The sequence below is a fragment of the Streptomyces hawaiiensis genome, assembly GCF_004803895.1.
Taxonomy (GTDB): Bacteria; Actinomycetota; Actinomycetes; order Streptomycetales; family Streptomycetaceae; genus Streptomyces; species Streptomyces hawaiiensis.
This window is the reverse complement of sequence record NZ_CP021978.1, coordinates 6,419,810-6,477,480: the sequence shown is the minus strand read 5'-3', so window position 1 is coordinate 6,477,480 and position 57,671 is coordinate 6,419,810. Positions and strand designations below refer to the sequence as shown.

General features: G+C 70.3%; 46 protein-coding genes, 1 tRNA gene, 2 rRNA genes and 2 pseudogenes (2 of these 51 running past the window's edge). 19 read left to right on the top strand and 32 right to left on the bottom strand.

Annotated elements, in window-relative coordinates; all coding sequences use genetic code 11:
- The 4 genes from CEB94_RS29930 to miaA all read right to left on the bottom strand — a co-directional run.
- Positions 1–920, bottom strand: partial view of a RelA/SpoT family protein gene (locus CEB94_RS29930; RefSeq protein WP_175435135.1) — the 5' portion only. It extends 1,255 nt beyond the left edge of the window; 920 of the gene's 2,175 nt are visible here — the first part of the coding sequence; the start codon lies at positions 918–920; the stop codon falls past the left edge of the window.
- A 296-nt stretch (positions 921–1,216) separates the two neighbouring features.
- Entirely contained in the window at positions 1,217–2,089 is an 873-nt protein-coding gene (dapF, locus tag CEB94_RS29925; protein ID WP_175435134.1) for a diaminopimelate epimerase, read from the bottom strand.
- Between the two features lie 95 nt (positions 2,090–2,184).
- On the bottom strand, positions 2,185–2,697 hold the full coding sequence (locus CEB94_RS29920; protein ID WP_175437214.1) for a hypothetical protein: 513 nt from the start codon (positions 2,695–2,697) through the stop codon (positions 2,185–2,187).
- 108 nt (positions 2,698–2,805) lie between these two features.
- Positions 2,806–3,744: a tRNA (adenosine(37)-N6)-dimethylallyltransferase MiaA gene (gene miaA / locus CEB94_RS29915; protein ID WP_175435133.1), complete on the bottom strand. Its 939-nt coding sequence runs from the start codon at positions 3,742–3,744 to the stop codon at positions 2,806–2,808.
- 182 nt (positions 3,745–3,926) lie between these two features.
- On the opposite strand from miaA, the gene CEB94_RS29910 reads away from it, so the two are divergent.
- The gene (locus CEB94_RS29910; RefSeq protein ID WP_175435132.1) at positions 3,927–4,196 is read left to right on the top strand and encodes a hypothetical protein; all 270 of its coding nucleotides are present in this window, start codon (positions 3,927–3,929) and stop codon (positions 4,194–4,196) included.
- 26 nt (positions 4,197–4,222) lie between these two features.
- Positions 4,223–4,570, top strand: coding sequence for an antitoxin (locus CEB94_RS29905; protein WP_175435131.1), 348 nt, complete (start codon positions 4,223–4,225; stop codon positions 4,568–4,570).
- A gap of 96 nt (positions 4,571–4,666) precedes the next feature.
- Here CEB94_RS29905 and CEB94_RS29900 read toward each other — a convergent pair whose 3' ends face one another.
- The 4 genes from CEB94_RS29900 to CEB94_RS29885 all read right to left on the bottom strand — a co-directional run bounded on the left by CEB94_RS29900 (position 4,667) and on the right by CEB94_RS29885 (position 8,636).
- On the bottom strand, positions 4,667–5,380 hold the full coding sequence (locus CEB94_RS29900; RefSeq protein ID WP_175435130.1) for a class III extradiol dioxygenase subunit B-like domain-containing protein: 714 nt from the start codon (positions 5,378–5,380) through the stop codon (positions 4,667–4,669).
- A gap of 58 nt (positions 5,381–5,438) precedes the next feature.
- Positions 5,439–6,953 (bottom strand): tRNA (N6-isopentenyl adenosine(37)-C2)-methylthiotransferase MiaB, encoded by a 1,515-nt coding sequence (miaB, locus tag CEB94_RS29895; RefSeq protein WP_175435129.1) that lies wholly within the window; start codon positions 6,951–6,953, stop codon positions 5,439–5,441.
- Between the two features lie 64 nt (positions 6,954–7,017).
- A complete protein-coding gene (locus tag CEB94_RS29890; RefSeq protein ID WP_175435128.1) occupies positions 7,018–7,671 on the bottom strand; it encodes a response regulator in 654 nt (217 codons plus the stop codon).
- Positions 7,671–8,636 carry a sensor histidine kinase gene (locus CEB94_RS29885; protein WP_246111948.1) on the bottom strand — a complete coding sequence of 322 codons (966 nt, stop codon included), beginning with the start codon at positions 8,634–8,636 and terminating at the stop codon, positions 7,671–7,673. Before CEB94_RS29885 ends, CEB94_RS29890 begins: the two co-directional genes overlap by 1 nt.
- Before the next feature lie 206 nt (positions 8,637–8,842).
- Between CEB94_RS29885 and CEB94_RS29880 the strand changes: the two genes are divergently transcribed.
- A complete protein-coding gene (locus CEB94_RS29880; RefSeq protein ID WP_175435126.1) occupies positions 8,843–9,328 on the top strand; it encodes a cation:proton antiporter regulatory subunit in 486 nt (161 codons plus the stop codon).
- A 4-nt stretch (positions 9,329–9,332) separates the two neighbouring features.
- Positions 9,333–10,556, top strand: a complete 1,224-nt coding sequence (locus tag CEB94_RS29875; protein ID WP_175435125.1) for a cation:proton antiporter — start codon at positions 9,333–9,335, stop codon at positions 10,554–10,556.
- A 203-nt stretch (positions 10,557–10,759) separates the two neighbouring features.
- On the opposite strand, the pseudogene CEB94_RS29870 reads toward CEB94_RS29875, so the two are convergent.
- Positions 10,760–11,166: pseudogene (locus CEB94_RS29870) on the bottom strand (pyrophosphohydrolase domain-containing protein).
- 97 nt (positions 11,167–11,263) lie between these two features.
- Between CEB94_RS29870 and CEB94_RS29865 the strand changes: the two are divergent.
- Positions 11,264–12,265, top strand: coding sequence for a TAXI family TRAP transporter solute-binding subunit (locus tag CEB94_RS29865; RefSeq protein WP_175435124.1), 1,002 nt, complete (start codon positions 11,264–11,266; stop codon positions 12,263–12,265).
- Between the two features lie 134 nt (positions 12,266–12,399).
- On the opposite strand, the gene CEB94_RS29860 is transcribed toward CEB94_RS29865, so the two are convergent.
- Together CEB94_RS29860 and CEB94_RS29855 are read right to left on the bottom strand one after the other, a co-directional pair.
- Positions 12,400–13,806, bottom strand: coding sequence for a sensor histidine kinase (locus CEB94_RS29860; RefSeq protein ID WP_175435123.1), 1,407 nt, complete (start codon positions 13,804–13,806; stop codon positions 12,400–12,402).
- 9 nt (positions 13,807–13,815) lie between these two features.
- Positions 13,816–14,502: a response regulator transcription factor gene (locus tag CEB94_RS29855; protein ID WP_175435122.1), complete on the bottom strand. Its 687-nt coding sequence runs from the start codon at positions 14,500–14,502 to the stop codon at positions 13,816–13,818.
- 290 nt (positions 14,503–14,792) lie between these two features.
- On the opposite strand from CEB94_RS29855, the gene CEB94_RS29850 reads away from it, so the two are divergent.
- The 8 genes from CEB94_RS29850 (at position 14,793) to CEB94_RS29820 (ending at position 21,325) form a co-directional block, all read left to right on the top strand.
- Positions 14,793–15,569, top strand: a complete 777-nt coding sequence (locus CEB94_RS29850) for an amino acid ABC transporter ATP-binding protein (protein ID WP_175435121.1) — start codon at positions 14,793–14,795, stop codon at positions 15,567–15,569.
- A 74-nt stretch (positions 15,570–15,643) separates the two neighbouring features.
- Entirely contained in the window at positions 15,644–16,486 is an 843-nt protein-coding gene (locus tag CEB94_RS29845) for a glutamate ABC transporter substrate-binding protein (protein ID WP_175435120.1), read from the top strand.
- Positions 16,487–16,618: 132 nt separating this feature from the next.
- Entirely contained in the window at positions 16,619–17,296 is a 678-nt protein-coding gene (locus CEB94_RS29840; RefSeq protein ID WP_175435119.1) for an amino acid ABC transporter permease, read from the top strand.
- Entirely contained in the window at positions 17,293–18,201 is a 909-nt protein-coding gene (locus CEB94_RS29835; protein ID WP_175435118.1) for an amino acid ABC transporter permease, read from the top strand. Before CEB94_RS29840 ends, CEB94_RS29835 begins: the two co-directional genes overlap by 4 nt.
- A gap of 282 nt (positions 18,202–18,483) precedes the next feature.
- Complete coding sequence (locus CEB94_RS29830; RefSeq protein ID WP_175435117.1) at positions 18,484–20,091, top strand: FAD-dependent monooxygenase; 1,608 nt, start codon at positions 18,484–18,486, stop codon at positions 20,089–20,091.
- A 132-nt stretch (positions 20,092–20,223) separates the two neighbouring features.
- Entirely contained in the window at positions 20,224–20,271 is a 48-nt protein-coding gene (locus tag CEB94_RS42270; protein ID WP_311314449.1) for a hypothetical protein, read from the top strand.
- 98 nt (positions 20,272–20,369) lie between these two features.
- Entirely contained in the window at positions 20,370–20,909 is a 540-nt protein-coding gene (locus tag CEB94_RS29825) for a cupin domain-containing protein (protein ID WP_175435116.1), read from the top strand.
- Positions 20,906–21,325 carry a rhodanese-like domain-containing protein gene (locus tag CEB94_RS29820; protein ID WP_246111947.1) on the top strand — a complete coding sequence of 140 codons (420 nt, stop codon included), beginning with the start codon at positions 20,906–20,908 and terminating at the stop codon, positions 21,323–21,325. The genes CEB94_RS29825 and CEB94_RS29820 overlap by 4 nt, the downstream gene beginning before the upstream one ends.
- A gap of 162 nt (positions 21,326–21,487) precedes the next feature.
- Here CEB94_RS29820 and recX read toward each other — a convergent pair whose 3' ends face one another.
- Positions 21,488–22,306, bottom strand: coding sequence for a recombination regulator RecX (gene recX / locus CEB94_RS29815; protein ID WP_175435115.1), 819 nt, complete (start codon positions 22,304–22,306; stop codon positions 21,488–21,490).
- Positions 22,307–22,309: 3 nt separating this feature from the next.
- Complete coding sequence (gene recA / locus CEB94_RS29810) at positions 22,310–23,434, bottom strand: recombinase RecA (RefSeq protein ID WP_175435114.1); 1,125 nt, start codon at positions 23,432–23,434, stop codon at positions 22,310–22,312.
- Positions 23,435–23,730: 296 nt separating this feature from the next.
- On the opposite strand from recA, the gene CEB94_RS29805 reads away from it, so the two are divergent.
- Positions 23,731–24,285: a hypothetical protein gene (locus CEB94_RS29805; protein WP_175435113.1), complete on the top strand. Its 555-nt coding sequence runs from the start codon at positions 23,731–23,733 to the stop codon at positions 24,283–24,285.
- A gap of 39 nt (positions 24,286–24,324) precedes the next feature.
- Here CEB94_RS29805 and CEB94_RS29800 read toward each other — a convergent pair whose 3' ends face one another.
- Together CEB94_RS29800 and CEB94_RS29795 are read right to left on the bottom strand one after the other, a co-directional pair.
- Positions 24,325–25,590 carry an AI-2E family transporter gene (locus tag CEB94_RS29800; RefSeq protein ID WP_175435112.1) on the bottom strand — a complete coding sequence of 422 codons (1,266 nt, stop codon included), beginning with the start codon at positions 25,588–25,590 and terminating at the stop codon, positions 24,325–24,327.
- A 156-nt stretch (positions 25,591–25,746) separates the two neighbouring features.
- Positions 25,747–25,941: a DUF3046 domain-containing protein gene (locus CEB94_RS29795; RefSeq protein WP_175435111.1), complete on the bottom strand. Its 195-nt coding sequence runs from the start codon at positions 25,939–25,941 to the stop codon at positions 25,747–25,749.
- 80 nt (positions 25,942–26,021) lie between these two features.
- Here CEB94_RS29795 and CEB94_RS29790 point away from each other — a divergent pair, with 80 nt between their 5' ends.
- Positions 26,022–26,966 (top strand): prenyltransferase/squalene oxidase repeat-containing protein, encoded by a 945-nt coding sequence (locus CEB94_RS29790; protein WP_175435110.1) that lies wholly within the window; start codon positions 26,022–26,024, stop codon positions 26,964–26,966.
- On the opposite strand, the gene CEB94_RS29785 is transcribed toward CEB94_RS29790, so the two are convergent.
- The 3 genes and pseudogenes from CEB94_RS29785 to CEB94_RS29775 all read right to left on the bottom strand — a co-directional run.
- Positions 26,967–27,278 (bottom strand): AzlD domain-containing protein, encoded by a 312-nt coding sequence (locus CEB94_RS29785; protein WP_175435109.1) that lies wholly within the window; start codon positions 27,276–27,278, stop codon positions 26,967–26,969.
- Positions 27,275–27,997, bottom strand: coding sequence for an AzlC family ABC transporter permease (locus CEB94_RS29780; protein WP_175435108.1), 723 nt, complete (start codon positions 27,995–27,997; stop codon positions 27,275–27,277). The genes CEB94_RS29785 and CEB94_RS29780 overlap by 4 nt, the downstream gene beginning before the upstream one ends.
- Positions 27,907–28,851: pseudogene (locus CEB94_RS29775) on the bottom strand (AraC family transcriptional regulator); the annotation flags it as partial. The pseudogene CEB94_RS29775 and the gene CEB94_RS29780, both read right to left, overlap by 91 nt.
- A 183-nt stretch (positions 28,852–29,034) precedes the next feature.
- Between CEB94_RS29775 and CEB94_RS29770 the strand changes: the two are divergent.
- The 3 genes from CEB94_RS29770 to CEB94_RS29760 all read left to right on the top strand — a co-directional run bounded on the left by CEB94_RS29770 (position 29,035) and on the right by CEB94_RS29760 (position 35,643).
- Positions 29,035–33,963: an ATP-dependent helicase gene (locus CEB94_RS29770; protein WP_175435106.1), complete on the top strand. Its 4,929-nt coding sequence runs from the start codon at positions 29,035–29,037 to the stop codon at positions 33,961–33,963.
- 61 nt (positions 33,964–34,024) lie between these two features.
- On the top strand, positions 34,025–34,846 hold the full coding sequence (locus CEB94_RS29765) for an Fpg/Nei family DNA glycosylase (protein ID WP_175435105.1): 822 nt from the start codon (positions 34,025–34,027) through the stop codon (positions 34,844–34,846).
- A 32-nt stretch (positions 34,847–34,878) separates the two neighbouring features.
- Positions 34,879–35,643, top strand: coding sequence for an SDR family NAD(P)-dependent oxidoreductase (locus CEB94_RS29760; protein ID WP_175435104.1), 765 nt, complete (start codon positions 34,879–34,881; stop codon positions 35,641–35,643).
- Positions 35,644–36,017: 374 nt separating this feature from the next.
- On the opposite strand, the gene CEB94_RS29755 is transcribed toward CEB94_RS29760, so the two are convergent.
- The 10 genes from CEB94_RS29755 to CEB94_RS29710 all read right to left on the bottom strand — a co-directional run bounded on the left by CEB94_RS29755 (position 36,018) and on the right by CEB94_RS29710 (position 51,155).
- Complete coding sequence (locus tag CEB94_RS29755; protein ID WP_175435103.1) at positions 36,018–36,305, bottom strand: hypothetical protein; 288 nt, start codon at positions 36,303–36,305, stop codon at positions 36,018–36,020.
- Positions 36,306–36,500: 195 nt separating this feature from the next.
- A complete protein-coding gene (locus CEB94_RS29750) occupies positions 36,501–36,971 on the bottom strand; it encodes a Dps family protein (protein WP_175435102.1) in 471 nt (156 codons plus the stop codon).
- Positions 36,972–37,181: 210 nt separating this feature from the next.
- On the bottom strand, positions 37,182–37,562 hold the full coding sequence (locus CEB94_RS29745; RefSeq protein ID WP_175435101.1) for a helix-turn-helix domain-containing protein: 381 nt from the start codon (positions 37,560–37,562) through the stop codon (positions 37,182–37,184).
- A gap of 109 nt (positions 37,563–37,671) precedes the next feature.
- On the bottom strand, positions 37,672–38,217 hold the full coding sequence (locus tag CEB94_RS29740) for a CinA family protein (RefSeq protein WP_175435100.1): 546 nt from the start codon (positions 38,215–38,217) through the stop codon (positions 37,672–37,674).
- A complete protein-coding gene (gene pgsA / locus CEB94_RS29735; RefSeq protein ID WP_175435099.1) occupies positions 38,214–39,110 on the bottom strand; it encodes a CDP-diacylglycerol--glycerol-3-phosphate 3-phosphatidyltransferase in 897 nt (298 codons plus the stop codon). The genes CEB94_RS29740 and pgsA overlap by 4 nt, the downstream gene beginning before the upstream one ends.
- On the bottom strand, positions 39,107–40,609 hold the full coding sequence (gene rimO, locus CEB94_RS29730; RefSeq protein ID WP_175435098.1) for a 30S ribosomal protein S12 methylthiotransferase RimO: 1,503 nt from the start codon (positions 40,607–40,609) through the stop codon (positions 39,107–39,109). Before rimO ends, pgsA begins: the two co-directional genes overlap by 4 nt.
- 93 nt (positions 40,610–40,702) lie before the next feature.
- Positions 40,703–41,551 carry a helix-turn-helix domain-containing protein gene (locus tag CEB94_RS29725; protein WP_175435097.1) on the bottom strand — a complete coding sequence of 283 codons (849 nt, stop codon included), beginning with the start codon at positions 41,549–41,551 and terminating at the stop codon, positions 40,703–40,705.
- Positions 41,552–41,814: 263 nt separating this feature from the next.
- Positions 41,815–44,568: a DNA translocase FtsK gene (locus CEB94_RS29720; protein WP_175435096.1), complete on the bottom strand. Its 2,754-nt coding sequence runs from the start codon at positions 44,566–44,568 to the stop codon at positions 41,815–41,817.
- Between the two features lie 127 nt (positions 44,569–44,695).
- Positions 44,696–45,376, bottom strand: coding sequence for a response regulator (locus CEB94_RS29715; RefSeq protein WP_175435095.1), 681 nt, complete (start codon positions 45,374–45,376; stop codon positions 44,696–44,698).
- Between the two features lie 307 nt (positions 45,377–45,683).
- On the bottom strand, positions 45,684–51,155 hold the full coding sequence (locus tag CEB94_RS29710) for a HAMP domain-containing protein (RefSeq protein WP_175435094.1): 5,472 nt from the start codon (positions 51,153–51,155) through the stop codon (positions 45,684–45,686).
- Between the two features lie 380 nt (positions 51,156–51,535).
- On the opposite strand from CEB94_RS29710, the gene CEB94_RS29705 reads away from it, so the two are divergent.
- Complete coding sequence (locus CEB94_RS29705; protein ID WP_175435093.1) at positions 51,536–54,286, top strand: SpoIIE family protein phosphatase; 2,751 nt, start codon at positions 51,536–51,538, stop codon at positions 54,284–54,286.
- 47 nt (positions 54,287–54,333) lie between these two features.
- Here the strand turns inward: CEB94_RS29705 and CEB94_RS29700 are convergent.
- The 4 genes from CEB94_RS29700 to CEB94_RS29685 form a co-directional block, all read right to left on the bottom strand.
- Positions 54,334–54,406: transfer RNA gene (locus tag CEB94_RS29700), tRNA-Thr, on the bottom strand.
- Between the two features lie 74 nt (positions 54,407–54,480).
- The gene (locus tag CEB94_RS29695; protein ID WP_175435092.1) at positions 54,481–55,143 is read right to left on the bottom strand and encodes a DegT/DnrJ/EryC1/StrS family aminotransferase; all 663 of its coding nucleotides are present in this window, start codon (positions 55,141–55,143) and stop codon (positions 54,481–54,483) included.
- Between the two features lie 114 nt (positions 55,144–55,257).
- Positions 55,258–55,374 (bottom strand): 5S ribosomal RNA (gene rrf / locus CEB94_RS29690).
- Positions 55,375–55,469: 95 nt separating this feature from the next.
- Positions 55,470–57,671: ribosomal RNA gene (locus tag CEB94_RS29685) — 23S ribosomal RNA — on the bottom strand (it continues 920 nt past the right edge of the window).

Genomic DNA, 57,671 nt, shown 5'->3' with positions numbered 1-57,671 from the left:
CCGCGGAGCCGGCCGCGTTTGCGGGAGACGCGGTGCACCGAGACGAAGTGGCGGGGCCGGATGAGGACTTCGGCCTGGATGTCCGCCTCGCGCAGTACACCGCGCACCTCGTCGGCTACCTCGGCGAGCGGGTCGTCCTCGCGGGCCGCGTTGCGGACGATCAGCTCCCTGGTGTGCGCGTACTCCTCGGGATGCAGGATCGCGAAGACCAGGTCTTCCAGTTCGGTCTTGAGTGCTTGGACACCGAGCCGTTCGGCGAGCGGGATGAGCACGTCACGTGTCACCTTGGCGATGCGCTCCTGTTTCTCGGGGCGCATGACGCCGAGGGTGCGCATGTTGTGCAGCCGGTCGGCGAGTTTGATCGACATGACGCGGACGTCGTTGCCGGTGGCGACGAGCATCTTGCGGAAGGTCTCGGGTTCGGCGGCGGCGCCGTAGTCGACCTTCTCCAGTTTGGTGACGCCGTCGACGAGGTAGCGGACCTCCTCGCCGAACTGGTCGCGGACCTGGTCGAGCGTCACGTCCGTGTCCTCGACGGTGTCGTGCAGCAGGGACGCGGTCAACGTCGTGGTCTCCGCGCCGAGTTCGGCGAGGATCAGGGTCACGGCGAGCGGGTGCGTGATGTACGGCTCGCCGCTCTTGCGCATCTGGCCGCGGTGTGATGACTCGGCCAGGACGTAGGCGTGGCGCAGGGTTTCGAGGTCCGCGTCGGGGTGGTGGGCGCGGTGGGCCTCGACGACATGGCTGATGGCGTCGGGCAGCCTGCCGCGGGCGGCGGGGCCGAGGAGGGCCGCGCGGCCGAGGCGGCGCAGGTCGATCCGGGGGCGGGCCTTTCTGCGGGGGGCTGTCGGCGTCACCGGTCCTGACACCGCGCCCGGCATCGGGCCTGGGGTCACGGAATTCGTGGCCTCCGCACTCATGGGCACCTCCGGCTGCGTCAACCGGCGGACGGGGTGCCCCAGAGCGGACACGGCTCAGGGGGCGGCTTCGATCCCCCGTCCGGGCCGGTGCTTGATGCTACCGAGCCCACCACGCCCGACTGACCGCCTCTCGCCGAGCGTGAAACTGATCACCCATTCGAGCGACGAATGTGAGGTTTGTACCCCCACTCGTCGCGACCTGTACGGTGGGATTCACGCCAAGTGGCCGGTAAGCAACGTGGATTCGGGCCGGGTGACCGATGGTGCGCGGGTGCGTCAGGACGACCGGTTCCGGCTCACGCGGACGTGGCGGATCGCAGCCAGTCCGCGTCGATCTCGCCCTCGGCCACGATCACGGCCGGGCCGGTCATCTCGATCTCGCCGTCGGGCCGCTCGGTGATCACCAGGGTGCCGCCGGGGACGTCCACGGTGTACGTCGCGGGGGTGCCCGTGGCCGTCGGGTCGGCTCCGTCGCGGCGGGCGGCGGCCACGGCGACCGCGCACGCGCCCGTGCCGCACGAGCGGGTCTCACCGGCGCCGCGCTCGTGCACGCGCATGGCGACGTGCCCGGGCGCGCGGTCGACCACGAACTCGACGTTCACACCGTCCGGGTAGGCGGCGGTCGGGCTGAAGGGCGGCGGGGAGTACAGGTCACCCGCGTGCGCCAGGTCGTCCACGAAGGCGACCGCGTGCGGGTTGCCCATATTGACGTTCCGCGCGGGCCAGCTGCGCTCGCCGACGCTCACCGTGACGTCACCGTCGGGGAGCACCGCCTTGCCCATGCCCACGGTCACGTCACCGTCCTTGGCGATGTGCACGGTCTTCACACCCCCGCGCGTGGCGATCGCGAGGTCTCCCTCGGTCACGTGACCGGCGCGCTGGAGGTAGCGCGCGAACACCCGCACGCCGTTGCCGCACATCTCCGCGATCGAGCCGTCGCCGTTGCGGTAGTCCATGAACCACTCCGCATCGGCCGCCATGCCCTTCGCCTCCGGGTGCGCGGCGGAGCGCACGACGTGCAGCAGCCCGTCACCGCCGATGCCCGCACGCCGGTCGCACAGGGTGGCGACGGCGGCCGGGGGCAGGTCCATGACGTTCTCGGGGTCCGGGACGATCACGAAGTCGTTCTCGGTGCCGTGACCCTTGAGGAAGGCGATCCGCGTGCTCATGCCTCGATCGTAAGGGGTGCCTGCGACAGCGCCTCCGCGTGCCTGCGACGGTGCCCGCGCGCCCCTTCGACCGTGCCCGCGCGCCCCTACCGCGGTCAGCGCAGCCGCGCCACGCGCCACACGGCGAGGACCACCACGAGGGCCACGACCAGGGCGTACCCGAGGGCGACCCGCCAGTCGGGTCTGCGGCCGGAGCCGCGGACCGGCAGGCCCGGCCAGGTGTAACCGACCCGGCGGGCGGCCATCATGCCCCAGCCGGCCGCGCACGAGCAGATCAGCAGGCCCAGCATGGCGATGACGGCCCCGCTGTCGCCGAAGTCGAAGGCGAGCGGGAACGCGAACATCAGGGAGCCCAGTGCCGCGAGGCTCACGATGGGGGCCAGCTGCCAGATGCGGAGCCGGCGCTGCGGGCGCAGCTCGACCTCGACCTCGTCGGCGAACATCTCGCCGGGCTCGGGACCGTCGTCCGTCACACCCTGCGTCTCGTCGGGCCCGTCGGAGCTGAGGTGGTCCGTCTCCTGCTCCGGCGCGTCCCCGCGCCCCGCCTCATCCCGCTCGGCGGTGATGTGATCGGTGCTTCGTGCGGTGTCGCGAGGGCCGGCCTCCATCGCCACGCGCCCTCCCAACTAGGACTCAACTCGGTCGATCGAAGCTCGATGATGGCACGCCGCAGAAGAACCGGATGACGGCCTGGGCGTCCCGATGCCATGACGTGATCAGGCTGTGACCGGTCGTTCGACCAAGGACAGCGCGACCTGCGGAAGTTCCGTGAGATCGGCCGCCGCCCCACTCAACCAGTGCACCCGCGGGTCGCGCCTGAACCATGAATCCTGGCGGCGCGCGAAGCGCTTGGTGGCACGGACGGTCTCGGTCCGCGCTTCCTCGAGGGTGCACTCCCCGGCGAGCGCCGCGAGCACCTGCTGGTAGCCGAGCGCGCGCGAGGCCGTACGCCCTTCACGCAACCCCTGCGCCTGGAGTGCACGCACCTCGTCCACCAGGCCGGCGTCCCACATCCGGTCGACCCGGCGCGCGATGCGCTCGTCGAGCTCGGGGCGGGCCACGTCGACGCCGATCTGGAGGGTGTCGTAGACCGAGTCGTGGCCGGGGAGGTTGGCCGTGAAGGGCCTGCCGGTGATCTCGATCACCTCCAGGGCGCGAACGACCCGGCGGCCGTTGCTCGGCAGGATCGCGCGAGCGGCCTCGGGGTCGGCTGCGGCCAGGCGGGCGTGCAGCGCGCCGGAGCCGCGCAAGGTGAGTTCCTCCTCCAGGCGGGCGCGGACCTCGGGGTCCGTACCGGGGAACTCCAGGTGGTCGACGGCGCCGCGCACATAGAGTCCGGAGCCGCCGACCAGGATCGGCCAGCGGCCCTCGGCGAGCAGGGCCTCGATCCGCTCCCGGGCCAGGCGCTGGTACTCGGCGACGGACGCCGTGACGGTCACGTCCCAGATGTCCAGCAGGTGGTGGGGGACGCCGTCACGCTCTTCGGGCGTCAGCTTGGCGGTGCCGATGTCCATCCCTCGGTAGAGCTGCATGGAGTCGGCGTTGACGACCTCGCCGCCGAGGCGTTGGGCCAGAAAAACGCCCAGATCGGACTTTCCGGCCGCAGTTGGTCCGACGACGGCGATGACGCGGGGGGCGGGGGGTGCACTGCTCACCGCCCCAGTCTCGCAAACCTCCCACCCTGGTCTCGAACGAGTTACGTGACGCCACGGTCGTGGGGTCGTTGCCCGTTGCGAGGTTCCTGCCGCCGGATCACAGAGGCGGCGGCCCGGGCCGCGCAAATTGACGCACCGGGCAACGCGGGATTTCGCCCGCACGAGTAACGTATGGAGTGGATATGGGCGTTTTTGCACGAATTCTCCGGCGGTCGAAGGCCACGGCGGAGACGCCTGCAGCCGAGGCTCAGACCGACACGGCGAAGGCCGGGCCCGAGGCCGAGGCGGCCGAGTCCGCGGAGACGAAGGGCACCGACGGAGCCGAGGAAGCGGCGGAGCCGGCCGGCGAGGCCACCGCCGAGGCCACCGAGTCCGAGGGCGTCGACATCCCCAAGCAGCAGTCCACCGAGAAGGCGGCCGACAACGAGGCCGGCGAGGGCGCCCGTACGTGACCGCCCCGCGCGAGGGAAGGTGAGCCATGGGTCTCCTGGACAACGTGAAAGCCAAGCTGGGCCCTGCCAAGGGCAAGGTCTCGGACCTCGCACAGCGGCACGAGGGCAAGATCCACCACGGTCTCGACAAGGCCGCGCAGGCCGTCGACAAGAGGACCAAGGGCAAGTGCAGCGACAGGATCCAGTCGGGCACGGGGCGGGCCAAAGGGGCCATGGGACGACTCGCGCACCAGGGCGAGAGCGGACCGGACGGGGGTGGCACGCCACCGCCGCCGGGCACGGGGACCATGCCGCCGGAGGCGGGCCGCACGGCACCGCCGCGGGATCCGGGTGGCACCACGCCGCCGGACGACGCACCACCGCCTGCTTCCTGACACGGACATCGGCACTCTGAAGGGCACATCGGTGGACGGCCGCGGAGCACAAGGGCTCCCGGCCGTCCGCCGTGTCACGCGCCCCGCCGCCCGGGTCTACGACCAGGCGGCGACGACGTATCCCACGCCGTACGGCGCGTCCTCGTACAGCAGCGATCCGCCGAGACCCGCACCCTCGGCCGCGCCCGCCAGGACCTGCCAGGGGGCCCGGCCGGACGCCTTCAGTGCGTGCGCCAGCCCGGTGTCCAGCGTGGTGAGTGCGGCCACGTCCGCCGCGCCGAGCGCCCGCGCGACCTCCGCGTCGAAGGGCGCCGCCCGCTCGTCCAGATAGCCGGGGGCCTTGAGCGTCCGGCACCCGCTGGCATCACCCATCACCAGCAGGGCCACGCGCTCGTCCCGGGCGGCGGTGTCCCTCCCCGTCCGCGCGCACAGCTCGGGCGGGTACGACTCCCCCACTCCGAGTCCCTCGACCGGTGCGTCGGACCACCCGGTCCGCTCCAGGAGCCAGGCGGCCACCGCCAGCGCGTATGGCAGCCGCTGTTCCGTGTCCGCGCCCTCGGCCGCTCCCAGCCGTACGTCGAGCTCGACGCCGAAGCCCCGGAAGGACCCCGCTGTTCCCTCCGGGTACGTCTCGCGCCCGGCGCCGTCCACCGGGCCGACGACCACGAGCCGGCCGGGCCTTGCGGCGGCGAGCACGCCCAGCGCGTCCGTGCAGGCGGCCCGCGCGGCGTCCAGTTCCGGAGCGGCGCCCGCGGCGACCTCGGGGACCAGAAGGGGCGGGCAGGGGCAGACAGCGGCGGCGGCAAGCATGATCGGCAGGGTAACTCTCAGAGGCCGCTGCCACCGCACAGGGCGGCAGCGGCCCGGCTCAGTCGCAGCCGCACCCGCTCGCCACGGCCGGCAGCGGCTCAGGGGCGCCGATCTTCGGCAGGCCCAGCATCACACCGACGGGCTTGGCCTTCTCGGCCGCGTTCCGCTTCTGCCAGGCGTCGCCCGCGCGTGTGCGGCGCACGTCCAGCACGGGGCCCTCGGCGAGAAGGTGGTGCGGGGCGGCGTAGGTGATCTCGACCGTGACCACGTCGCCGGGGCGGACCTCCTGGTCCGGCTTGGTGAAGTGGACGAGGCGGCTGTCGGGGGCGCGGCCGGACAGCCGGTGGGTGGTGTCGTCCTTGCGGCCCTCGCCCTCGGCGACCATCAGCTCCAGCGTGCGGCCGACCTGCTTCTTGTTCTCCTCCCAGGAGATCTCCTCCTGGAGGGCGACGAGCCGCTCGTAGCGCTCCTGGACGACCTTCTTGGGGATCTGGCCGCCCATCTCGGCGGCCGGGGTACCGGGGCGCTTGGAGTACTGGAAGGTGAAGGCCTGGGCGAAGCGTGCCTCGCGCACCACGTGCAGTGTCTGCTCGAAGTCCTCCTCGGTCTCGCCGGGGAAGCCCACGATGATGTCCGTGCTGATCGCGGCGTGCGGGATGGCGGCGCGGACCTTCTCGATGATCCCCAGGAAGCGCTCCTGGCGGTAGGAGCGGCGCATCGCCTTCAGGACCGGGTCCGAGCCGGACTGGAGCGGCATGTGCAGCTGCGGCATCACGTTCGGCGTCTCGGCCATGGCGGCGATGACGTCGTCGGTGAAGTCCCGCGGGTGCGGGGAGGTGAAGCGGACTCGCTCCAGGCCGTCGATCTTCCCGCAGGCGCGCAGCAGTTTGCTGAAGGCCTCGCGGTCGCCGATGTCGGAGCCGTAGGCGTTGACGTTCTGCCCGAGCAGCGTGATCTCGGAGACGCCCTCGGCGACCAGGGCCTCGATCTCGGCGAGGATGTCGCCGGGACGGCGGTCCTTCTCCTTGCCGCGCAGGGCCGGGACGATGCAGAAGGTGCAGGTGTTGTTGCAGCCGACGGAGATGGAGACCCAGGCCGCGTAGGCGCTCTCGCGGCGGGTGGGCAGCGTCGAGGGGAACGCCTCCAGCGACTCGGCGATCTCGACCTGCGCCTCCTCCTGCACGCGGGCGCGCTCCAGCAGGACCGGCAGCTTGCCGATGTTGTGCGTGCCGAAGACGACGTCCACCCAGGGCGCCCTCTTGACGATGGTGTCGCGGTCCTTCTGCGCGAGGCAGCCGCCGACCGCGATCTGCATGCCGGGCCGGCTCGCCTTCTTCGGGGCGAGGTGGCCTAGGTTGCCGTACAGCTTGTTGTCGGCGTTCTCCCGCACGGCGCAGGTGTTGAAGACGACGACGTCCGCCCCGTCGGCGCCCTCGGGGGCACGGACGTAGCCCGCGTCCTCCAGCAGTCCGGACAATCGCTCGGAGTCGTGGACGTTCATCTGGCACCCGTAGGTGCGTACCTCGTATGTGCGCGTGCCGCCCACTGACTGGCTCCGGTCGATGCTGCTCATGGGGACAAGGGTAGGCGGTCGGCGAAAGTGGCTCGGCCGCCTGTGGACAACCTCCGCCCCGGGCTCAGGGTTCGATGAGTCCGGCCCTGATCGCGTACCGGGTCAGCTCCAGGCGGTCGCGCATGCCGAGTTTCTGGAGGAGGTTGGCGCGGTGGCGCTCGACCGTCTTGGCGCTGATGAAGAGGAGTTCGCCGATCTCCTTCGAGGTGTGGCCCTCGGCGACCAGCTTGAGGATCTCCTCCTCGCGTTCGGTGATGGCCCTCTCCGGCAGGCCGTCGCCCCGGTGCAGCCGCTCGAGGTAGGAGCGGACGAGGGCGCGTTCGGCGCCCGGGTAGATGAACGGCTCGTCGCGCACGGCGGCCCGGCAGGCCTCGACCAGGTCGCGGTCGGCGACCGACTTGAGGACGTAACCGCTGGCTCCGGCCCTGAGCGCCTCGAAGAAGTACTCCTCGTTGTCGTACATGGTCAGGATGAGGATGTGCAGGTCGGGCAGTCGGCGGGAGAGCTCTCGGGCGGCCTGGAGGCCGGTCATCCGGGGCATGGCCACGTCCAGGACAGCCAGGTCGACGGGGGTTTCCCGGGCCCTGGCGACGGCCTCGGCGCCGTCCCCGGCCTCGGCCACGACCGTGAGGTCGGGCTCGCCGTCCAGGATGAGGCGCACTCCCCGGCGCACGAGAGTGTGGTCGTCGGCGAGCAGGACGCGGATCGGCGTGGACATCAGCGGGGTCCCTCAGTCACTGGTACGCGCACGGCCACCGGTATGCGCAGCCGTACGTCGGTGCCACCGCCCGGAGCCGGTTCCAGGGCCAGAGCGGCATCGATCAGCAGGGCGCGTTCACGCATGCCCGTGATGCCGGCGCCCTCGGGGGCGCCGCCCAGGCCCGTGCCGTTGTCGCGTACGAGGAGTTCGACGCCGCCGGGGATCGGCCGGAGACGGAGTTCGGCGCGGTCGGCTGCGGCGTGCCGGGCGGTGTTGGTCAGGCTCTCCTGGGCGACCCGGTAGACGACGAGTTCCGCTTCCCGGGTCAGGGCGGGGAGCTCGCCGGTGACGTGGTGGCGCACGGTCAGCCCGTGGGTCGCGAACTCGCCGGCGAGCGAACGCAGCGCGCTCGCCAGCCCGAGTTCCTCCAGGACCCCGGGGCGCAGCCGGCGGGCGATCCGGCGGATCTCGTCCAGGCCGGCCCGGGTCGCCTCCTGCGCCTGGCCCACCTCCTCGCGAAGGTCCTCGGGCGCCCGGTCGGCGACGCGCTTGAGCTGGAGGAGGACTGCGGTCAGGGTCTGCCCGACCTCGTCGTGCAGCTCCCGCGCGATCCGGTGCCGTTCCCCCTCCTGAGCGGACAGCGCCCGGGCGGCGCCCGTGGCCCGCTCGGCCTCCAGCCGGTCGAGCATCGTGTTGTACGTCGTGATCAGCCCGGCCGCCTCCGCCGGTCCCGCGACCACCGGCCGGGAGCCCGGACGCAGCAGGTCCGCGGTGGCCATGGCCCGGTCCAGCCGCTGCAGGGGCACCAGACCGAACCGCAGCACGAGCGCGTTGCCGGCGAGCAGCAGCACCAGACCGCCGAGCAGGACGAGGGCCTCGCCCGGGAGGACGGGGGTGGACACGGTGACCGGGCCGAGCAGCAACGCCGTGGCCACGACCAGGCCGGCGGCGTTGAGCGAGAAGATCCGCCAGAACAACGACACGCTTCTGGATCCGCTCCTTCCCGCCTTCGCGCAGTACACCGCCCTCTCCACCCTCTCCGGCGACCGGCCGCTGCGTATATCCGTCACGACACCCATGTCGTCACCGTACGGCCGGATGGGAGCATGCGGACTTGACCCGTCCGATGATCGACACCGCTCATCAGGCCGAGAAAGTACGACAAATCAGACGAACAAGGGGAAGCAACGTGTCAGCTCCGCGCCTGAGGGCGACGCCGCTACCGGGTATCGGGGTCCAGTACGACCTGGAGACCCGGGAACACCGCCATCTGTCGGTGGTGGCGCACCGCGACGGCACGCGCACGGTGAACGTGTACCGGTCCGACGATCCCGACTCCTGCGCCCAGTCCCTGAAGCTGACCAGCTCGGAGGCGGGCTCGCTGATCGACGCGCTGAAGCCGTCCCATCACAGCCCGAGCCTGCTGTACACCACGGATCTGGGGCTGGTCGCCGAGCGGATCGAGGTGGCCGCGACCTCGCGCTGGAACGGGCGGGTGCTGGGCGAGATGCGGATGCGGACGGAGACGGGCGCGTCGGTGGTGGCCGTGCTGCGCCGGGCCGAAGCCATCCCGTCGCCCACGCCGGACTTCCGGCTGGCCGGCGGTGACACGCTGATCGTCGTCGGGACCCGTGAGGGCGTAGACGCGGCCGCGGCCATACTCGGGCGGGAGTGAGCCGTTGCACTCCGCGGTTCTGCTCATCGAGTTCGGTTCCATCATTCTCGGCCTCGGCCTGCTCGGCCGGTTCGCCGCCCGCTTCCGGCTCTCGCCGATACCCCTGTACCTCCTGGCCGGTCTGGCCTTCGGTGAGGGCGGTCTGCTGCCGCTGGGCGCGAGCGAGGAGTTCGTCGCCACGGGCGCGGAGATCGGCGTCATCCTGCTGCTGTTGATGCTGGGTCTTGAGTACACGGCGAGCGACCTGGTCTCCAACCTCAAGACGCACTACCCGTCCGGTCTGGTCGACTGCGCCCTCAACGCGCTGCCCGGAGCGGCCGTGGCGCTGCTGCTCGGCTGGGGTCCGGTCGCCGCCGTCGTGCTGGCCGGTGTCACCTGGATCTCGTCGTCCGGCGTGATCGCGAAGGTGCTGGGCGATCTGGGCCGGGTCGGCAACCGGGAGACGCCGGTGATCCTCAGCGTGCTGGTGCTGGAGGACCTGGCGATGGCGGTGTATCTGCCCATCGTCACGGCGCTGGTGGCGGGAGCCGGGCTGATGGCCGGCAGTGTGACCCTGGCGATCGCGCTGGGCGCGGCCGGGCTCGTGCTGTTCCTGGCCTTGCGCTACGGCAGGCTCATCTCGCGGTTCGTCTCCAGCGACGACCCGGAGAAGCTGCTGCTGGTCGTGCTGGGCCTGACGATCCTGGTCGCGGGCGTCGCGCAACAGCTCCAGGTGTCGGCGGCAGTGGGGGCCTTCCTGGTGGGCATCGCGCTGTCGGGGGAGGTCGCGGAGGGTGCGCACACCCTGCTGAGCCCCCTGCGTGACCTGTTCGCGGCGGTCTTCTTCGTCTTCTTCGGGCTGCACACCGACCCGTCGAGCATCCCGCCCGTCCTGCTGCCCGCCCTCGGACTGGCCGTCGTCACCGCGCTGACGAAGATCGCCACCGGGTACTGGGCGGCCCGGCGGGCCGGGATCTCCGTCAAGGGCCGCTGGCGGGCGGGCGGCGCGCTGGTGGCCCGAGGCGAGTTCTCCATCGTCATCGCGGGCCTCGCGGTCGCGGCCGGTGTCGAACCGTCCCTCGGCCCCCTGGCTACCGCCTACGTGCTGATCCTGGTCGTTCTGGGCCCGCTCACCGCGCGCTACACCGAGCCGGTGGCGACCTGGTGGGCCCGGCGCCGCGAGCCCAGCCGCCCCGAGCCCGCGCCCGCGCCCCGGGCGGCCGAGGCCGAGGCGCCGGTCGGCGACTGACCGGCTGAGGAGGGTGGGCCGGGCGGCCCGGGTCCGGAGGGCCCGGAGCGTGACCCCCGGGTCAGGCTTCGGGCGGCCGAGGCACCGGTCGCCGACTGAGGAGGGTGGGTCGGGTGACCCGGGTCCGAAGGGCCCGGAGCGCAACAGCGGGAGCGTCGGTGTCACCACCGGCTACGGGGTTCCGGTGGCGGCTGACCCCCGGGTCAGGCGCCCCCGCCCGGCACCCACCCCTGCCTGCGCAGCACCCCCTGCACGTCCGGCGCTTCGTAGTGCTCCCCTTTGAGGACCTTGCCGTCCTCCCGGCGGGAGACCGAGCCGTCGGGGCCGATCTTCGTCATGTTGGAGCGTGGATCTCGGCGAGCACCGCGTCGAGGTCGATGCCGTGCACGAGCGCGGTGCCGTACGCGACGTAGACCACGTCCGCCAGTTCGTGCGCGAGCCGGTCGAGCGGGCCCCTCACCGACACCTCGGCGACCTCAGCGGCCTCCTCGGCGAGAAGTTCGCCGCGATGGGCCGCGAGTTCCGGGGAGACCTCCGTCGGCGTACTGCGGGCGTCCAGGCCGAAAGCGCGGTGGAATTCACGGACCAGGTCAGCGGGCGAGGAGCTCATGGAGGCGACTGTAGCGGCGGCCACTGACCCGGCCCCGCCCTCGCCCTATGACCCTTGCCCTGGTCAGGGGGGCACCCCGGCTGGCAGGATCGCCCGCATGTCCAGAACGCTCCCCCGAATCGGCAGGCGCCGGGCCCTGCAGGGCGGCGCCGCCTCCCTCGTGGTCCTCGGCCTGCTGCTGTGGTGGCTGCGCCCCTGGGCCGAGGAGCCGCCGAGCGGGACCATCACGTTCAGCACCGGCACCCGCGCGGGGGTCTACCACGAGTACGGGGAACTCCTGCGCAACGAGATCGACAAGGACATGCCCGACCTGAAGGTGCGGCTGCTGACCAGCGCCGGCTCACAGGAGAACGTCGCCGACGTGGCGACCGGCAAGGCCGACTTCGCGATCGCCGCCGCCGACGCGGCCGCCACGTACGAACTCGACAACGGCCCGGGCGCCGACCGGCTGCGGGGCCTCGCCCGCCTGTACGACGACTACGTCCAGCTCGTCGTACCGCCCGACTCGGACATCCACTCCGTCGCCGACCTGCGGGGCAAGCGCGTGGCCATAGGGCTGCCGAACTCCGGCGTACGGCTGATAGCCAACGGTGTGCTCAAGGCGGCCGGCATCGACCCGGAGAAGGACATCAAGCCGTCCTCGGACGGCATCGACACCGGGCCCAAGCGTCTGGGGCACGGCCTCGACGCGTTCTTCTGGTCGGGCGGGCTGCCCACGGACGGTCTCAGCCGCCTGGCCAAGAAGTCGGCGTCGGCCTTCCGCTTCGTGCCGATCGACGCCACCCTCGTCGCCAAACTGCACGACCAGGGCGGGGCCACGCGCTACTACCGCGCCACCAAGATGCCGGAGTCGGCCTACCCCACCATCCAGCGCGGCCATCCGGTGCCGACCCTGGCGGTGTCCAACGTGCTGCTCACCCGCAGCGACATGGATCCCCGGCTCACCGAGTGGCTGACCCGTACGGTGCTCGACAGCCGGGACCTCATCGGCGCGACCGTCCACTCCGCCCAACTGGTCGACGTCCGCACGGCGATCTACACCGACCCGCTGCAACTGCACGTAGGCGCCCAGCGCTACTACCAGTCGGTCAAGCCGTAGCGCCCGAGCCCGCCGCTGTCGCCTTCCGTCAGGCCCTCGCGCTCGGCGCCTCCGCTGTCACCATCAAGCCGTAGCCGCCGAACCGCCGCCCTCCGTCGTGCCTTGGCGCCCGACCCGTCTGCCGCCGCCGGCCGTCACGCCGCAGGCGCCGACCTCGGCACCGCCACCGTCACCTTCAGCCCGTGCGGCTCGTGACGGTCGTACGCGATCGAACCGCCGCCCGCCGCGAGCAGCGCTCGCGAGATGGACAGCCCGAGGCCCGAGCCCTTGATGTTCTGATGCCGGCCGCTGCGCCAGAAGCGGTCGCCGACGCGGGCCAGCTCCTCGTCGGTGAGGCCGGGGCCATGGTCGGTCACGACGACGGTCGAGGTGTCGCCGTAGGAGGAGACGGTCACCTCGACGGTCTGGTCCCCGGGCGTGAACTTCACCGCGTTGTCGATGACCGCGTCCAGCGCGCTGGACAGCGCGACCGGGTCGGCCCACGCGGTCGTCGGCGGGCAGTCCCCCACCAGGCGCACACCCTTGGCCTCGGCGGTCGGCGCCCAGGCCGCGAGGCGTTCGGCGGCGAGCTCCCCGATGTCGGTGATCCTCAGATCCGCCTCGGTGTGCTCGGCCAGCGCCAGATCGAGCAGGTCGTCCAGGACCTGCGCGAGACGCTTGCCCTCGGCCTGGACCGAGGCGATCTCCTTGTTGCCCTCGGGCAGCTCGAAGGAGAGCAGCTCGATGCGCAGCAGCAGCGCCGCGAGGGGGTTGCGCAGCTGGTGCGAGGCGTCGGCGACGAAGGCGCGCTGCTGCTCCAGCACGTCCTCGACGTTGTCGGCCATCTCGTTGAACGACCGGGCCAGGCGCTGGAGTTCCGGCGGCCCGCCGGCGGCCGCGACCCGGGACTTGAGCCGCCCGGTGGCGATGTCGTGGGTGGTGGCGTCCAGGACCCGTACGGGCTTGAGCACCCAGCCGGTCAGTCGCAGGGCGGCGCCGACGGCCAGCAGCATCGCGGCGAACTCACCCGCGCCGATGACCAGCCAGCCGTGCAGCGTGCGCGAGCGCATCTGCCCGGTCGGCGAGTCGGTGACGACGACCGCGACGACGTCGCCGTCCCGGATGACCGGCGAGGCCACCACGAGGTTGCGGCGCTGCCAGGGCCACACCTGCTTCGGATCGTGGCTGCGGCGGCTGAGCTTGGCCTCGGCGAAGGCGTCCCGGACCTCGCCCTCCTTGGGCAGGGACCACTCCTCCGGGGCGTGGGCCATGGGACTGCCCGTGCGGTAGAAGACACCGGCGCGGATGCCGTAGACCTCGTAGTAGCTGCGGAGCTCGCTGCTGAGGGTGGCCAGCCGCTCGTTCTCGAACGCGCCGGTGGTCCCGTCGGGCGAGTCGGTGACGAACTGCGCGAGGGCCGCGAAGCGCGCCGTGTCGTCGATCCGGTCGACCACGACCTTCTGCTGGTGCGCGCCGGCGAGGCTGACCGCGAGCGGGATGCCGAGCGCGAGGAGCACGGCCGCCATCAGGACGATGAGCAGCGGGAGCAGACGAGTGCGCACCCGGCCCCGCTATCCGGCGGGCGCGACGAGCCGGTAGCCGACTCCGCGTACGGTCTCGATGAGGGCCGGCATCCGCAGCTTGGCGCGCAGGGACGCGACGTGCACCTCCAGAGTGCGGCCGGTCCCTTCCCAGCTGGTCCGCCACACCTCGCTGATGATCTGCTCCCGGCGGAAGACCACGCCGGGCCGCTGCGCGAGCAGGGCCAGCAGGTCGAACTCCTTGCGGGTCAGCTGGATCACCGCCCCGTCCACGCTGACCCGGCGCGTGGGCAGCTCGATATGCACGGGGCCCAGTCGCAGCTCGGTCTCGATGCCGCTGGAGGTGTCCTCGTGGGAGTTCCGCCGGCTCACGGCGTGGATGCGGGCGAGCAGCTCCCCCGTGTCGTAGGGCTTCACCACGTAATCGTCGGCGCCGAGGTTGAGACCGTGGATGCGGGAGCGCACGTCGGAGCGGGCCGTGACCATGATCACCGGAGTGCTGGTGCGCTTGCGGATCTTGCCGCAGACCTCGTATCCGTCCTGGTCGGGCAGGCCGAGGTCGAGGAGGACGACACCGAAGCAGTCGCTCTCGGGAACGAGCGCCTGGAGGGCCTCCTCACCGCTGCGCGCGTGCGTGACATCGAACCCGTGCCGCGCCAGAACCGCCGACAGGGCGGCGGCGACATGGTTGTCGTCCTCGACGAGCAACAGTCTCACCCGGTCCCCCTTCGGTTCACTGGTCGTACGATCTGGATGTGTACAAAAAAGCGTGCACGCGCGCGCGTGCACCTTGTGCAGTCACGCTGATGGATGAGGACGGCGTCAAGAGGGTTCCGGTTGCGGAGAGCTTCCGTTACCCGGCTGGTATGAGCGCTGCTCCGAAGTGCTACGACACGTGTCCGATTGCTATCGGATCGTGATGCTCAGATTCCCCTCAGATGTAATGACGCAGGTCGTAGAGGGTTACTACTGTCCTCCGAAACCGAGGAGGACGGAGCCTGAGAGCGATGACCGAAGTATCGGTGGCCAAGGAAGATGTGGCCGCGACCGGAGAACTGGTCGTCCTGAAGAGCGTCAACAAGCACTTCGGCGCGTTGCACGTACTCCAGGACATCGACCTGACGATCGCCCGCGGTGAAGTCGTCGTGGTCATCGGGCCCTCCGGGTCCGGCAAGTCCACCCTGTGCCGCACCATCAACCGCCTGGAGACGACCGACTCCGGCACGATCACCATCGACGGCAAGCCGCTGCCCGCCGAGGGCAAGGCACTCGCGAAGCTGCGCGCCGACGTCGGAATGGTCTTCCAGTCCTTCAACCTCTTCGCGCACAAGACCGTGCTCGAGAACGTGATGCTCGGCCAGATCAAGGTCCGCAAGAAGGACAAGAAGGCCGCCGAGGAGCGGGCCCGGGCCCTGCTCGACCGGGTCGGCGTGAGCGCGCAGGCCGAGAAGTACCCGGCTCAGCTCTCCGGCGGCCAGCAGCAGCGCGTCGCCATCGCCCGGGCGCTGGCCATGGAGCCGAAGGTGATGCTCTTCGACGAGCCGACCTCCGCGCTCGACCCCGAGATGATCAACGAGGTGCTGGAGGTCATGCAGCAGCTCGCCCGCGACGGCATGACCATGATCGTCGTCACCCATGAGATGGGTTTCGCACGATCGGCCGCAAACCGCGTGGTGTTCATGGCGGACGGCCGAATCGTCGAGGAGGCTGCGCCCGACCAGTTCTTCAGCAATCCGCGCAGCGATCGTGCCAAGGACTTCCTGTCGAAGATCCTGCACCACTGAGGCGCGCGTCGCGCCCGCGACGATCCGCGTCACCCGCAACGACGGTTTTCTCTTCACGGCAAAGGATGTTCACAATGAAGCTCCGCAAGGTCTCCGCCGCGGCCGCCACCGCTCTCGTCCTCGCCCTGACCGCCACCGCCTGCGGTGGCGGCGACGGTGACTCCAACGGTTCCGGCTCCGGAGGCGGCGACAAGATCAAGATCGGCATCAAGTACGACCAGCCGGGTCTCGGCCTGAAGGAGCCCGACGGTTCCTTCTCCGGCTTCGACGTGGACGTGGCGACGTACGTGGCCAAGGAACTGGGCTACGAGCCCAACCAGATCGAGTGGGTCGAGACCAAGAGCGCCGACCGTGAGAACGCGCTGGCTCGCGGTGACGTGAAGATGATCGCGGCCACCTACTCGATCACCGACGAGCGCAAGCAGAAGGTCGACTTCGCCGGCCCGTACCTGCTGGCCCACCAGGACCTGCTCGTGACGGCGGACTCGGACATCAAGGAGGGCACGGACCTCAACGGCAAGAAGCTGTGCTCGGTGACCGGTTCCACCTCGGCTCAGAACGTCAGGGACAAGATTGCGCCGAAGGCCCAGCTCCAGCAGCTCGGCGGCTACTCGGAGTGCATCGCGGGTCTGCAGAGCGACCAGCTCGACGCCCTGACCACGGACGACGCGATCCTCGCCGGCTTCGCGGCGCAGGACCAGTACAAGGGGCAGTTCAAGCTCACCGGGCTCAAGCTGAGCAACGAGAACTACGGCATCGGTGTGAAGAAGGGCGACACCGCGACCGTGAACAAGATCAACGACGCGCTGGAGAAGATGGTCAGCGACGGCGCCTGGGAAAAGGCCGTCAAGGACAACTTCGGGCCGGCGAACTACAAGAACGAGCCGGCCCCGAAGATCGGCCAGATCGTCCAGTAAGGCGGGACTCCGCCGACGCAGGATCCCCGCCATCACAGCGGGGATCCGCAGGCGCGCCGCCGCCTCTCGCTCCTCCGGCGGCGGCGCGGCACGTCCGCTGTCCAAGCCACACACCCGGAAGCGCGGGAGATCGTGTTCGACTTTCTATCTGACTATGACGACCCGACCCTGCTGGGTGCCTTCTGGGTCACGGTGCAGCTCACCGTCCTCTCGGCCATCGGATCACTGATCTGGGGCACCATGCTGGCCGCTATGCGGGTCAGCCCGGTTCCACTGATGCGCGGGTTCGGCACCGCCTACGTGAACATCGTCCGGAACATCCCTCTCACCGTCATCATCGTCTTCACCTCGCTCGGCCTCGCCAACATCTTCGGCGTGACGATGGGCGCACCCGACGACTTCGAAGCCAAGGCGTTCCGCTTGGCGGTCCTCGGCCTCGTCGCCTACACCGCGGCCTTCGTCTGCGAGGCGATCCGCTCCGGCATCAACACCGTGCCTGTCGGACAGGCGGAGGCGGCCCGTGCCATCGGGCTGAGCTTCAGCCAGATCCTGCGGCTCGTCGTGTTGCCGCAGGCGTTCCGCTCCGTCATCGGACCGCTGGCCAACGTGCTCATCGCGTTGACCAAGAACACCACCGTGGCGGCCGCGATCGGCGTGGCGGAGGCCGCCCTCCTGATGAAGGAAATGATCGAGAACGAGGCACAGACGCTGCTCATCGGCGCGATCTTCGCCTTCGGTTTCGTGGTACTGACCCTGCCCACCGGCCTGCTCCTCGGCTGGCTGAGCAAGCGACTGGCGGTGAAGCGATGACGTCCGTCCTCTACGACGCCCCCGGCCCCCGGGCCAAGCGGCGCAACGTGCTCTTCTCGGTGGTCTTCTTCGTCCTGCTCGCCCTGCTGCTGTGGTGGGTCTGGCAGACCATGGACGACAAGGGCCAGCTGGAGTGGTCCCTGTGGAAGCCGTTCACCACGTCCGAAGCGTGGACGACGTACCTGCTGCCGGGCCTGGCTGACACCCTGAAGGCTGCGGCCCTCTCCATGGTCATCGCCCTTCCGCTGGGCGCCGTCCTCGGCATCGCACGCATGTCCGACCACCGCTGGGTGCGCATCCCGGCCGGTGCGGTGGTCGAATTCTTCCGGGCGATCCCCGTACTGCTGCTGATGCTGTTCGCCAACGAGTTCTATGTCCGCTCCACGGGAATCCCCAGTGATGAGCGGCCCCTGTACGCGGTGGTCACCGGCCTGGTGCTCTACAACGCCTCGGTCCTCGCCGAGATCGTACGCGCCGGCATCCTGTCCCTGCCCAAGGGACAGTCGGAGGCCGCCATGGCGGTCGGTCTGCGCAAGAGCCAGACGATGTCGAGCATCCTGCTCCCGCAGGCCGTCACCGCCATGCTGCCGGCCATCGTCAGCCAGCTGGTCGTCATCGTGAAGGACACCGCGCTGGGCGGCGTGATGCTCGGGTTCACCGAGCTGCTCAACACGCGCAGCACCCTCGCGGCCAACTACGCGAACGTCATCCCCAGCTTCATCGTGGTGGCGGTCATCTTCATCGTGCTGAACTTCATCCTCACGACTTTCGCCTCCTGGCTGGAGCGCAGGCTGCGCCGGAGCAAGCGCAGCACGGGTGCTGTTCTCGGCGCCGACAAGGTCGACGACGTGAACGCGGCCGAGGTGGGTGGCACCTACGGCACCGGTGCCGGCGGCTCGATCTGACGGCCCGCCAACCGCTGTTACCGTGGCCCGCCGGGGAACCGGCGGGCCACGGTCATGCCTAGCCATGAGCCATCCGGCTTCGACCACCCCTTGACACCCCATCAAGTGACGAGAGTGTCGCCCGGCTACCCTTGGGTGCGGGGCATGATCGCCACCGGCCGCCGGTCACTTGACGCAAGCACCGGCAATGGGTTGCATACGTTCTGTGATCGTGCACCCTGCTCCAACTTCCTGTTCACCCACGTCTCTCAGGACATCACCGCGGGCAGGGGGCGCCGCGCCGTGGACCCGGTGATCATCGTCGGAGCGGGGCCCGTGGGGCTCACGCTCGCCCTGGCGCTGGCGCGTCAGGAGGTGCCGTGCGTCGTTCTCGACGAGGGGCCGGGCAAGGACGAACCCCGTGCGGCGCGCACCGTCGTCCTGCGCGAGGACACCGCCGCCCTCGTGGAACGGCTGACCGGCATGCCCCTCGCCCGAGCCGGTGCGCACTGGGCCGGATGGCGGTCGATGCGGCGCAAGCAGGTGATGCGCGAGATCGTCTTCGACGGCAGTGAGCCGGCTCCCCTGCACATCGCCCAGCACGTGCTGACCGGTGCCCTGCGCGCGGCCATCGCGGGTGAACGGCTCGTCAAGGTCGCGGTGGAGAGCCGGCTCGACGGTGTCGAACAGGAGTCCTCGGGCGTCACGGCCCACACCCGCGGCCCCAAGGGCACATGGTGGCGCGGCAGTTACCTGGTCGGCTGTGACGGCCCCCGCTCGACCGTGCGCAAGATCCAGGACATCCGCTTCCCGGGCCGTACGGCGGTGGAACGTCACGCCGTCGCCGCGCTCCGTACGGAACTGCCCTGGCACGACGAGGCGTTGCTGCACCGTATGCCGCCCTGGCGCATGTCCGGCCCCTCGGCCGGCGAAGTCACCGCGCGCCCGCTGCCGGACGGCGTCTGGCGCCTGGACTGGCTCCTGCCACCCGGCAAGGACCTGGTCACACCCGAACTGCTGCTCACCCGTATCCGGGAGACGCTGGCCGGCTGGGCGGGCGGCACGACACCGCCGTACGAGCTGCTGGACACCGGTGTCCACACCGTCCACCACCGGCTGGCCCGCCGCTGGCGCGCCGACCGTGTGTTCCTCGCCGGCGACGCGGCCCACCTGCTCGGCGCGCTGGGCACGCACGGGCTGGACGAGGGCCTGCGGGACGCCGACAACCTCGCCTGGAAACTGGCCCTGGCCTGGCACCACGGGCCGCACGAGGAGCTCCTCGACAGCTACCAGACGGAACGCCGGGCGGTCGTCGCCGCCCGGCTGCGCGCCGCCGACCAGGCGCTGCCGCTGCTGCGCGGCGGTGGAGGGCTGCGCGCCGTCGTCCCCGGCTCGTCCCGGGGCCACGATGCTCTCCTCACGGAGGGTCACTTGGGGTACGGCCAGCTCGGTGCGCCGGGGGCGTACGCCGACTCGCCGCTCGCGCCCCGACACCTCGAAGGGCAGGCCCCGGTCGACACGCCACTCGGAGCACCGGTCACCGACGTACGGGTCACCGCGGAGGACGGCACCTTCGTACGGCTGCGGGACCGGCTCGGCCGCGGCGCGCTGCTGGTGCTGCTGATCGCGCCGGGCACGGGCGTCTGGGAGCGCAAGCACTGGGTCAGCGCGGGCATCATGCCGCAGCTCGCGGCGGCGGTCACGGCACTGCCGCACCCCGCCGAGCTGCTCGTCGCCGAAAAGTATCCGGGAGCGGCCGCGCACACGGTGCTCCTGGTGCGCCCCGACGGGCACCTCGTCACCGCGCTGAGCGGAGTACGCCCGGCCGATCTGTACGCGGCGGCGGAGGCCGTGGTGGGCGGACCGGTGAAAGCGCAGGCCGAGGCCGGTGCTTCGGCCGGCTCGCGCTGACGTCGGCCCCGGCGTGATGTGCTCACTGTCACGGTGCGTCCGCATGGTGACAGTGAGTTGACCTGTCCGGGCGGCCATGGTGTACTCCGCTGCGTGACCGACACTTGTGTGCGCCTGTGGCGGAGGGTCCATATGGACCTCCTCCGCTATGCGGGCTGCGTGTGTCGCCCGTCCTGCTGACTTCGCATTTCCCTTCCCTCTGTGCGCGCGCCGCGCTCTGTCCGTCGGCTGCCGCGCCCTCCTCGCGAACCTTCATCAGGACCTTCAGGACGGCACTCGTGTCTGTATCCCCTTCCGCGACCCCCTCTGTCTCCTCCGCCGGTTCGGCTCCCACGCAGGCCGTCCTCTACGACTTCGTCCGGCGCGCGGCCGCCGACAGCGAGCTGATCGACTCCTTGCCGCTCGACCCCGAGGGCCGTACGTGGGTGCGGCTGGACGGGCCCGGCGGCAGCGAGGCCTGGCTGATCGGCTGGCCGCCCGGCACGGGCACCGGCTGGCACGACCACGCCGACTCGGTCGGCGCCTTCCTGACCGCGTCGGGCGAACTCAAGGAGAACTCGCTCGCCGCGCGGCTGCCCACCGACGGCTGGAAGACCCTGGAACTCACCGAGGACGTGGACCGGGAACGCCGGCTGCGGGCCGGTCAGGGTCGGGCCTTCGGCCGGCACCACGTCCACGAGGTGCTCAACGAGTCCCCCGACCGGCACGCGATCTCCGTCCACGCCTACTACCCGCCTCTGCCGCAGATCCGCCGCTACAGCCGCAGCGGTCCGATCCTGCGCCTCGAGCAGGTCGAGCGACCGGAGGACTGGCAGTGAGCACCACACCCGGGCCGACGGGCCGCGACCCTCAACCGCCTCTCGGCATCGACGAGTTGCTGGAGCGGGTCCGGGCCGGCTACGAGCGGATCGAACCGCGGGAGGCGTACGAGGCCGCCCGGGCCGGCGACGCGCTCCTGGTCGACATCCGCTACGCCGCCCTGCGCGAACGGGACGGCCTCATCCCCGGCGCCCACATCGTCGAGCGCAACGAACTGGAGTGGCGCCTCGACCCCCGGGGCAGCCACCGACTCCCCGAGGCAACGAGCCACGCCCTGCGCATCGTCGTGATCTGCAACGAAGGCTACGCATCCAGTCTGGCGGCCCAGTCCTTGCAGCAACTGGGACTGCACCGGGCCACGGATCTGGTCGGGGGGTTCCAGGCTTGGCGGGGGGCCGGGCTGCCGGTGGTGTAACCACCTGGGAAGTCGCCTGAGCCGGTCACCTGGGAAGTCGCCTGAGCCGGTTCTGGCGGTTGTCGCGTCGGCAGCGAGAACCGGTCTTGAGCCTCCACTCGGGGGGGCTCCTCCTCCCCCCTCCCGCCCCCGTTTCAGACCTGCGTCAGCGGCACAGTCCGCTCAGAACCCCTCGTCCCCGAGAAACTCCGTGTCCTCCCCCTCCTCCTCCAGCGCCTGCCGGACGACCCGCAGGGCCATGCCCTCGGGGTAGCCCTTGCGGGCGAGCATGCCCGCGAGGCGGCGGAGGCGTTTGTCGCGGTCGAGGCCACGGGTGGAGCGGAGCTTGCGGGCGACGAGCTCATGCGCGGTCGCCTCTTCTTGCTCGGAGTCGAGCTGGGAGACGGCCTCGTCGATCAGTGTGGAGTCCACGCCCTTGGTCCGCAGCTCGCGGGCGAGCGCCCGCCGGGCCAGCCCTCTGCCGTGGTGCCGGGACTCCACCCACGCGTCCGCGAAGGCACCGTCGTTGATGAGGCCGACCTCTTCGAACCGCGACAGCACCTCCTCGGCGGCGTCGTCCGGGATCTGCCGCTTGCGCAGGGCGTCGGCGAGTTGCTTACGGGTCCGCGGGGTCCCGGTGAGCAGGCGCAGGCAGATCGCCCGAGCCTGCTCGACCGGGTCCCCTGGAGGTGCCTCCTGCTCGGCCCTCGACGAGGAGAGGGCACCTCCGTCCTCGGCATCAGCCGCCGCCTCACCGAAACCACGCCGACGACGACCCCGCCTGCCGCGCGGCCCGCCGTCACGCGAGCCGCCTCTGGGTGAGCCGCCCCCGTGCGGCCCGGTGTCGTCCCCGCCCTCGTACAGCCGGTCGCCCTCGTGTGGTGTGTCCTCGGGGCCGGCCTCCCCGTCCACGGCTGATCCCACGTCGCCTCCGGTGCCCCTACCCCGGGGGGCACCGGAGGCAACGTACTCGTACTCCGCCCAGTCGGTTCGCCGTGTCACGGGTCAGCTCTTGGCTGCGGCGGCCTTGGACTTGGCGGTCTTGGCCGGTGCCGGAGCGGGGACAGCGGGTGCCTCGTCGGCCGGTACGGAGACCGCGGCGTCCGTGACCGGCTCGGCGGCCGGCTCCGCGGGGCGCACGCCGACGCCCAGCTTCTCCTTGATCTTCTTCTCGATCTCGTTGGCGAGGTCGGGGTTGTCCTTCAGGAAGTTGCGCGCGTTCTCCTTGCCCTGGCCGAGCTGGTCGCCCTCGTACGTGTACCAGGCGCCGGCCTTGCGGACGAAGCCGTTCTCCACGCCCATGTCGATCAGGCCGCCCTCGCGGCTGATGCCGTGGCCGTAGAGGATGTCGAACTCGGCCTGCTTGAAGGGCGGGGCGACCTTGTTCTTGACGACCTTCACGCGAGTGCGGTTGCCGACCGCGTCCGTGCCGTCCTTCAGCGTCTCGATACGACGGATGTCGAGTCGCACCGAGGCGTAGAACTTCAGCGCCCGGCCACCGGTCGTGGTCTCCGGGGAGCCGAACATCACGCCGATCTTCTCGCGCAGCTGGTTGATGAAGATCGCGGTGGTCTTGGACTGGTTGAGCGCGCTGGTGATCTTCCGTAGGGCCTGGCTCATCAGGCGGGCCTGCAGACCGACGTGACTGTCGCCCATCTCGCCCTCGATCTCCGCACGCGGGACGAGCGCGGCGACGGAGTCGATGACGATGAGGTCGAGGGCGCCGGAGCGGACCAGCATGTCCACGATCTCCAGGGCCTGCTCGCCGTTGTCCGGCTGGGAGAGGATGAGGTTGTCGATGTCGACGCCGAGCTTCTTCGCGTACTCGGGGTCGAGTGCGTGCTCCGCGTCGACGAAGGCGACTTGGCCGCCGGCCTTCTGCGCGTTCGCCACCGCGTGCAGGGTCAGGGTGGTCTTACCGGAGGACTCCGGTCCGTAGACCTCGACGACGCGGCCGCGCGGCAGGCCGCCCACGCCGAGGGCCACGTCGAGGGCGGTGGACCCGGTCGGAATCACCTCGATTGGCTCGTTGACCCGGTCACCCATGCGCATGACCGCGCCCTTGCCGAACTGCCGTTCAATCTGTGCGAGTGCGGCATCCAGGGCCTTCTCGCGGTCGGTTCCTGCCATGGGTTCCACCCGATTTGCTTGAGTCGATCGCTTCACGTCAAAGACGCTAACGCCTGCCACTGACAATGCGCCCCGACGCACGTCCGGCCTGTGGATAACTGGGGCATTTATCTACCCAAAGTACGTCGAAATGCCCTTCGTTGAGCCTCGCCGGTCTGTCCATGAGAATGGATGTTCGATTTTCGTGTCAAGCGCACCACGCGGCACCGCGCACCTTGCCCCATGTCGGGGTGAGCTCGTGCCGGAGTACCGTGCGCCCCGCACGCAGGTGCGTGCACTCGAGGGGGGAGAGGCCGATGTGCCGGATCACCGCGGCTGGCAAGGAAGCCGCCGTCGCACGATTCCTTCAGGAGTTCCCCCAGGCACCGCAGTACGGCCGGGACCATCCCGCGCTACGCGGCTGTGACGACGTCACCTGGGCAGACTTCCCCGGTTGCCCCGCCGGGGTCCCGGCCCTCATGGGCGGTCTGCTGGATCCGGCCTCGGCTTCCGAGGCCGAGCGGGTGCTCTGCAACGTCCTGATGGACGGTGTCTTCAGGCTGGGCCCGGCCATGTCGGCAGCTCTGCCGTTCCTGCTCCGCCTCGCCGCCGATCCGGCGGTGCCGGTGCGGACCGAGCTGGTCGAGGTCCTGTTCGTCGTCGCGGAGCTCTCGCATCCCGTCGACGGAGGCAGTGAGCAGGCGATCCGGTTCTTGGGCAGCGATCGCGACCACCCGGAACGCGCACGGTGCCGGGCCGTGTTCTCCGAGCATGCCGAACTGGTGGGGGGTCTGCTGGACGACCGGACGCTGCCGGGCGGGCTCATCCCGCCCGACGAGCGGGCGAGCCTCCTGAAGGCCGCGACGCCGTAGGGTCCGGGCGGCTCGGGCCGCTCAGGAGGAGCGGGCCGCTCAGGAGGAGCGCTTTCCGGAGCCCCCGTCTCCGGGCCGCTCCGCCGTCGGCCGCCGTGCCCACAGCCCTCTCGCGCGCGTGAGCAGGCCCGGTCCCTCTCCCCGCCGGCGGTGGCCGTGCACCCGGGGGTCGTCCGTGACGTCGTAGCGCTTCACATACGCCCCGAGGAAGGCCTGGAGCGTGGCGATGGCGGGGATGGCGATCAGCGCGCCGACGGCGCCGAGGAGGGCGGTGCCGGCGATGACCGAGCCGAAGGCGACCGCGGGGTGGATGTCGACGGTCTTGGAGGTCAGCTTGGGTTGCAGCACGTAGTTCTCGAACTGCTGGTAGATGACGACGAAGACCAGCACCCACAGGGCGTACCAGGGATCCACAGTGAACGCGATCAGCATGGGCAGGGCGCCCGCGAGATAGGTGCCGATGGTGGGGATGAACTGCGACACCAGGCCCACCCACACGGCGAGCACGGGCGCGTAGGGCACGTCCAGGACCTGCAGCAGGACGAAGTGCGCCACGCCGGAGATCAGCGCCATCAGGCCGCGGGAGTAGATGTAGCCGCCGGTCTTGTTGACGGCGATCTCCCACGCGCGCAGTACCTCGGCCTGGCGGGCTGGCGGCAGGACCGAGCAGATCGCGCGGCGCAGTCGCGGGCCGTCGGCGGCGAAGTAGAACGAGAACAGGGCGATCGTGAGCAGTTGGAAGAGGCCCCCGATGACCTGGGCGGACACGGCCAGGACGCCGGTGGCGCTGTTCTGTACGTAGTTGCGCAGCCAGTCGGAGCGGAGCACGCCCTCCTGGATGTCGACGCGTTTCAGGTCGGTTCTGAAGTGCGTGTTGATCCAGTGGATGACGGAGTCGAGGTACGCGGGGAAGCCTTCGATCAGCTTGATGATCTGGTCCGCGAGGACGGAACCGAGCAGGGTGACGAAGCCGGCCGACACGATCATCACGCCGATGAAGACGACGAACGTGGCGAGCCCTCTGCGCATGCCGCGCGAGGCCATCCAGCTGACCGCGGGCTCTATGGCGAGCGCCAGGAAGAACGCGATGAGGATGTTGATCAGCAGGCCGGTGAGCTGGTGGAAGGCCCAGCTGCCCAGCTGGAACACGGCGACGAGGGCAAGCGCGAGCACCATGGCGCGGGGCAGCCAGCGCGGCATACGGCCGTTCGCCCCGGCCCCGCCGACCGGGGGCGGGGCGGGCGGCGTCGTACCGGAAGCTGGTGACTGCTGGGCTGCCTGCCCGGTCTCGTCAGTGGGTGCCACGGTCCAAGTCTGGCCCACACCACCGACAGCCGTGTACCCGCCTGCGATCTTCGTGACCGGTCAGCGACGTCCTCGGCCGGCCGGCCGATCCGGCCGACGGTCTCCGAGGCCGGTGAACCCTGCCCGCCGACGATCTCCGAGGCTCGTCGGCGACGGTCAGTGCCTCTCCCGGGGCACGTCCATCACCGAGCAGACGACCTGCCAGACCTCCTTGGCGCCCCAGCCGGCCGCGAGCGCCTCGTCCACGGTGCGCCCGCCGAGCTCGGACATCACGTGGTCGCGCGCGAAGGTTTCGGCGTAGCCAGGACCGAAGTGCTCCGCCATTCGCTGCCAGAAGACCGTCAACCGCATGACTCCAGTATCCCGCCCCTGGGGGTGGGCCTGAGCCGTGACCGCCTGCCGGCGCCGTTTCGCGCCCTACGGTCTGACCCATGGCCGAATCAGGAGCTACCGAAGTCCCCCCGACGCCCTCGCCGCACAGCCCCGTCACGCGCGCGGAGCGTTTCGTCCGGCTCACCGCGCGCGTGCTCGAGCAGCACCGCTTCGCCCACCACTTCCGGGGCGCCGCCGCCGACCCGGTGGAGACCGCCCTGGACGCCTACCGCAACGAGGACGGTGGGTACGGCCACGCGCTGGAGCCCGATCTGCGCGGCCCGGTCAGCCAGCCGCTGCACACCGCGCACGCCCTGCGGGTCCTGGACGCGATCGGACGCTGCGCCGGCCAGCGCGTGGAACGCATCTGCCGCTACCTGACGTCGGTCTCCACGGCGGACGGCGCCCTCCCCGCGATCCATCCCAGCCAGCGCGGCTACCCGACGGCTCCCTTCGTGACGGTGGTGGACGATCCGCCCAGCGACCTCCTGGCCACGGGGCCGGTGGTGGGGCTGCTGCACCGCAACGGGGTGTGGCACGCCTGGCTGTTCCGGGCCACGGACTTCTGCTGGCAGGCGGTCGAGGGCCTGGAGAAGTCGCACCCGTACGAGATCGAGGCCGCTGTGGCCTTCCTGGATTCCGCCCCTGACCGCCCGCGCGCGGAGGCGGCCGCCGGCCGTCTCGGCCGCCTGGTCCGCGAACACCGTCTCGCGGCCCTGGACCCCGACGACCTGGACGCGTATCCGGTGTCCCCCGGCTACGCCCCGGGGGAGCACCACTTCCCGTGCGACTACGCGCGGACACCGCGCTCGCTCGCGCGCGCGTGGTTCACGGACGAGGAGATGGCCCGGTCCCTGGACCATCTCGCGGCCCAGCAGCAGGAGGACGGCGGCTGGCCCGTCCGGTGGCGCCGCTGGGCCCCGGCCCCCGCCCTGGAGGCCCGCCCGCTCGTGACGATCGAGGCCCTGCGCGTGCTCAGCGCGTACGGCCACGTCATCGACTGATCACCCCGCCCCCATGGCCCGCACCCCCGCGGTCACCAGCACGGCCGCGGCGACGACGAGCAGGAACGGGGCGCGCAGCACCAGTGCGAGGGCCGCGGCGGCGAGTCCGGCGGCCCGCGCGTCCAGCACCGGCGTCTGCCCGTCGGCGAAGGTCTGCTGGGCGGTGAGGGCAGCGAGCAGCGCGACGGGCAGCAGCGCGGCGAGGCGTTTGACGACAGGCCGCTCCAGGGCCCCTTCGGGCACCAGGAGCCCGGCCAGCTTGACGGCGTAGCACCCGAGGACGGTCACACCGATCGCGATCCACACGTTCACCGTGCGTCCCCCTGTCCCCTGCGCCGGCCGTCCGCCCACAGCACGGCCGGCGCCGCCAGCGCGGCCAGCAGCACCGGCACCCCGGCGGGCAGGACGGGCAGCAGTCCGAGTCCCAGCAGCACGGCGAGCCCGGCGACGGCCCGCTCGGTGCCGGTCTTCAGCATCGGCGCGAGCAGCGCCAGAAACACCGCGGGGCCGGCGGCGTCCAGGCCCCACGCGTCGGTGTCCCCGATGGCCTCCGCGCCCACGGCGCCGAGCAGCGTGGTGAGGTTCCACAGGAGGTACAGGCTCAGCCCGGTCACGACGAACCCGAGCCGTGCGGCGCGCCGTGTGGGCTGGGCGAGCGCGACGGCGGCCGTCTCGTCGATCACCCACTGGGCGGCGAACGGCCGCACCGCGCGCGGGAGGGCCAGCAGCTGCGACAGACGCAAGCCGTAGAAGGCGTTCCGCACGCCCAGGAAGAAGGCCCCGGCGGCGGCGGTGAACGGGCTGCCCCCGGCCGCGAGGGCCCCTACCAGGGCGAACTGGGACGCACCGGTGAACACCAGAAGACTGAGCGCGCACGTCTGCAGCAGCGTGAGTCCGCTGCCAGCTGATGTCACTCCGAAGGCGAACCCGGACAGCCCGACGGCCACCCCGACCCCCAGGGCGTCGCGCACGACGGCCCGGTTCGCCTTCCCACCGATGTCCGCATCTTCGAGAGCTGTCTGATCTGCCACGACCCGCACGCTACGACCAGCGGCTACCGCAGATCTTGTACGTTCTTGCGCTCCCGTTGGTACGCCCCCGGAGGCACGCCGACCATCCGGCTGAAGTGCCGGTTGAGATGCGGCTGGTCGGTGAACCCGACGGCCAGGGCGACCTCGGAGGGCGCCGTCCCCGTGTCCAGCAGCCGCCGCGCCCGCCGGACCCGCGCGTCCGTGAGCCACGCGTGCGGCGGCATCCCGTAGACGCCCCGGAAGGCCCGCAGCAGGGCGAACGGGCTGGTCCCGAGGTCGGCCGCCAGTTGCTCCAGGGTCGGCGGATGTGCCATCCGCTCTTCCAGCACACCACGCGCGCGTGCCGCGATCCGGGCTCCCGCCGTCCGCACCTGGCGCCGGGGCAGGGGCCCGCCGTTCAATCGCAGCAGCCTGGTCACGGCGACCCGCAGCAGCGTGTCCGCAGCCAGCGCGTTGCCCTCGTCGGCGGCCCGCAGCACCTGGTGCACCAGACCCCCGGCATAGGGATCGTCGACCACCGGGCTGACGAACCCCGGCGTCCCGCGCAGTGAAGTCGTCTCGGCCGCGATCTCCCGCACCACCTCGGCCGAGGGGTACACGGCCCCGTACCGCCACCCTTCGGGCACCCCGGCCCGTCCCGTGTGCGGCGTGTCGGGATTCACCAGTGCGAGAGCCCCGGCTCCGGCGTACTGATCGCCCCCGCCGTGGTGGAAGACCTCCACCCCGTCGGCGATGGCGGCGATCACGAAGTTCTCGTGCGTGTGCCGCACGAACGTCTTGCGCACATACCGGGCCCGCAACAGATCGACCCCCGGCAGCTCGTCGTACTGCCAGTGCCGTGCGCGCTCGTTCATACGACCATTGTCCGCGGCCGCGGGCGACACGATGCACCCCGGCCGGCACCCCGGCGAAGCGGCAGGCCACGAGGCGGCGCGGCCCCTGTTGTCAGTGGGGCCACGAGGCGGCGAGGCCCCGTTGTCACTGGGGTCACGAGGCGGCGAGGCCCCGTTGTCAGTGCCGAGGTGCACGATGGACGCATGCCCAGCAATGCGCAGCGAGCCCTGGACGGCTTCTCCCCCGCGACCCGCGCCTGGTTCACGGGTGCCTTCTCCGCGCCCACCTCGGCCCAAGCCGGTGCGTGGCAGGCCATCCACGAGGGCTCGGACGTGCTGGTCGTCGCCCCCACCGGCTCCGGCAAGACCCTGGCGGCCTTCCTGGCCGCTCTGGACCAACTGGCCTCGGCGCCTCCCCCCGCCGACCCCAAGAAGCGCTGCCGCGTGCTGTACGTCTCGCCCTTGAAGGCCCTGGCGGTGGACGTCGAGCGCAACCTGCGCAGTCCGCTGACCGGCATCCGCCAGGAGTCCGTGCGCCTCGGCCTGCCCGAGCCCGAGGTCAAGGTGGGCATCCGCTCGGGCGACACCCCCGCCGCCGAGCGCCGAGCGCTGTCGACCCGTCCGCCGGACATCCTGATCACGACCCCGGAATCGCTGTTCTTGATGCTGACGTCGGCCACGCGCGACGCGCTGGCGGGCGTGGAGACGGTGATCCTCGACGAGGTGCACGCGGTCGCCGGCACCAAGCGCGGCGCCCATCTCGCGCTCTCCCTCGAGCGGCTGGACGACCTCCTCCCGAAGCCCGCCCGCCGCATCGGCCTCTCCGCGACGGTCCGCCCGGTGGACGAGGTGGCCCGTTACCTCTCGCCGCGCGGCAAGGTGGAGATCGTCCAGCCGGAGTCGGGCAAGGAGTTCGACCTGTCCGTGGTGGTCCCGGTCGAGGATCTGGGCGAGCTGGGCGGCTCCCCGGTGGCGGACGGCAAGGAGGGTGCCGAGCGCCCGTCCATCTGGCCGCATGTGGAAGAGCGGATCGCCGACCTCGTCCAGTCCCACCGCTCGACGATCGTCTTCGCGAACTCCCGCCGCCTCGCGGAGCGCCTCTGCAACCGCCTGAACGAGATCGCGTACGAGCGGGCCACGGGCGAGACGCTCGACGAGCACCACTCCCCCGCCGAGCTCATGGGCGGCTCGGGAGCAGCCCAGGGCGCCCCCCAGGTCATCGCCCGCGCCCACCACGGCTCGGTCTCCAAGGAGCAGCGCGCCCTGGTCGAGGAGGACCTCAAGGCGGGGCGCCTGCCCGCGGTGGTGGCGACGTCCAGTCTCGAACTGGGCATCGACATGGGCGCGGTGGATTTGGTCGTGCAGGTGGAGTCGCCGCCCTCCGTCGCCTCCGGCCTGCAGCGCGTCGGCCGTGCGGGGCACCAGGTGGGCGCGGTCTCCACCGGTGTGGTCTTCCCGAAGTATCGGGGCGACCTGGTGCAGGCGGCGGTGGTCACCGAGCGCATGCGCACCGGCTCCATCGAGTCCCTGAAGGTCCCCACCAACCCCCTGGACGTCCTGGCGCAGCAGGTGGTCGCCATGACGGCCCTGGACACGTGGCAGTTCGACGACCTCCTCGCCGCCGTCCGCCGGGCCGCCCCGTTCGCCTCACTGCCCGAGTCGGCCTTCACGGCGGTCCTCGACATGCTGGCCGGCCGCTACCCGTCCGACGCGTTCGCGGAGCTGCGCCCGCGCGTGGTGTGGGACCGCGTCACCGGCGAGATCACCGGCCGCCCCGGCGCACAGCGCCTCGCCGTCACCTCCGGCGGCACGATCCCCGACCGTGGCCTCTTCGGCGTCTTCCTCGCGGGCGCCGACCCCAAGAAGGGCGGCGGCCGGGTCGGCGAGCTCGACGAGGAGATGGTCTACGAGTCCCGCGTCGGCGACGTCTTCACGCTCGGCACCAGCTCCTGGCGCATCGAGGACATCACCCGCGACCGCGTCCTGGTCTCCCCGGCCCCCGGCGTGCCGGGCCGGCTGCCCTTCTGGAAGGGCGACCAGCTGGGGCGCCCGCTGGAACTGGGCCGGGCGGTGGGCGCGTTCCTGCGCGAGGTCGGGTCGCTGTCCAAGGACGACGCCCGTCTTCGCCTCCTCGCCGCCGGCCTCGACGCGTGGGCCGCTGAGAACGTGCTGTCGTACCTGGACGAGCAGCGCGAGGCCTGCGGCCACATCCCGGACGACCGGACGATCGTCGTGGAGCGCTTCCGCGACGAGCTCGGTGACTGGCGCGTGGTCGTGCACTCCCCCTTCGGCGCCCAGGTGCACGCCCCGTGGGCGCTCGCGCTCGGCGCGAAGCTGTCCGAGCGGTACGGCATGGACGCGCAGGTCATGCACGCCGACGACGGCATCGTGCTGCGCCTGCCGGACGCCGACCTGATGGGCCTGGACCTGCTGGACCAGGAGCCGGTGAAGATGGGCCGGGAGTACGACGCCGACCAGGCCCCGGTGGGCGCGGCGGACGTCGTCTTCGACAAGGGCGAGGTCGACCAGGTCGTCACCGATCAGGTGGGCAGTTCCGCCCTGTTCGCCTCGCGTTTCCGTGAGTGCGCCGCACGCGCGCTGCTGCTGCCGCGCCGCAACCCGGGCAAGCGCACCCCGCTGTGGCAGCAGCGCCAGCGCGCCTCGCAGCTGCTGCAGGTGGCCAGCGAGTTCGGCTCGTTCCCGATCGTCCTGGAGGCGGTCCGCGAGTGTCTCCAGGACGTCTTCGACGTCCCCGGGCTCGTCGAGCTGATGGGCGACCTGGAGTCCCGCAAGGTCCGCCTGGTCGAGGTCACCACTCCCGAGCCCTCCCCCTTCGCCCGCTCCCTCCTCTTCGGCTACGTCGCCCAGTTCCTGTACGAGGGCGACTCTCCGCTCGCCGAGCGCCGCGCCGCCGCCCTGTCGCTGGACTCCCGGCTGCTGGCCGAGCTGCTGGGTCAGGCGGAGCTGCGCGAGCTGCTCGACGCGGAGGTGCTGACCGAGCTGGAGCGGGAGCTCCAGTGGCTCACCGAGGACCGCCGCGCCAAGGACGCCGAGAGCGTCGCGGACCTCCTTCGCCTCCTGGGCCCGCTCACGGAGGCGGAACTGGCCGAGCGGGGCGCCGAACCGCAGTGGGCACAGGAACTGGCCGGTACCCGCCGCGCCATCCGGGTCCGGATCGGGGGCAGGGACCACTGGGCGGCGATCGAGGACGCGGGCCGCCTGCGCGACGCGCTGGGCACAGCCCTGCCGGTCGGCGTCCCGGAGGCCTTCACGGAGCCCGTCAAGGATCCGCTCGGCGACCTCCTGGCGCGCCACGCCCGCACCCACGGACCCTTCACCTCGGCCACGGCGGCGGCCCGTTTCGGCCTGGGCGTCGCCGTCACCGAAGGCGCCCTCCAGCGGCTCGCGGCGGCGGGCCGGGTCGTCCAGGGCGAGTTCCACCCGGCCGGGATCGGCCAGGAGTGGTGCGACGCTGCCGTGCTGCGCCGGCTGCGCCGCCGCTCCCTGGCAGCCCTGCGGCACGAACTGGAGCCGGTGCCTCCGGCCGCGCTCGCCCAGTTCCTCCCCCAGTGGCAGCACATCGGCAAGGGGCACTCCCTGCGCGGCGTCGACGGGCTGGTCCGCGCCATCGAGCAGGTCCAGGGCGCGTCCGTACCGGCCTCCGCCCTGGAGAAACTGGCCCTGCCCTCCCGGGTCGCGAACTACACCCCGGCGATGCTGGACGAGCTCACCGCCGCCGGTGAGGTGATCTGGGCCGGGGCGGGCTCTCTCCCCGGCAAGGACGGCTGGGTCTCCCTCTACCTGGCGGACGCGGCTCCCCTGCTCCTGCCGCCCCCGCACCCGTTGGAGCTGACCGCCCTGCACCAGTCCGTCCTGGACACCCTCTCCGCCGGCTACGGCCTGTTCTTCCGCCAGATCGCCGACCAGGTCCGCGCCACCACCCACCCCGAGGCCACCGACCCGCAACTGGCCGACGCCCTGTGGGACCTGGCCTGGTCCGGCCGCCTGACGAACGACACGCTCGCCCCCATGCGCTCCCTGCTCGGCTCGGGCCGCACCGCGGGCGCCACGGCCCACCGGGCCAAGCGCACGGTCCCGCGCGGCCGCTACGGCTCCCTGACGGCCGCGGCCCGCACCGCGTCCCGCTCCGGCCCGCCGACGGTCGCGGGCCGCTGGTCCCTGCTCCCGGCCCACGAAGCCGACCCCACCGTGCGCGCCCACGCCCTCGCCCGCACCCTCCTCGACCGGCACGGCGTGGTCACCAGGGGCGCCGTCGCGGCGGAGGGCGTCGAGGGCGGCTTCTCGGCGACCTACCGCGTCCTGTCCGTCTTCGAGGAGAGCGGCCAGGCCCGTCGGGGCTACGTGGTGGAGGGCCTCGGCGCCGCGCAGTTCGCGATGGACGGTGCGGTGGACCGTCTGCGCGCGGTGTCCAGCGCCCGCGACCGCGGCCAGGACCTGCCCGGCCCGCCTCCCGGCTCTGAACCCGACCCGTTCCCCGCTCATGACTTCGCCGGACCGGACGACTCCGCCCCTTCCCACGACCACACCGACGCCCCCGGCCCCGGCCCCGGCCTCGACGGCTTCCCCGACCTGGGCGCCTCCTACGACGCCCCCCGACCGTCCCCGGGCGAGTGGGTCTCGCCCCGCGACTACGCCCCGCAGGCCGCCCCGTCCTGGCAGAACGACGGGCGCGCGGCGTACGACCAAGGGTCTCCGGGCCGCCGTACCCGCCCTGACGGCGTTTCCCGGGCCGTCGTCCTCGCCGCCGCCGACCCGGCCAACGCGTACGGCGCCGCCCTGGCCTGGCCCGAGCCCCCGACGGGCGCCGGACACAAGCCGGGCCGCAAAGCGGGTTCCCTGGTGGTGCTCGTCGACGGTGAACTGACGCTCTACATGGAGCGCGGCGGCAAGACCCTGCTGGCCTGGGCCGCCGACCCGGAGGGCGCCCCCTCCGACGACCCCCGCCTGGGCACCGCCGCGGAGGCCCTCGCCGCGGCGGCGCGCGCGGGCTCGCTCGGCACGGTCACGGTGGAGCGCGTCAACGGCGCCCAGGCCCTGACCTCCCCCATCGGCGCCCTCCTGGAAGGAGCGGGCTTCATCGCGACGCCCCGAGGCCTCCGTCTGCGCGCCTGAGACGGCCTCCCGCCCACAGCCGCTCCGGCCGAGCACGCGCCCACCGTGCCACCCTTGACCCATGCCCGAAGGTGACACGGTCTGGCAGGCCGCGAGGCGGTTGCACGACGCCCTCGCGGGCAAGGTGCTGACCCGCAGCGACCTCAGGGTGCCCCGCTTCGCCACGGCCGACCTCACGGGCCGCGCAGTCCTGGACGTCACCGCGCGCGGCAAGCACCTCCTCACTCGTGTCGAGGGCGGCCTGACCCTCCACTCCCACCTGCGGATGGACGGCTCCTGGAAGGTGTACGGAAACGGCCAGCGCTGGAGCGGCGGCCCCGGCCACCAGATCCGCGCGATCCTCGGCACCACCGACCGCACGGCCGTCGGCTACCGCCTCCCCGTCCTGGAACTCCTGCGCACCACCGACGAGCAGCGCGCGGTCGGCCACCTCGGCCCCGACCTCCTCGGCCCCGACTGGGACCCCGACCGGGCTCTCGCCAACGTCCTCCAGGACCCCGCCCGCGAACTCGGCGAGGCCCTGCTCGACCAGCGCAACCTCGCCGGCATCGGCAATGTCTACAAGAGCGAGCTCTGCTTCCTCCTGGGCGTCACCCCCTGGCTGCCGGCCGGCGACCTGCCCGCCGACCGCGCGGCGAAGCTGCCCGCGCTCGCCAAAAAGCTGCTCGAGGCCAACCGCGACCGCCCCATCCGCAGCACCACGGGCCATCACGGCCAGGACCTCTTCGTCTACGGCCGCGCCCCCCGCCCCTGCCTGCGCTGCCGCACCTCGATCCGCGTCGCCGACCAGGGCGACGGCTCCCGCGAACGCCCCACCTACTGGTGCCCCACCTGTCAGCCAGGCCCTGCCCCCGCCCCGACCCGGCACAGCCGCACCAATTGACGACCCGTCAGAAACGCTCGTACGGTCCCTGTATGCCCGTCACGGCGTACGACCTCACCGGCCGCACCGCGTTCGTCACCGGCGCCGCGAGTGGCATCGGCCGCGCCTCGGCGCTTCTGCTCGCCGAGGCGGGCGCGACCGTGCATTGCGCCGACCATGACGCCGAGGGCCTGCACGAGACGGCGGCCCTGATCAAGGGCAACGGCGGCACAGCCCGCACCCACACCCTCGACGTCACCGACCGCACCCTGCTGAGGCAGGCCCTCACCTCCTGCGAACGCCTGGACGCCCTCGCCGCGGTCGCCGGGATCATGCATCGCAGCCCCGTGCTGGAGACCCGGGACGAGGACCTCGACCGAGTACTGAACGTCAACTTCAAGGGAGTGCTGTACGCCTGCCAGGAGGCCGCCCGCCTGATGATCGACCGCGGTACCCGGGGCAGCATCGTCACCATGGCCTCGGGCGCCGTCGACACAGGCGGCCCCGGTCTGCTCTGCTACGGCGCGGCCAAGGCGGCGGTGGTCCAGCTGACCAAGACCCTCGCGACGGAGGTCGGCCGGCACGGAATCCGCGTCAACGCGGTCGCCCCGGGCTGGATCCGTACGCCGATGACCGACCGCGAGGACAGCGAGTCGCAGGCGCACACGGAGTCCGTCATGGCCCGGATGTCACCCCTGGGCCGCGTGGGCGAGCCCGAGGACATCGCCCACGCGATCCTCCACCTGGCCTCCGACGCCTCGGCCTTCACAACGGGTCAGATCCTCCGCCCGAACGGGGGTGTGGCGATGCCGTGGTGACACAACCCGTGCGCCCATCAAGGCTCGCACCCCGGCCCCACCGACCGCCACGCCCGGCCCAGGACACCGGCTCATCGCCGCACCCACCCCCTGGCAGGCCCGTCGGCCGCCGAAACGACCGCCACGGCTCCCCCTCAGGACACCGACCGGTCCCCGCACCACCCACCCGGCCAAGCCCCCGACTGCCGACACCACCTGGGCACCCCTGCTCTGCCCCGACGAGCACGGTCCCGAGCAGCAGCTCGCGAACCGGCTGCGGCAGAGCTTCCGCGCCCACCACACCGCTCCCGCCCAGCCCACGAGCCACCGCCCCAACAAGGGCACGCCCCGGGCCACCACCCCTCACACAGCAACCGCCGCAGCCAAAACGCCCCCTACACTCCCCCCGACTTCACCCCCGCCGCACCGCCACCCCCGCCCCCGGCCCGCAAAACCCTCCGCCACCGCCCGGCCCCCACAACGCCCCGCGCCCGCCGCTTGGGCACGCAGTGCACGGGCAGCACGCTCAGCCCCCATCCCCCGGCCGCGACCGCCGCCTCCAGCACCCCCGCCTCAGGCACGGCCACGAGCCGCAGCACGGCCCACCACCACAGCGCCCCCATCCCGAGCGCGGCCCCGCGGGCCCCCCAGCGCCGACTCCCCCAGTGCGCTATCCCCGCCATGGCCGCCACCTCCAGCCCGACGCTATGCAGCCACCCGGGCCGGCGGACAGGGCGCACCACAGGCACACGGGCGCATCGCGCACACCGCTCAGGCCGTGCACGCGCACCCGGCCCACGCCACGCAGACCCTCGCGCCGAGCGATCGCGAAACTCGCGCCCGGCCCGTCACCCGCTCCCGCGCCCTCTCCCGTCACGTCACCCGTTCTCGGCCTGGAACATCCAGTGATGCTTCTCCAGGTCCGCCGTGATCCCGATGAAGATGTCCTGACTCACCGGATCCGGCTCACCGGTCGTCTCGACCCGCTGCCGCATGCGCGCGATCACCGCGGCCAGCGCTTCGACGAGCGCTCCCACGGCGGTCGTGTCGTCGACCCACCCTTCGGGGGTCACCCCGATCCCGCTGCCGACGGCCACCGTCGCGGCACGCCCGTCAGGAGAGATCCCGAGGGCCGCGGCGCGCTCGGCCACGGTGTCGGAGTACTTCCGCGCGGTGTCGACGACCTCGTCGAGCTGGAGATGCACGGAACGGAAGCGCGGCCCCACGACGTTCCAGTGGATCTGCTTCGCCACGAGGGCGAGGTCCACCAGATCGACAAGGGCACCTTGCAGCGCCTCGGACACGGTCTTCAGGTTCGCGTCCGACAACGGGCTCTTCACGACGTACATCCGCACCTCCGAGGACTGCCCCCGCCATCCCCTCAACGATGACCGCCACACGCCACACCGGCAAACGCACATGAATCAGACACGGCGCGCATGAGACGGCACGACGGCGTCAGCCTGCCCCCAGGCAAGCGAAAACCCCGGGCGGCACCCCTCCGGATCTTCCGGAAAGGCCCGGCCGGGGCCTCGATCATGCCGTGTGAGCGCAGAGCCTCACGCGGCGACGACGTCCACTGCTTCGGCAGGCGCCTTGATGGTCACCCGTTCCGGTGGCACACCGGCCACCGACACGGAGCCCAGCATCGAGCGAACCGGCGTGTGTACAGGCTCGCTGGGGGTGGCCGCAGCAGACTGGGCCAGCTCGGCGAGGGCGAGCTCGTCGCTCACTTCCCGCATGAGCTCGGACATCCGTACGTCCAGCGCGTCGCAGATGGCGGAGAGCAGCTCGGAGGAAGCCTCCTTCTGCCCCCGCTCCACCTCGGAGAGATAGCCGAGTGAGACTCGGGCGGACGAGGAGACTTCGCGCAGAGTACGGCCCTGGCGCTGGCGCTGCCGACGCAGCACGTCACCCAGCAGGCGACGGAGCAGAATCATCGGTGGCTCCCTCCTCGGACCGCGTAGCCGCATCCATTACGCCCCACCGTACCGCCTTGCGCCGCGGCCGTGCGGGGAGCGATGTCGTGTTCACTCAGGGCTGCAAACATCAAAACCCCCCGTTCCGTTCCGTATCCTGTGCCCGCTCATTCCCAGTCTGTTCGCCCGCAAGCTCCTTCAGGAGCAATGCGAGTACGCTCCGTACACTCTCTCTACGAATTTCCTCGCGGTCGCCGTTCAACCGCAGAGCCTCCACTTTTCCGCCGCCGGCAGAACCGGAATTTGCTCCGGCGGGTCCGTCCACCGCGACGAAAACCGTTCCGACGGCCTGTCCGTCCTGCGGTTCGGGACCCGCGACACCGGTGGTCGCGATGCCCCAGTCGGTGCCGAGCGCCTTGCGTACGCCTGCCGCCATCTGGGCCGCGACCTGCGGATCCACCGCCCCGCGCGCCGCCAGCAGGGTGGCGTCGACACCGAGCAGCTCGTGCTTCAGGTCGGTGGCGTAGGCGGTCACGGAGCCTCGGAAGACCTGGGACGCCCCGGGGACGGATGTGATGTCCGCCGCAACGAGGCCACCGGTCAGCGACTCCGCGACGGCGAGCGTCCTGCCCTTCACCGTGAGTAGTCGCACCACGTCGGTGGCCGTGGAACTCACGCTTCCTTCTCCTCCAACGCGGCCTTGCGCTCGGCGATTCCCTGCCTGCGCAGCACAATGGCCTGTTTCACATAGTCGAGCCCGGTCACCACGGTCAGCACGACCGCCGCGGCCATCACCCACCACCTCAGGGTGGCCAGCCATCCCGTCAGCGCCAGCACGTACATGCCGACGGCCACGCCCTGGGTGAGGGTCTTCAGCTTGCCTCCGCGGCTGGCGGGGATGACGCCGTAGCGGATCACCAGGAAACGCAGCAGGGTGATCCCGAGTTCCCTGCCGAGGATGACGCCGGTCACCCACCAGGGCAGATCGCCGAGCGCGGACAGACAGATCAGCGCCGCCCCCATGATCGCCTTGTCGGCGATGGGGTCGGCGATCTTCCCGAAGTCCGTGACCAGGTTGTACGTGCGCGCCAGGTGACCGTCGAACAGGTCGGTGATCATGGCGACGGCGAAGGCGGCCCAGGCGAGAGCCCGCCACACCGGGTCGTGGCCGCCGTCGGCGAGCATCAGCGCGACGAAGGCCGGCACGAGGACCAGCCGGAGCATGGTCAGGAGGTTGGCGATGTTCCAGACACTGGCCTGGTTGACGGCCGCGGCAGCGATCTTCCCGCCCCGCGGGGTCTTCCCTTCGCTCTGGGCGTCGACGTCGTCGCCCTCACCGTGGACGGTCTCACCGGCACCGGGTACCGCCGCGGCAGCCCCGCCGTGATCCACCCCGGACGAGGCACCGGGTCCCGCACCGGGCGCCCCGCCATCGGCAGACCGCACGGCCGGATGTCCGGCCGCCGCCCCCGGGGCCACGGGGGCCGCGGGGGCCGGAGCGCCCGCTCCGGCCGCTGCCCTTCTCGCGCCGGAGGAGCCTCCCGCCGCGGATGCCGGGACACCGGTCATCTGCCCGCCTCCTCACTCCACGCAGGCGACGTGAGCGAGCCCTGCAGCGGCTCGGCCACCAGGTCGACACCCTCCGTACCGACCACCTTCGCCTCGACCATACGGCCGCCCCGCAGACCCGCGCCGCTCGTGAGGAGCACCTGGCCGTCCGTCTCGGGCGCCTGGTGCTCCGCGCGGCCGTACACACCCTCCTCGTCGTCCACGGACTCGACGAGGACCCGCACCGTCTGGCCGACGCGGTCCTCGGCCCGCTGCGAGACGAGTTCCTCGGCCAGTCGGGAGATGTGGGCCAGCCGCTCGGCGACGACGTCCTCGTCGAGCTTGTCGGCGTAGGTCGCCGCCTCGGTGCCCTCCTCGTCGGAGTAGCCGAAGACGCCGATGGCGTCCAGCCGCGCGCCGTTCAGGAACCGCTCCAGCTCGGCGAGGTCGGCCTCGCTCTCGCCGGGGAAGCCCACGATGAAGTTGGAGCGCACGCCGGCCTCGGGCGCCTTGCTGCGGATGGTGTCGAGCAGTTCCAGGAACCGGTCGGTGTCACCGAAGCGGCGCATCGCGCGCAGCACGCCGGGCGCGGAGTGCTGGAAGGACAGGTCGAAGTAGGGCGCGACCTTCGGGGTCGAGGTCAGCACGTCGATGAGGCCGGGCCGCATCTCGGCGGGCTGCAGGTAGCTGACGCGGACGCGCTCGATGCCGTCGACTTCGGCGAGCTCGGGCAGCAGCGACTCCAGCAGACGGATGTCGCCCAGGTCCTTGCCGTAGGAGGTGTTGTTCTCGGAGACCAGCATGATCTCCTTCACGCCCTGCTCGGCCAGCCAGCGCGTCTCGTTCAGCACGTCGCTGGGGCGGCGGGAGATGAAGGAGCCGCGGAAGGAGGGGATGGCGCAGAAGGAGCAGCGCCGGTCGCAGCCGGAGGCGAGCTTGACGGAGGCGACCGGGGAGCCGTCCAGACGACGGCGCAGGGGTGCGCGCGGGCCGGAGGCCGGGGCGAGGCCCTCGGGAAGATCCGCCGGTGCGACGGCGGGCTCGGCCGGGCCGTGCCCGGGCAGTGCCACCTCGGCCGCCGACTCCTGGCGCTGCGCCGGGCTGATCGGCAGCAGCTTGCGCCGGTCGCGCGGGGTGTGCGCGGCGTGGATGCCACCGTTGAGGATGGTCTGCAGGCGGTCCGAGATGTCCGAGTAGTCGTCGAAGCCGAGCACGCCGTCGGCCTCGGGGAGGGCTTCGGCGAGTTCCTTGCCGTACCGCTCGGCCATGCAGCCCACCGCCACGACGGCCTGGGTTCTGCCGTGCCCCTTGAGGTCGTTGGCTTCGAGGAGGGCGTCGACGGAGTCCTTCTTCGCGGCTTCGACGAAGCCGCAGGTGTTCACGACAGCGACGTCCGCGTTCTCGGCGTCCTCCACGAGCTGCCAGCCGTCCGCCTCCAAACGGCCTGCGAGCTCCTCCGAGTCCACCTCGTTACGGGCGCAGCCAAGGGTGACGAGTGCGACGGTACGGCGTTCAGGCATGGGCTCAAGACTACTTCGTCCCGCTGACACCCCACGTCGACGGGGTTGGCCGTTTCCCGGCCAACCCCGTATCAACTGGACCTTTCGGTCTGATCACCCGGCCTCGGGGTCGCCCTTCGTGTAGGTCAGGCGCTCGACGGAGCCCGGCTGGAAGTTCTCCTCGATCTTCTTGCCGTTGACGAAGAGGTCGATCGCGCCGGCGTCGCCGAGAACGAGGTGGACCTTCGAGCTGTCCTGGAAAGTCTTCGAGTCGCCCCGCTTGAGGACACCATCGAAGATCATCCGGCCGTTGTGGTCCTTGGCGGCGATCCAGCTGCGGTCGTCGACGGCGGCCACCCGGACGGTCACCTTGTCCTGCGGCGCGGCCGCGATGGCGCTGTCGGACGGCTCGGGCTTGGGGTCTGCGGGCTTCTTGGTCTTGGTGGTCGGGGAGGCGGAGTCGCCGGGCGTGGAGCCCTCGGCCACGTTCGCCTCGTTGGCACCGTCGTCCCCGCCCTGGAACATGGTGAACCCGACGAAGCCGATCACGGCGACGATCGCGGCGACCATGGCCGCGGTCCAGTTGGGCCCCCGCCGCTCCGGACGGATACGTTCCGCCTCGAAGAGAGGGGCTGCCGGGGTCGGTGCCGGACGCCCGCCGTGCTCGTCGCCGTACTGGGCGAGCAGCGGCGCGGGATCGAGGTTGACGGCCTTGGCCAGGGTCCTGATGTGCCCACGGGCGTAGACGTCCCCACCGCAGGGGGAGAAGTCGTCCGCCTCGATCGCGTGCACGATGTTCATGCGGACCCGGGTGGCGCTACTGACGTCGTCGACGGTCAGCCCGGCGGCGATACGAGCCTGCTGCAGGGCATGGCCGATGGAGGGGCGGGCTTCCTCACGGTCTGCTTCGACGTGCTCGTTTTCGAACGGACGCTCGTCTTCAGGGGAGTTGCCGATGGACACGGGGGCGCCTTTCGAGCGTGTAGCCGCCTGTGCTGGAAGTTCAGTCTAGGGGGGTACCAAAAGGGTGGGGCAACCGGGCGGTGTCACTTTGTACGCCATCGGAATGGCCCGACATTCCGATGGTGGGTTCGCTGCTTGTCGCTTCCCTCAACTTGACGTACGCCGAAGGGAAACGGTTGCTCGATGATCCCTTACGGGTGAGTCACGATCCGGACACCCGATTGCCGTAACGCCCCGCGAGGCGATCACCGTGTCCCGTTTCCCTACTCTTCAGACTCCCCCCGGATCAGGGCGAGCACGCCATCCAGCTCATCAGGCTTCACAAGAACGTCACGTGCCTTCGAACCCTCGCTCGGTCCGACGATGTTCCGGGACTCCATCAGGTCCATCAGCCGGCCGGCCTTGGCGAAGCCGACGCGCAGCTTGCGCTGGAGCATGGACGTCGACCCGAACTGCGTGGAGACGACCAGTTCGGCCGCCTGGCACAGCAGGTCGAGGTCGTCGCCGATGTCCTCGTCGATCTCCTTCTTCTGCTTCGTGCCCACGACGACGTCGTCCCGGAAGACGGGGGTCATCTGGTCCTTGCAGTGCTGGACGACGCCCGCGATCTCCTCCTCGGTGACGAAGGCGCCCTGCATACGGGTGGGCTTGTTGGCCCCCATCGGCAGGAACAGCCCGTCGCCCTTGCCGATGAGCTTCTCGGCGCCGGGCTGGTCGAGGATGACCCGCGAGTCGGCCAGCGAGGACGTGGCGAACGCCAGCCGCGACGGCACGTTCGCCTTGATGAGACCGGTGACGACGTCCACCGACGGCCGCTGCGTGGCGAGCACCAGGTGGATGCCGGCCGCGCGCGCGAGCTGCGTGATGCGCACGATCGCGTCCTCGACGTCCCGCGGCGCGACCATCATCAGGTCGGCGAGCTCGTCGACGATGACCAGCAGGTAGGGGTACGGGTGGAGCTCGCGCTCGCTGCCCTCGGGCGGCTTGGCCTTGCCCTCGCGCACGGCCCGGTTGAAGTCGTCGATGTGCCGGTAGCCGTAGGCCGCCAGGTCGTCGTAGCGCAGGTCCATCTCGCGTACGACCCACTGGAGGGCCTCGGCGGCCCGCTTGGGGTTGGTGATGATCGGCGTGATCAGGTGCGGGATGCCCTCGTAGGCGGTCAGCTCGACCCGCTTGGGGTCGACCAGGATCATCCGCACGTCCTCGGGGGTCGCCCGCATCATGACCGAGGTGATCAGGCAGTTGATGCAGGACGACTTGCCGGAGCCGGTGGCCCCCGCGACCAGCATGTGCGGCATCTTCGCCAGCGAGTGCATGACGTAGCCGCCCTCGACGTCCTTGCCGAACGCGACCAGCATCGGGTCGTCGTCCTCGGCGGACTCCGCCAGACGCAGGACGTCGCCGAGGTTGACCATCTCCCGGTCGGTGTTGGGGATCTCGATGCCGACCGCCGACTTGCCGGGGATCGGGCTGATGATCCGTACGTCCGGGGAGGCGACGGCGTAGGCGATGTTCTTGGTCAGCGCGGTGATCCGCTCGACCTTCACGGCGGGGCCGAGCTCGACCTCGTAGCGCGTGACCGTCGGCCCTCGGGTGAAGCCGGTGACACTGGCGTCCACCTTGAACTCGGTGAAGACAGTGGTCAGTGACTCGACGATGAGGTCGTTGGCGGCGCTGCGGGCCTTGCCCGGGCCGCCGCGCTCCAGCAGGTCGAGGGACGGCAGGGAGTACGTGATGTCGCCGGAGAGCTGGAGCTGCTCCGCGCGCGGGGGCAGGTCGCGGGGCTTGGAGGGCGGGGACTTGGTGAGGTCGCGGACGCCCGCCTTCGGCTTCTGCGGCTCGGGCTTGTCCTGCTCGGGCTTTTCCTGCTTGAGCTTCTCCTGCTGGGGGCGCGCGGCCGGGACGGGCGTCGGCGTGGTCGCCTCCTGGTCCCCCACCCGCACGCCCTGGGTGAGGTCGGCGACGATCGGCGAGGGCGGCATGCCGTGCAGCACGGCACCGTCGAGCGCGGCGGCGGCCGCAGCGGCGACGTCCACGGCGTCCCTGGGCCGGTCCATGTCGGGCTGCGGCACCGCCGAGCGGCGGGGACGGCCCCGGCGCCGCGTGAGGGCCTCCTGCTCGGCACCGTCCGGGTCGTACGCCGCGGGCGCCGGCGCGCGCCTGCCGCGCGGGCGCGCGGGCAGGGCCTCGCGCCACTGCTCCTCGTAGCGCTCGTCGTCCTCGGCGAACCCGAACTCGTCCTCGGCCGGGTCGCGGACGATCCCGAGACGCACCCCGAGCAGCCGCAGCCGCTGCGGGATGGCGTTGACCGGGGTGGCCGTGACGACCAGCAGCCCGAAAACCGTCAGCAGCACCAAAAGCGGCACGGCGAGCACGTCACCCATGGCGTACGACAGCGGGGTCGCCATGGCCCAGCCGATGAGACCGCCGGCGTCCCTTATGGCCTGCATGCCGTCCCCGCGCGCGGGTGAGCCGCACGCGACGTGCACCTGGCCGAGCACGCCGATGACGAGCGCGGACAGGCCGATGACGATGCGTCCGTTGGCCTCGGGCTGCTCCGGGTGGCGGATGAACCGCACGGCGATGACGGCGAGGAGTATCGGTACGAGCAGGTCGAGCCGGCCGAAGGCGCCGGTCACCAGGATCTCGACGAGGTCGCCGACGGGGCCCTTGAGATCGGCCCAGGTGCCCGCGGCGACGATCAGAGCGATGCCGAGCAGCAGCAGGGCGACACCGTCCTTGCGGTGGGCCGGGTCGAGGTTCTTGGCGCCCTGCCCTATGCCGCGGAACACGGCGCCGACGGCGTGCGCCACACCGAGCCACACGGCGCGCACGAGCCGGTAGATGCCGCCGGTGGGGCTGGGGGCCGGTCTGGGCGCGACCTTCTTGGCCGCGGCCTTCCTGGCGGGCGCCTTCTTCGCGGGAGCCTTCTTGGCGGCGGCCTTCTTCGCCGGAGCCTTCCCGGCCGCCTTCTTCGCGGGCGGCGGCTTCTTGGCTGCGGAGGGACGTGAGGCCATGGGTGTGAGGTTACCGGGGGAGACGACAGGGGACACGCGTGTCTACCGCTTCACCCGTTCGTGTCGCTCCGGGAGAGGCACAAAACTGACGCGCGGTCACGGGCGGACAATCCCGCCTGCGCACACGTCAGTTCTGCGAAGACACCGAGGAGGGGCTCCCGGTGCCCGGCTCCAGCGCGTCCAGCGCCCGCCGCAACCCCGTGAGCTTGCGCTCCAGATGAGCCGCCGTGGCCACCGCGGCGGCGTCCGTCGACTCGTCGTTGAGCTGTTTGGTCAGCGCTTCGGCCTGCTCCTCGACGGCCGCGAGCCGTGCGGAGAGCTCCGCGAGCAGCCCGGCCGACTCCTTGGCCTCGCCGCCCGTGTCCTTGCCGTTGCCCTCCAACTGGAGCCGCAGCAGCGACGCCTGCTCCCGCAGCTGGCAGTTCTTCATGTACAGCTCGACGAAGACGGAGACCTTCGCGCGCAGCACCCACGGGTCGAACGGCTTGGAGATGTAGTCCACCGCGCCCGCCGCGTAGCCCCGGAAGGTGTGGTGCGGGCCGTGGTTGATCGCCGTGAGGAAGATGATCGGGATATCCCGGGTCCGCTCGCGGCGCTTGATGTGCGCGGCCGTCTCGAAGCCGTCCATGCCCGGCATCTGGACGTCCAGCAGGATGACCGCGAAGTCGTCCGTGAGCAGCGCTTTGAGCGCTTCCTCCCCGGACGATGCCCGCACCAGCGTCTGATCGAGCGCAGAGAGGATCGCCTCCAGCGCCAGCAGATTCTCCGGCCGGTCATCGACCAGGAGGATCTTGGCCTTCTGCACCATGGCCCGCCCTCCTCGCCCCGGCGTGGGGCCTCCCCTGTCCGCAGGACCTGCGGCAGCACCGGTGGGTGCCGCCCCAGGGGACGACTCCCTTGCGCCGCCCGTCCTTGTGCCGGTCATCGTAGCCGCACCCCGCCCGTCACCACACCCTGTCACCGTGATGTCACTGTGCACGTAGCGGAAACGCAGCGGGAGACCAGAAGGTTCCCCAGATCTTGTACTTCTACACGACTATGCGCACACCGGGTCGGCGACAGCGCGTGAACACCGAACCTTCCCGTCATGGTCGCGCAACTGCCCAACGTTCCCCTCATTCCCCTCGCATCCACTGATCCATCACCGCCAGCAGGTGATCGGGGTCGACCGGCTTGGTCACGTAGTCGGAAGCGCCCGACTCGATCGCCTTCTCGCGGTCGCCCTTCATCGCCTTCGCGGTCAGCGCGATGATCGGCAGCCCGGCGAACTGCGGCATCCTGCGGATCGCCGTGGTCGTCGCGTACCCGTCCATCTCGGGCATCATGATGTCCATCAGCACGACCGCCACGTCGTCGTGCTGCTCCAGGACCTCGATACCCTCGCGGCCGTTCTCGGCGTACAGCACGGACAGGCCGTGCTGCTCCAGGACGCTGGTCAGGGCGAAGACGTTGCGGATGTCGTCGTCGACGATCAGGACCTTCTGGCCGCCGAACCGGATGCCGCGGTTCGGCCTCGGCGCCGGCTCCTGCTCGGACGGGGTCCACTGCTCCAGCTGCGCGGAGCGCGGCGGCAGCTCGGGCATCCTGCGGCGCCGCCGGAACAGGGCGGCCGGCCCGTTCTGCGTCTCGCGGTACGACGACACCTCGGCCGGCGTCTCGGCCTCCACATCCGACAGCTCGGACGGGTCGGACTTCGACGCCACCAGGTCGCCGGCCTCCAGGGCGGGCAGCTGCTGCTGGTAGCCCTGCGGCGGCAGTTCGCTGGGGTGCAGCGGCAGATACAGCGTGAACGTCGAGCCACGGCCCGGCTCGCTCTGCGCGTAAATCTCACCGCCGAGCAGCTGAGCGATCTCCCGCGAGATGGACAACCCGAGACCCGTACCGCCGTACTTGCGGCTGGTCGTGCCGTCGGCCTGCTTGAACGCCTCGAAGATCACCCGCATCTTGCTGGACGCGATGCCGATCCCGGTGTCGGTCACGGAGAACGCGATCAGCTCGGCGTCCGGGTCGGTCAGCGACCCGGTCTCCAGCAACTGCTCCCGGATCTTCTGCGGCACGTCGTCCCGCGCCGGCCTGATCACCAGCTCCACCGACCCGGAGTCGGTGAACTTCACCGCGTTCGACAGCAGGTTGCGCAGCACCTGGAGCAGCCGCTGCTCGTCGGTGTGCAGCGTCGCGGGCAGCTCCGGCGACACCCGCACGGACAGGTCCAGGCCCTTCTCCGCGGTCAGCGGGCGGAAGGTGGCCTCCACGTAGTCCACGAGCTGGACGAGCGCGATCCGTGTCGGGGAGACGTCCATCTTGCCCGCCTCGACCTTCGACAGGTCGAGGATGTCGTTGATGAGCTGGAGCAGGTCGGAACCGGCCCCGTGGATCGTCTCGGCGAACTCGACCTGCTTCGGGGAGAGGTTCCCCTCGGCGTTGTCGGCGAGCAGCTTGGCCAGGATGAGCAGCGAGTTGAGCGGCGTACGCAGCTCGTGCGACATGTTCGCCAGGAACTCGCTCTTGTAGCGCATCGACACCGCGAGCTGCTCGGCGCGCTCCTCCAGGACCTGGCGCGCCTCCTCGATCTCGGTGTTCTTCACCTCGATGTCGCGGTTCTGCTGGGCCAGCAGCTCGGCCTTCTCCTCCAGTTCGGCGTTGGACGCCTGGAGGGCCTTCTGCCGCTGCTCCAACTCCGCCGAACGCTCCCGCAGTTGCTCGGTCAGCTCCTGCGACTGCGCCAGCAGCAGCTCGGTCTTGGTGTTGACGGAGATGGTGTTGACGCTCGTCGCGATCATCTCCGCGATCTGGTTGAGGAAGTCCTTCTGGATCTGTGTGAACGGCGTGAACGACGCCAGCTCGATCACCCCGAGCACACTGCCCTCGAACAGCACCGGCAGCACGATCACCTGCGCGGGCGGCGCCTCACCCAGCCCGGAGGAGATCCTCAGATAGCCGCTCGGCGCGTTCTCCACCAGGATCGTGCGCTTCTCCTCGGCGGCCGTCCCGACCAGCGCCTCCCCCGGCTGGAACGACGTCGGCATGGAGCCCATCGAGTAGCCGTACGAGCCGAGCATGCGCAGCTCGTACTGGTCGTCGTCCGCGGCGTTCACGTCCTCGCCGTCGACCAGCGGCATCGCCACGAAGAACGCGCCGTGCTGCGCGGAGACCACCGGGGTGAGCTCGCTCATGATCAGCGAGGCCACGTCCTCCAGGTCGCGGCGCCCCTGCATCAGCGCGGAGATCCGGGCCAGGTTGCCCTTGAGCCAGTCCTGCTCCTTGTTGGCGATCGTGGTGTCGCGCAGGTTGGCGATCATCTTGTTGATGTAGTCCTGAAGCTCCTGGATCTCTCCGGACGCGTCCACGTCGATCTTCAGGTTCAGATCGCCGCGGGTCACCGCGGTCGCCACGCGCGCGATGGCACGCACCTGCCGGGTCAGGTTCCCGGCCATCTCGTTCACCGACTCGGTCAGGTCCCGCCAGGTGCCGTCCACGTCACGCACGCGTGCCTGGCCGCCGAGCTGCCCTTCGGTGCCCACCTCGCGGGCGACCCGGGTGACCTCCTCCGCGAAGGACGACAGCTGGTCGACCATCGTGTTGATAGTCGTCTTCAGCTCGAGGATCTCGCCGCGCGCGTCGATGTCGATCTTCTTCGTCAGGTCACCCTTGGCGATGGCCGTGGTCACCATGGCGATGTTGCGCACCTGGCCGGTCAGGTTGGACGCCATCTGGTTCACGGACTCGGTCAGGTCCTTCCACGTACCGGCCACACCCGGTACGTGCGCCTGGCCGCCGAGGATGCCGTCGGTGCCCACCTCACGGGCCACCTTGGTGACCTGTTCGGCGAACGAACTCAGCGTCTTCACCATCGTGTTGATGGTGTCGGCGAGCTGCGCGACCTCACCGCGCGCCTCGATGGTGACCTGCCGCGTCAGGTCACCGTTGGCGACCGCCGCCGAGACCTGGGAGATGTTCCGCACCTGAGTGGTGAGGTTCTTGGCCATCAGGTTGACGTTGTCGCTCAGGTCCTTCCAGATGCCCGTGACACCCGGCACGTGCGCCTGGCCGCCCAAAATGCCCTCGGTGCCCACCTCACGGGCCACCCGGGTCACCTGCTCGGCGAAGGACGACAGCTGGTCGACCATGGTGTTGACCGTCGTGACCAGTTCGAGGATCTCGCCCTTGGCGTCGACGGTGATCTTCTTCGACAGATCTCCCCGGGCCACCGCTGTTGTGACCTCGGCGATGTTGCGCACCTGGATGGTCAGGTTGTTCGCCATGCCGTTCACGGACTGGGTGAGGTCCTTCCAGGTGCCGGAGACACCCTGCACCTCGGCCTGACCGCCCAGGATGCCCTCCGTACCCACCTCACGGGCCACACGCGTGACCTCTTCGGCGAAGGACGACAGCTGGTCCACCATCGTGTTCAGGGTGTTCTTCAGCTCCAGGATCTCCCCGCGCGCGTCCACGGTGATCTTCTGGGACAGGTCGCCCCGGGCCACGGCCGTGGCCACCTGGGCGATGTTGCGCACCTGGCCGGTCAGGTTGGACGCCATGCCGTTCACGGAATCCGTCAGGTCACGCCACACACCGGCCACACCCGGCACCTGCGCCTGACCGCCCAGCCGGCCGTCCGTACCCACCTCACGCGCGACCCGGGTCACCTGGTCGGCGAAGGCCGAGAGCTGGTCGACCATCGTGTTGATGGTGTTCTTCAGCTCCAGGATCTCCCCGCGCGCGTCCACATCGATCTTCTGCGACAGGTCACCCCGGGCCACGGCCGTCGTCACCTGCGCGATGTTGCGCACCTGGGAAGTGAGGTTCCCGGCCATCGAGTTGACGGAGTCGGTGAGCTCCTTCCACGTGCCCGACACACCGTCGACGCGCGCCTGACCGCCCAGGCGGCCCTCCGTGCCCACGTCCCGGGCCATCCGCGTCACCTGGTCGGCGAAGCTCGACAGCTGGTCCACCATCGTGTTCACGGTGTTCTTCAGCTTGAGCATCTCGCCGGAGACGTCGACGGTGACCTTCTGCGAGAGGTCGCCGTTGGCCACCGCCGTCGTCACCTGGGCGATGTTCCTCACCTGACCGGTGAGGTTGCGGAACGCCGTGTTGACGGAGTCCGTCAGGTCCTTCCACGTCCCCGCCGCGCCCGGCACCTGCGCCTGGCCGCCCAGCTCACCCTCGACACCGATCTCCCGCGCCACACGCGTCACTTCGGCACCGAAGGCAGACAGCTGGTCCACCATCGTGTTGACGGTGTTCTTCAGCTCCAGCATCTCGCCGGCCACGTCCACCGTGACCTTCTGCGACAGGTCACCATTGGCCACCGCCGTCGTCACCGCGGCGATGTCCCTCACCTGAGTGGTCAGGTTCCGGAAGACCGTGTTCACCGAATCGGTGAGGTCCTTCCACGTCCCCGCCGCACCCGGCACGTTCGCCTGACCGCCGAGACGCCCCTCGGCCCCGACCTCGTTGGCCACCCGCGTGACCTCGTCCGCGAAGATCCGCAGCGTCTCGGTCATCTGGTTGATCGTCTCGGCGAGCTGCGCGACCTCACCGCGCGCCGGCACGGTCACCTTCCGCGACAGATCACCGTTGGCGACCGCGGTCGTCACCTCCGCGATCCCGCGCACCTGGGCCGTGAGGTTCCCGGCCATGGTGTTCACCGAATCGGTGAGTTCCTTCCACACACCCGCGACCCCGGGCACCTGCGCCTGACCGCCCAGCGCACCCTCGGTGCCCACCTCACGGGCCACCCGGGTCACCTCGGAGGAGAACGCGGAGAGCTGGTCCACCATCGTGTTGACGGTGTTCTTCAGCTCCAGCATCTCGCCGGCCACCTGAACCGTGACCTTGCGGGACAGATCACCCTTGGCGACCGCTGTCGTCACCAGTGCGATGTCCCTCACCTGGGCCGTCAGCCGGTACGCCATCGTGTTGACGGAGTCCGTCAGATCGCGCCACGAACCCGACATACCTCGCACCCGGGCCTGCCCGCCCAGTTTGCCCTCGGTGCCCACCTCACTGGCCACCCGGGTGACCTCGTCGGTGAACGTCGACAGCTGGTCGACCAGGTTGTTGACGGTCCGCCCGACCTTCAGGAACTCGCCCCGCAACGGCTGACTGTTGCCGTCCGGCACCTGCGTCCGCAGCTCCATCCGCGGCGACAGATCACCCTCCGCCACCGCGGACAGCACCCGGCCGACCTCGGAAACCGGCCGCACCAGGTCGTCCACCAGGGCGTTCGAGTTGTCGATCGCCGTCGCCCAGGAGCCCTCACAGGCACCCGTCTCCAGCCGCTCGGTGAGCTTGCCCTCGCGGCCCACCATCCGCCGCACCCGCGACAGCTCACCCGTCAGATGCAGATTGCGGTCGGCCACCTCGTTGAAGACCGCCGCGATCTCGGCCATCACGCCGTCCCCGGACACCGTGAGCCGCTTGCGGAAGTTCCCGTCCCGCATCGACACCAAGGCCGCCATCAACCGGTTCAGGGCCGCCGTGTCCACCTCGGTCGTGCCACTACGCACCTTGCCCTGGTTGATCGGGGACTGTCCGCCTTTCGCGCGCGTTTTCTTGCCACGCGTCGCTGCGCCAGACTCCACTGTGTCCCTCCCGCAGGGGTCGACCGTCACTGCTGTGCTCGGGTACCACGCTCGGCGTACCAGTTACTACTGCGTATTCTCTGCCCTGCATACCAGGCCGTCTCCAGGGGGCTGCTGCCCAAGGTCGGCTTCGGGCACACAGCCTGCCCGGCCCTTCACAAGAAGCTTGCCCAGTGTTTCACCCCGGCGGAACCAGGCCATAACAGTTCGGCAGCTTCGCACATCGTCCGCACACCCTCCGGACGGAAACACTGCAGACCGGCATCCGCATGGACCGCGAAGGTAAGTAACCTTGCATCCGGCTGTCCAGCCGCGCCGGTCCGTCCGGCCTGGGCGGTGGCACGAAGACGAGCGGGCATCGGAGGGGCGGCCGCACACACATGACCACCGGACTGATCCCGGGGGGACAGCCCCCGGACCCCCGGCCGACGGGCACCCTGCCGCAACAGCGGCGGGAGCCGGCCGGCCACGCAGCCCAGCACGTCGAGAACCGGTCGAGGAGTTCTGTGATCACCGCGCGCGCGGCCGCCAGTTTCGAGCCCGTGGGGCGCTCGGTCGCGAGCGCCCGCTCCTTCGTCCGCGACACCCTCCAGGGCTGGGGCTTCGCCGACATCGTCGACGACGCCGTCGTTCTCACCAGCGAACTGGTGACCAACGCCGTGGTCCACGCCGGTACCTCCGCCGACGTGCTCTGCCTGCGCAGCGACGAGGGCGTACGCATCGAGGTGGCCGACCGCTACCCCGAACGCGAGATCCCCCTGCAGGCCACGGCCGTCAACATGGGCAGCCCCGACCGCGAGGGCGGCCGCGGCCTCCAGCTGTGCGCGGCCCTCGCCGGCCGCTGGGGCGTCGAGTACATCCCCACCCACAAGACCGTCTGGTTCCAACTGGACCTGCCCGCACGCGTGGTGGGCACCCGCGCGGCGGGACCGGCCCTCCCGTCCCACCTCCTCCCCCTCGCCGACGGCCGGGTACGCGTGGCCGTCATCCAGATCGACCGCACCGGCCACATCAACGCCTGGAACGAGGACGCCGAGGAACTCTTCGGCTACCCGGCCGAGCAGGTCACCGGCAAGCCCCTGACCGACCTCGCCGCCTGGCCGCACACCCCCGGCACCAGCACCGGCATCGCGGAGGCCCTGCGCCTCTCCCGCTGGGAAGGCAGCTACGGCATCCGCGCCGCCACCGGCCGCGTCACCCCCGTCTACGCCTCCCACCTGCGTGTCCGCGACACCGGCGGCGAACCGTCAACCGTGTGCCTCCTCGTACGGGACCACGAACGGGCAGTTCTGCAGACGCCCCTGCGCGTCCCCGCCTCCGACACCTCCTCCGGCTCCGAGGGCCAGAACACCGACCCCTTCGAGGTGTTCATCGGCTACCCCGCCCCGGACGACCTCGACGGCCTCCTCCAGCGCACGGTGGAGCGGGCCCGCGACATGCTCGACGGCGACTCGGCGTTCCTCCTGCTCGCCACCGACGACGAGACGGAGCTGGAGGTCCGCGCCTCCACGGGCCTGCCCTCGGCCCGCCAGCGCTTCGCACGCGTCCCCGTCGAGGCGGGCCCCGGCCGCTACGGTTCGGCCCGCATGCCGGCCGTCCACGACGATCTGACGGCGGTCCCCGGCGCGGTGCCGCTGCTGAACGGCACGGGCATGCGCTCGGTCGTCACGGTCCCGCTGAAGGTCGAGGGCCGCCTCACCGGCTCCCTCGGCGTCGCCGCCGAGGCTCCCGGCAGATACTCCAACGAGGAGGCCCTGCGCCTCCAGTTCGCCGCCGACCGCATCGCACTCGCCGTCGAATCGGCCCGCCTCGGCGAACTGGAACGCCTGCGCCGCGGCTCCCTGAACTTCCTGGTCGAGGCCTCCGACCTGCTCGCGGGCACCCTGGACCGCGACCAGACCCTGGCCCTGATGGCCCAGATGACGGTCCCTACCCTCGCCACCTGGTGCGCCGTCTACACCATCGCCCACCAGGCCTCGGAGCCGTACCTGTCGTACGTCCTGCATGAGGACGAGGAACTCATCGACGGCATCAAGTCCCTGCTGTCGAAGATCGCACCGCCCGACCCGGTCCCCACCCCGGGAGCCCGCGTCTGGTCGGCCCCCAGCGAGATGGCACACCGGGCCGCACTGCGCAGTTCCATGCGCAGCCTCGGCCTCAGCGGCAGCACGACCCGCGTCACACCCGGCATCGGCCCCACCCTGGCCACCGCCTCCGCCGTCGGCGGCGAGACCGTCGTTCTCCCCCTGGTCGCCCGCAACCGCGTCATCGGCATGCTGACCCTGGGCAAGCCGACCGACGAACACTTCCGCCAGGAGATCCTGGAACTCGCCGAGGACCTCTCCCGACGGGCCGCGCTGGCCCTGGACAACGCCCGCCTCTACTCGGAACGCACGGCGATCAGCCAGGCCCTCCAGCGCAGCCTCCTCCCCCCGGAACTCCCCACGATCGACGGCGTCGAGGTCGAGGTCATCTACCGCGCCGCGGGCGAGGGCAACGAGGTCGGCGGCGACTTCTACGACGTCTTCCCCATCCGCGACGGCGCCTACGGCTTCGCCATCGGCGACGTCTGCGGTACGGGCCCGAACGCGGCGGCGGTCACCGGCCTGGCCCGCCACGCCCTGCGCCTCCTGGCCCGCGAGGGCCTCAGCGGCCCGGCGGTCCTGGAGCGCTTGAACTCCGCCATCCTCGACGAAGGCGCCCGAAGCCGCTTCCTCACCCTCCTCTACGGCGAGATGCGCCCGCAGGAGGACGGCAGCGCGGAACTGAAGGTGGTCTGCGCCGGCCACCCGCTCCCGCTGCGCCTACGCCAGGACGGCACGGTCGAACCGGCCGCGGAGCCCCAGCCGCTCCTCGGCGTCATCGAGGACCTGGAGCTCTACGAGCAGACCGTCACCCTCGACCCGGGCGATGTCCTCCTGTGCGTCACGGACGGCGTCACCGAACGCCGGGAGGGCGCCCGCATGCTCGGCGACGACGGCCTCGCCGATGTCCTCACGACCTGCACGGGTCTCACGGCCGGCGCGGTGGCGGCCCGCATCATGCGCGCGGTGGAACGCTTCGCGTCGGACGCCCCTTCGGACGACATGGCGATCCTGGCGATGCGCGTCCCGGGCCTCCACAAGGACTAGAGAAACGCAGAAGGCCCCACCCGTGAGGGTGGGGCCTTTTCTACTTGAGCCCCCAAACGGAATCGAACCGTTGACCTTCTCCTTACCATGGAGACGCTCTACCGACTGAGCTATAGGGGCCTGTTGCTTTGCGAGGTCTCCCTCGCGGCAACGGAATAGATCATACCCCGAACAGGCCCGTGCTCCCAACCGCGTCAGAAGGCGGGCTGAAGAAGCCCTCCGAGGGCATTGCAGGCGGACACGATCCGATGCATGTCCCGCTTGGTCAGCGACGCATCCACGGGCAGCGCAAGAGTCTCGTCAGAAGCCCGTTCGGTCTCCGGCAGCGAAACACACCGCCGGAATTCGGGCAGCCTGTGCACGGGTGTCTTCACCGGCACTCGACACTCAACTCCCCTGGCCCGCACCGCCCGCGCAAAGGCATCCCGATCGGGCCGCCCATTGCCCGGAACCCGCACGACGTACTGCTGATAGGTGTGCCCGTCACCGTCGTCCGGTGTCCGCACACCCCTCAACTTCGCATCGAGATAGGCCGCCCGCTCCCTGCGCTGGGCTATCTCGTCGTACGGCGCCTCGGACTCCCCTTGCTCGAGCACCAGCAGTCCGTGCCGCTGCCCGAGGGCGTGCAGCCGCGCGAGGTCGGCGAGCCGGCCGAAGCGGTGGACGACGACAACGGCCGCGGTCCGCGAGGTGAGCGCCGCTTCCACGGCAGCGGCGTCGAGGCAGTAGGTGGCGGGATCTATGTCGGCGAACACCGGCAGAGCCCCGGCCATGGCCACGGCCTCGGCGACCTCGACGTTCCCGAAGGCCGGCACGACGACCTCGTCACCGAGTCCGACACCGGCGGCCCTGAGCATTGCAGCAGTACCCATGCTGTGCATGCTGGTTGCGCAACGTGAACTTCAAGTGACGCGCAACAAAAAAGGGTTGGACCCGGAACAGAAGTTCCGGGTCCAACCCTTTCAATGATTGTTCGGCGGCGTCCTACTCTCCCACAGGGTCCCCCCTGCAGTACCATCGGCGCTGTAAGGCTTAGCTTCCGGGTTCGGAATGTAACCGGGCGTTTCCCCTACGCTATAACCACCGAAACACTATGAAACTGTCGAACTATGCCGCACCATACCGTGACCATGGCATGGGGCCGTTCGTGGTTTCAGAACCAACACAGTGGACGCGAGCAACTGAGGACAAGCCCTCGGCCTATTAGTACCGGTCAACTCCACACGTTACCGTGCTTCCATATCCGGCCTATCAACCCAGTCGTCTACTGGGAGCCTTACCCTCTCAAGGAGGTGGGAATACTCATCTCGAAGCAGGCTTCCCGCTTAGATGCTTTCAGCGGTTATCCCTCCCGAACGTAGCCAACCAGCCATGCCCTTGGCAGGACAACTGGCACACCAGAGGTTCGTCCGTCCCGGTCCTCTCGTACTAGGGACAGCCCTTCTCAATATTCCTACGCGCACAGCGGATAGGGACCGAACTGTCTCACGACGTTCTAAACCCAGCTCGCGTACCGCTTTAATGGGCGAACAGCCCAACCCTTGGGACCGACTCCAGCCCCAGGATGCGACGAGCCGACATCGAGGTGCCAAACCATCCCGTCGATATGGACTCTTGGGGAAGATCAGCCTGTTATCCCCGGGGTACCTTTTATCCGTTGAGCGACGGCGCTTCCACAAGCCACCGCCGGATCACTAGTCCCGACTTTCGTCCCTGCTCGACCCGTCGGTCTCACAGTCAAGCTCCCTTGTGCACTTACACTCAACACCTGATTGCCAACCAGGCTGAGGGAACCTTTGGGCGCCTCCGTTACTCTTTAGGAGGCAACCGCCCCAGTTAAACTACCCATCAGACACTGTCCCTGATCCGGATCACGGACCCAGGTTAGACATCCAGCACGACCAGACTGGTATTTCAACGACGACTCCCCCTGAACTGGCGTCCAGAGTTCAAAGTCTCCCAGCTATCCTACACAAGCCGAACCGAACACCAATATCAAACTGTAGTAAAGGTCCCGGGGTCTTTCCGTCCTGCTGCGCGAAACGAGCATCTTTACTCGTAGTGCAATTTCACCGGGCCTATGGTTGAGACAGTCGAGAAGTCGTTACGCCATTCGTGCAGGTCGGAACTTACCCGACAAGGAATTTCGCTACCTTAGGATGGTTATAGTTACCACCGCCGTTTACTGGCGCTTAAGTTCTCAGCTTCGCCATGACGAATCATGACTAACCGGTCCCCTTAACGTTCCAGCACCGGGCAGGCGTCAGTCCGTATACATCGCCTTACGGCTTCGCACGGACCTGTGTTTTTAGTAAACAGTCGCTTCTCGCTGGTCTCTGCGGCCACCCCCAGCTCGAGGAGCAAGTCCTCTCACCAGTGATGGCCCCCCTTCTCCCGAAGTTACGGGGGCATTTTGCCGAGTTCCTTAACCATAGTTCACCCGAACGCCTCGGTATTCTCTACCTGACCACCTGAGTCGGTTTAGGGTACGGGCCGCCATGAAACTCGCTAGAGGCTTTTCTCGACAGCATAGGATCATCCACTTCACCACAATCGGCTCGGCATCAGGTCTCAGACTATTGCCAGGCGGATTTACCTACCTGACGTCCTACACCCTTACCCCGGGACAACCACCGCCCGGGATGGACTACCTTCCTGCGTCACCCCATCACTCACCTACTAACCGCTTGGTCCGGCGGCTCCACCACTTTCCTTTCCCCGAAGGGTCCGGAACGGCTTCACGGCCTTAGCATCACGATGCTCGATGTTTGACGCTTCACAGCGGGTACCGGAATATCAACCGGTTATCCATCGACTACGCCTGTCGGCCTCGCCTTAGGTCCCGACTTACCCTGGGCAGATCAGCTTGACCCAGGAACCCTTAGTCAATCGGCGCAAACGTTTCTCACGTTTGTATCGCTACTCATGCCTGCATTCTCACTCGTGAACCGTCCACAACTCGCTTCCGCGGCTGCTTCACCCGGCACACGACGCTCCCCTACCCATCCACACAGGCGTTGGCCCTATTGTGTGAATGACACGACTTCGGCGGTACGCTTGAGCCCCGCTACATTGTCGGCGCGGAATCACTAGACCAGTGAGCTATTACGCACTCTTTCAAGGGTGGCTGCTTCTAAGCCAACCTCCTGGTTGTCTCTGCGACTCCACATCCTTTCCCACTTAGCGTACGCTTAGGGGCCTTAGTCGATGCTCTGGGCTGTTTCCCTCTCGACCATGGAGCTTATCCCCCACAGTCTCACTGCCGCGCTCTCACTTACCGGCATTCGGAGTTTGGCTAAGGTCAGTAACCCGGTAGGGCCCATCGCCTATCCAGTGCTCTACCTCCGGCAAGAAACACACGACGCTGCACCTAAATGCATTTCGG

What these genes read in the sequence shown, in the direction of transcription:
- CEB94_RS29745 (WP_175435101.1), bottom strand. Translation starts at nt 37,562, where the DNA reads ATGATTCTGCTCCGTCGCCTGCTGGGTGACGTGCTGCGTCGGCAGCGC.
- CEB94_RS29760 (WP_175435104.1), top strand. Translation starts at nt 34,879, where the DNA reads ATGCCCGTCACGGCGTACGACCTCACCGGCCGCACCGCGTTCGTCACC.
- CEB94_RS29850 (WP_175435121.1), top strand. Translation starts at nt 14,793, where the DNA reads ATGACCGAAGTATCGGTGGCCAAGGAAGATGTGGCCGCGACCGGAGAA.
- CEB94_RS29805 (WP_175435113.1), top strand. Translation starts at nt 23,731, where the DNA reads ATGTGCCGGATCACCGCGGCTGGCAAGGAAGCCGCCGTCGCACGATTC.
- miaB (WP_175435129.1), bottom strand. Translation starts at nt 6,953, where the DNA reads ATGAGCAGCATCGACCGGAGCCAGTCAGTGGGCGGCACGCGCACATAC.
- CEB94_RS29900 (WP_175435130.1), bottom strand. Translation starts at nt 5,380, where the DNA reads ATGCTTGCCGCCGCCGCTGTCTGCCCCTGCCCGCCCCTTCTGGTCCCC.
- CEB94_RS29910 (WP_175435132.1), top strand. Translation starts at nt 3,927, where the DNA reads ATGGGCGTTTTTGCACGAATTCTCCGGCGGTCGAAGGCCACGGCGGAG.
- CEB94_RS29720 (WP_175435096.1), bottom strand. Translation starts at nt 44,568, where the DNA reads ATGGCCTCACGTCCCTCCGCAGCCAAGAAGCCGCCGCCCGCGAAGAAG.
- rimO (WP_175435098.1), bottom strand. Translation starts at nt 40,609, where the DNA reads ATGCCTGAACGCCGTACCGTCGCACTCGTCACCCTTGGCTGCGCCCGT.
- CEB94_RS29705 (WP_175435093.1), top strand. Translation starts at nt 51,536, where the DNA reads ATGACCACCGGACTGATCCCGGGGGGACAGCCCCCGGACCCCCGGCCG.
- CEB94_RS29835 (WP_175435118.1), top strand. Translation starts at nt 17,293, where the DNA reads ATGACGTCCGTCCTCTACGACGCCCCCGGCCCCCGGGCCAAGCGGCGC.
- CEB94_RS29845 (WP_175435120.1), top strand. Translation starts at nt 15,644, where the DNA reads ATGAAGCTCCGCAAGGTCTCCGCCGCGGCCGCCACCGCTCTCGTCCTC.
- CEB94_RS29750 (WP_175435102.1), bottom strand. Translation starts at nt 36,971, where the DNA reads ATGTACGTCGTGAAGAGCCCGTTGTCGGACGCGAACCTGAAGACCGTG.
- recA (WP_175435114.1), bottom strand. Translation starts at nt 23,434, where the DNA reads ATGGCAGGAACCGACCGCGAGAAGGCCCTGGATGCCGCACTCGCACAG.
- CEB94_RS29920 (WP_175437214.1), bottom strand. Translation starts at nt 2,697, where the DNA reads ATGGAGGCCGGCCCTCGCGACACCGCACGAAGCACCGATCACATCACC.
- CEB94_RS29770 (WP_175435106.1), top strand. Translation starts at nt 29,035, where the DNA reads ATGCCCAGCAATGCGCAGCGAGCCCTGGACGGCTTCTCCCCCGCGACC.
- CEB94_RS29790 (WP_175435110.1), top strand. Translation starts at nt 26,022, where the DNA reads ATGGCCGAATCAGGAGCTACCGAAGTCCCCCCGACGCCCTCGCCGCAC.
- CEB94_RS29865 (WP_175435124.1), top strand. Translation starts at nt 11,264, where the DNA reads ATGTCCAGAACGCTCCCCCGAATCGGCAGGCGCCGGGCCCTGCAGGGC.
- CEB94_RS29890 (WP_175435128.1), bottom strand. Translation starts at nt 7,671, where the DNA reads ATGTCCACGCCGATCCGCGTCCTGCTCGCCGACGACCACACTCTCGTG.
- CEB94_RS29715 (WP_175435095.1), bottom strand. Translation starts at nt 45,376, where the DNA reads ATGGTGCAGAAGGCCAAGATCCTCCTGGTCGATGACCGGCCGGAGAAT.
- dapF (WP_175435134.1), bottom strand. Translation starts at nt 2,089, where the DNA reads ATGAGCACGCGGATCGCCTTCCTCAAGGGTCACGGCACCGAGAACGAC.
- CEB94_RS29795 (WP_175435111.1), bottom strand. Translation starts at nt 25,941, where the DNA reads ATGCGGTTGACGGTCTTCTGGCAGCGAATGGCGGAGCACTTCGGTCCT.
- CEB94_RS29695 (WP_175435092.1), bottom strand. Translation starts at nt 55,143, where the DNA reads ATGCTCAGGGCCGCCGGTGTCGGACTCGGTGACGAGGTCGTCGTGCCG.
- CEB94_RS29905 (WP_175435131.1), top strand. Translation starts at nt 4,223, where the DNA reads ATGGGTCTCCTGGACAACGTGAAAGCCAAGCTGGGCCCTGCCAAGGGC.
- CEB94_RS29765 (WP_175435105.1), top strand. Translation starts at nt 34,025, where the DNA reads ATGCCCGAAGGTGACACGGTCTGGCAGGCCGCGAGGCGGTTGCACGAC.
- CEB94_RS29755 (WP_175435103.1), bottom strand. Translation starts at nt 36,305, where the DNA reads ATGGCGGGGATAGCGCACTGGGGGAGTCGGCGCTGGGGGGCCCGCGGG.
- pgsA (WP_175435099.1), bottom strand. Translation starts at nt 39,110, where the DNA reads ATGACCGGTGTCCCGGCATCCGCGGCGGGAGGCTCCTCCGGCGCGAGA.